Source organism: Stenotrophomonas sp. 17(2023), assembly GCF_030345315.1.
In the GTDB taxonomy this organism is placed as follows: Bacteria; Pseudomonadota; Gammaproteobacteria; order Xanthomonadales; family Xanthomonadaceae; genus Stenotrophomonas; species Stenotrophomonas acidaminiphila.
In genome coordinates this window covers 2322578-2377952 of sequence record NZ_CP128405.1, presented here as the reverse complement: position 1 = coordinate 2377952, position 55375 = coordinate 2322578, and the positions used below count along the sequence as shown (strand labels likewise).

Genomic DNA, 55375 nt, shown 5'->3' with positions numbered 1-55375 from the left:
GGTCGGTTCGCCGAAGGCGGTGTTGAGCACCACGTTGGCGGTCTTGCGGCCGACCCCGGGCAGGGCTTCCAGTGCTGCGCGGTCCGCGGGCACTTCGCCGCCGTGCTTCTCGACCAGGATCGCGCAGGCGGCGATCACGTTCCTGGCCTTGGCATTGAACAGGCCGATGGTGGAGATGTAGGGCTTCAGCCCGTCCTCGCCCAGGGCGAGGATGGCCTGCGCGTTATTGGCCACCGGGAACAACTTGCGGGTCGCCTTGTTCACGCCGACGTCGGTGGCCTGCGCCGACAGCGTCACCGCCACCAGCAGTTCGAACGGCGTGCGGTACTCCAGCTCGGTGGTCGGGTGCGGATTCAGTTCGCGCAGGCGGGTGAACATCTCGCGCACTTCCGCGCCGTTCATGCGCCTGGCGCGGGACGCGCGCGCGACCGGGCGGGATGCCGGTGCCGGGCGTGGGTGCCTGGTCTTCGCCGCGGTCTCCGCATCGGCCCGGGTCGTGGCCCCCGCCTTGGCCCGGACGCGGGGTGTCGCCGGCTTCGTCGGCTGCGTCATGGCTGCCTCGCCTTTGCCTGGGCACGGGCCAGGATGGCCGCCGCGGCCGGGGGCAGGGCGGGCTTGCGGTCCGGGGCCGGTGGCGGTGCGCGGCGTGCCTCGCGCTCGGCGGCGCGGCGTGCCAGGCGCACGGCGCGGGCGCGGTAGCGCGCGCGCGCGGCCCAGGCCGTGCGCAGGCGCTGCTGGGCCTGCGCCAGCCGTTGCGGCAGGTCCGGGTGCCGCGGGTCCAGCGCCGCGTCGCCGGGCTGTGGCGCGTAGTCCATCAGGCCTGCGTCCAGTGCGGCGTCCAGGTCGTCGTCCAGCACGTACTGCAGCAGCTGCCGGGGGGGTGCGGAGGGAGCGTGCATCACGGCGCGGGTCAGCAGTTCTGGAATTCCGGGGCGCGGCGTTCGAGGAAGGCGCGGGTGCCCTCGCGCATGTCCTGGGTGGAGAACATCAGCCCGAACTGCGCGCTTTCGTATTCCAGCCCCTCCTCGATGCCGCATTCGCCGCCGACGTTGACCGCATCGAGCATGCCGCGCAGGGCCAGCGGCGCGGCCTTGGCCAGCTGCGTGGCGATCTTCAGGGTTTCCGCTTCCAGGTCGGCCGCGGCGACCACGCGGTTGACGATGCCCAGCTGCTGGGCGCGGGTGGCGTCGATCGGCGCGCCGAGCAGGCACAGCTCCAGGGTGGCGGCGCGGCCGGCCAGGCGCAGCAGGCGCTGGGTGCCGCCGAAGCCGGGAATCAGGCCGAGGTTGATCTCCGGCTGGCCGAGCTTGGCGCTGTCGGCGGCGATGCGCAGGTGGCAGGCCATGGCCAGTTCCAGGCCGCCGCCCAGGGCAAATCCGTTCACCATCGCGATCACCGGCCTGGGCATGCGCTCGATGCGCCGCATCAGGCGCTGGCCGAGCAGGGAGAAGTCGCGCCCCTGCACCGCGCTCAGGCCGTTCATCTCGGCGATGTCGGCCCCGGCCACGAAGGCCTTGGCGCCGGCACCGGTCAGGATCACGACCCGGACGTCGCCGGCCGCGGCAGCCTCGGCGAACGCCGCATCCAGCGCTTCCAGGGTCTGGCGGTTGAGCGCATTGAGCTTTTCCGGGCGCTGCACGGTGATGGTGCGCACGCCATCGCGGGTGCTGATCGAAACCGGTGCCTCTGACATGCTGACTCCAGGAAAAAGTTAAGAAAAAGTGATTGGGGAACTCCAGCCACGACCGTTGGTCAGAAGCCCTTGTCGTCAGTGGCGGTCCGCCGTTGTGGCGGCTATCCTAACCCGTCGCCTCTAGCGGCATGGTTGCCCTGAGACATCTTTCCTGGAGAACTGTTTGATGAAGTTGCGTTCTATCGCGGTCGCCGTGGCCGCTCTGGCCCTCACCGGCACTGCAATCGCCCAGGACGTCTCGTCCGAGAAGGGCAAGCTGAGCTACTACTTCGGATACGACTACGGCAACAACCTGGCCGAGCTCACCGGCCGCGGCGAACAGCTGGACATCGCCTCGGTGGTGAAGGGCCTGCAGGACGCTTACGCGAAGAAGCAGCCGGCGATCACCAGCGACCAGCTGAAGCCGGCCGTGGAGGCGTTCCAGAAGCGCGAGCAGGGTCGTGCCCAGGCCGCCAAGGCCGAGTACGAAAAGGCCGCCGCCGAGAACAAGACCCGCAGCGACCAGTTCATGGCCGCCAACAAGGCCAAGGCCGGTGTGCAGACCCTGCCCAGCGGCGTGCAGTACCGCGTGATCGAGGCCGGTGCCGGCGCCAAGCCGACCCAGGCCAGCACCGTGGCACTGGAAGTGGCCGGTCCGTTCCCGTACGGCCAGCGTCCGCAGGAAGCCCGCCCGGCGCAGCAGATCCCGTCGATCAAGGTCAGCGAAGTGGAAATGCAGGCCATGCGCGATACCCTGCTGCAGATGCCGACCGGCGCCAAGTGGGAAGTCACCCTGCCGCCGGAAAAGGCCTACGGTGCCGATCCGCGCACCCCGTTCCCGCCGAACGTGGCCGTGCAGTTCGAGATCAAGCTGGTCAGCGTCAAGTAACCCGTAGTGATGCGACGACGCGCCGGTGGCCTCCACCGGCGCGTTTTCGTTTGTGCGGCCCGCGGTCCCCGCGGCGCAGGTCCGTCCGTGCAGCCACCGTCGCGTTGCCGGCGGTTGCAGTAGGCTTGGGAGTGTCGTGATCGATGGATGCCATGCGCCGTGCCATTTCCAGTCCCTGCATCGGAATCTGTTCGCTGGACCGGGCCGGCCGCTGTCGCGGCTGCCTGCGCACGCGCGAGGAGATCGGCGGCTGGATGGGCATGAGCGAGCACCAGCGCCGGCAGCTGATGCAGGACGTGCTGCCGGCACGCGCGCGCGACGCCGGTTCGCTGGCCGCGGCGTTGCCCGGGCACGAACGCCTGCTGCGCGCATTGAACCCGCTCGCTGCCGCACCGACCGACAAGGGCTGGAACTACGGTGAACTGGCCGACCTGCTGCCGCCGGGGCCACCGGCCGAGGCGGCGGTGCTGGCCGGGCTGGTGCCGCGGCCGCAGGGCGTGCAGGTGCTGCTGACCCGCCGTACCGAGACGCTGCGCAACCATGGCGGCCAGGTCGGCTTCCCCGGCGGGCGCATCGAACCCGGCGACCGCAACCCGGTGGCGGCGGCGCTGCGCGAGAGCGGCGAGGAGATCGCGCTGCCGTACGAGCGGGTGCAGGCGCTGGGCTACCTGGATCCGTTCGTGACCATTTCCAGCTTCCGGGTCACGCCGGTGGTGGCGGTGATCGACCCGGCGTTCGTGCCGGTACCGCAGCCGGCGGAAGTGGCCGAGGTGTTCGAGGTGCCGCTGGATTTCCTGATGGACCCGGCCAACCTGCGCCAGGTCGAGATCGACCATCGCGGGCGGGTCCGCCACGTGCTCGAGTACACCTGGCCGGGCCAGCGCATCTGGGGCGCCACCGCGGCCATCCTCTACAACCTGCGTCGCCGACTGGAGCAGACCCCATGAATGCCATCGACCCGCCGTGGACCACGCTGGTGGACGCCGCGTCGCTTGCCGCCGCCCTTGCCGCGGCAGCCCCGCGCCTGCTCGACGCGCGCGCCACGGCCAGCACCGCCCCGCGGCTGGTGGACGCGCGTTTCGCGCTGGCCGACCCGCAGTCCGGCGCCGCGCAGTACGCGGCGGGGCATCTGCCGGGTGCGGTGTACGCCGATCTCAACCGCGATCTGTCCGACCTGTCGCGGCAGGGCCATGGCCGGCATCCGCTGCCGGACAGCGATGCCTTCGCCGCCACCCTGGGGCGCTGGGGCATCGGCCCCGACACCCAGGTGGTGGTCTACGACGCCGGCGACGGCAGCATGGCCGCGGCGCGGCTGTGGTGGCTGCTGCGGCTGATCGGCCACCGCCGGGTCGCGGTGCTCGATGGCGGGCTGGCGGCCTGGCAAGCCGCCGCGCAGCCGGTGGTGGCCGATCCACCGCAGGTGCAGGCGCTGCCGCCGTATCCGGGGCGCTTCGACCTGGCCCAGGTGGCCGATGCCGATGAAATCGCCGCGCGCCTGGGGCAGGCGCCCGGCTGGCTGATCGACGCGCGCGCCGGCGAGCGTTACCGCGGCGAGGTGGAGCCGCTGGACCGCGTCGCCGGGCATGTGCCCGGTGCGTTGAACCGCCCGTTCGCGCTCAATCTGCGCGATGGCCGGTTCCGCCCGGCGGCGGAACTGCGCGCCGAACTGCAGCCGCTGCTGGGCGCGCACGCGCCGGGCGATGCGGTGGTGATGTGTGGTTCCGGGGTCACCGCCTGCCACCTGGCGCTGGCCTTTGAAGTCGCCGGCCTGGGCGGCGTGCGGGTGTTCGCCGACTCCTGGAGCGGCTGGTCGTCCGATCCGTCGCGCCCGGTCGAGCGCTCCTAGCGGTACGCGACGGCGCTGCCGCGAACGCCGGCGCGCGCCTACATGCGCTGCAGGGGTACCGCCGCCAGCACCTCGTCCCACGGGAAGCGCGGGCCGGGGTCGCGCTTGCGCGGCACCCGCAGCGACGGATCGTCGCTGGCCGCCACCTGCTCGGTGTCCAGGTCCTCGTGGCCGGCGATCCAGCGCAGTGCCGGCAGGCGCTGCGGGAGCCAGCGCAGCAGCGCCACCAGGGCGTCGACCTGCGCCTGCGGATACGGCTCGTGCATCGCCTGGTGGCGCGAATCCAGCCAATGCGGATAGCGGCCGCTGTTGACCAGTTCGATGCCGAGCGCGCGTGGATTGATGCCACGCACGTGGTGGGCGCTGCGTTCCGGCGCGATGTACTGGTGGATGCTGCCGTCGCGGTCGATGTAGTAATGGCCGCTGTTGCCGGTGCCGCTGTCGTACAGCACGCGTTCGCCGTACTGGCGCGCCATGGCCAGGTCCGGCAGCTCGGTGCAGTGGATCACCACCAGGTCGACCGCCGCTGCTTCGCGCAGCGCCAGCAGCGGTTCGTAGGGCAGGGGATCGATGTGGATCGCGGGCATGGCGTGCATCGACCGATGCTAGCATTGCCGCCCCGTTCCGCTTCGTCCTACGGTGCCCCATGAGCCGCGGCCACTGCATTCTTTCCCACGGTTTCGAGAGCGGTCCCGATGCGACCAAGGTCACCGCGCTGGCCGAGGTGGCGCAGCGCCTGGGCTGGAGCCACGAGCGCCCCGACTACACCGATCTCGATGCCCGCCGCGAGGTCAGCGAAGTGGGCGATGTGCCCGCGCGCCTGCAGCGCCTGGTCCGCCTGGCCGCCGATGCCGCCCGCCGTGGCCCGGTGGTGCTGGCCGGGTCCAGCCTTGGCGCCTACGTCTCGGCCATCGCCTCGCTGCAGGTACCGGTGCGGGGGCTGTTCCTGATGGTGCCGCCGACCCGGATGGGGCCGATGCCGGCGCTGGATGCCGCGCCGGTACCGACCAGCGTGGTGCATGCCTGGGGCGATGAACTGATCCCGCCGGCCGCGGTGATCGCCTGGGCGCAGGCCCGCGCCGCGCGGCTGCTGCTGGTCGATGACGGGCACCGCCTGGAGAACCACGTGCAGGCGGCCGCGCACGAGTTCGAGGCCCTGCTGCAGCGGGTCTAGGCAGGGCCCGGGTGCGTGGCCGGGCCGGCCCGCCGGCGGCCTGTCCGGGGCAGGCGGGCAATGCCCCGTACAATACGCGCCCCGGCGCCGCCGCCGTTCCTGTGATCGTTCCCCCGTGAAATTCTTCGTTTCCTGCGCCAAGGGCCTGGAGTACCTCCTGGCCGACGAACTGCTGGCGCTCGGTCTGCCCAGGGCCACCGCCACCATCGCCGGGGTCAATGCCGAAGGGGAACTGCGCGACGCCCAGCGCGTGGTGCTGTGGTCGCGCTTGGCCAGCCGTGTACTGTGGCCGCTGGCCGAGTTCGATTGCCCGGACGAGGCCGCGCTGTACCAGGGCGTGCTGGCGATGCCGTGGGAAGCGCATCTGGATGCCGAGCTGACCCTGGCGGTGGACGCGCATGTTTCCGGTACCGCCATCACCCACGCGCGCTTCGCCGCGCAGCGGATCAAGGACGCGGTGGTGGACCGCCTGCGCGGGGAAGGGCTGGAGCGGCCGTCGGTGAACGTCGAGCTGCCGGACGTGCGCATCAACCTGTCGCTGCGCAAGGGCCGCGCCACGATCTCCATCGACCTCGGCGGAGGTTCGCTGCACCGGCGCGGCTGGCGCCTGGCGCAGAACGACGCGCCGCTCAAGGAAAACCTCGCTGCGGCGGTGCTGCTGCGCGCCGGCTGGCCGAAGATCCATGCCGAAGGCGGCGGCCTGCTCGACCCGATGTGCGGTGGCGGCACGCTGCTGATCGAAGGTGCGCTGATGGCTGCCGACGTCGCGCCCGGGCTGCAGCGCCATGGCAGCCTGCCGCCGAGCCGCTGGCGCGGTTTCGACCAGGTGCAGTGGCGCGAACTGATGGCCGAGGCGCGCGAGCGCGAGCGCATCGGCCGCGCCGCGCTCAGGCAGGTCATCCATGGCAGCGACCTGGATCCGCAGGCGATCCGCGCGGCCAGGCAGAACGCCGAGGAAGCCGGTGTCGGCGAGGCGATCTGGTTCGGCGTGCGCGACGTGGCCGACCTGCAGGTGCCGCCGCAGGAGAACGGCTGCGTGGTCTGCAACCCGCCCTATGACGAACGCCTGGCCGCCGACGCCGCGCTGTACCGGCGCCTCGGCGATGCGCTCAAGCGCACCGTGCCGCAGTGGCGCGCCAGCCTGCTGTGCGGCAATGCCGAGCTGGCCTTCGCCACCGGCCTGCGCGCGCGCAGGACCTACCAGATGTTCAACGGTGCCATCGAGTGCACGCTGATCGTCTGCGACCCCATCGCGGTGGCCGGGCGCGCGGACGACGGCCAGCCGCGCGAGCTCAGCGAGGGCGCGCAGATGGTGGCCAACCGCCTGCGCAAGAACCTGAAGAAGTTCAAGAGCTGGCGCGCGCGCGAGAACGTGAGCTGCTTCCGTGCCTACGACGCCGACCTGCCGGAGTACGCGGCGGCGATCGACGTCTACCAGGAGGACGGCGGCAAGCGCCGCACCTTCCTGCACGTGCAGGAGTACGCGGCACCGGCGGCGATTCCGGATGCCGACGTGCGCCGCCGCCGCAACGAGCTGCTGGCCGCCGCGCGCGATGTGTTCGAGGTGCCGCCCGAGCAGGTGGCGTTGAAGTCGCGCGAGCGCGGCAAGGGCGGCAGCAAGTACGGCCGCTTCGAGCAGCGCGGCGAGTTCATCCTGGTGCGTGAGAACGACGCGCTGCTGCGGGTGAATCTGTTCGATTACCTGGATACCGGCCTGTTCCTCGACCACCGCCCGCTGCGCCGGCACATGGCCGAGCAGGCGCGCGGCAAGCGTTTCCTCAACCTGTTCTGCTACACCGGCGTGGCGAGCGTGGAAGCGGCGGTGGCCGGTGCGGCCTCGACCACCAGCGTCGACCTGTCCGGCACCTACCTGCAGTGGTGCGCCGACAACCTGGCGCTGAACGGCATGGGCGGCAGCCGCCACCAGCTGGTGCAGGCCGATGCGGTCAAGTGGCTGGAGGCCGAGCAGGGCCGCTACGACGTGATCTTCTGCGACCCGCCGACCTTCTCCAACTCCGCGCGCGCCGAGGACTTCGACGTGCAGCGCGAGCAGCTGCGCCTGCTGCGCGCGGCGGTGGCGCGGCTGGCGCCGGGCGGCGTGCTGTATTTCTCCAACAACTTCCGCCGCTTCAAGCTGGAAGAGAACGCGATCGCCGGGTTCGCGCGCTGCCGCGAGATCAGTGCCAGGACCATCGGCCCGGATTTCGAACGCAATGCGCGCATCCACCGCGCGTGGGAGCTGCAGCGGCTGGAGTGAACGCTCCGCGATGACGCGCGTGCAACGCAACCGGTGCGCGCGCCTGTCATCTACGGGAAACGCGGTGCGCCGATCATGCGCGTCCCGGGTCGGCGCCGCCGGCCCGTTTCCCGCATACCGGAGTGCCCCGTGAAGCGTTGCCTGCTGCCGATGGCCGTTGCCGCCATCCTGTTTCCCCTTGCCTGCGCCGATGCGCGCGCCGATACCGCCGACTCGGCCACTGCCGTTGCCGGCGAAGTCGCCGCGCCGACCACGCTGGACGCGATGATCGTCACCGGCACGCGCGGCTCCAACCGTACCCAGTTCGATACGCTGGCGCCGGTGGACGTGTTCTCGCGGGAGGAAATCCAGGCGATCGAATCGACCGACCTGTCCGACGTGCTGGCGCAGCTGGTGCCGTCGTTCGTGGTGCAGCGCCTGCCGATGGCAGATGGCCAGGTGTTCGTGCGTCCGGCCACCCTGCGCGGCCTGTCGCCGGACCAGACCCTGGTGCTGGTCAACGGCCGCCGCATGCATCGCTCGGCGCTGCTCGGCTCGCGCGGTGCGCAGGGGCCGGATCTTTCGCAGATCCCGACCAGCGCGATCAAACGCATCGAGGTGCTGCGCGACGGTGCTTCGGCGCAATACGGTTCCGATGCCATCGCCGGCGTCATCAACATCATCCTCGACGACAGCATCGGCAGCGAGTTCACGCTGGGCGTGTCCGAGTACGCCGAGGGCGACGGCAGCGGCCGCCGCTTCGGTGCCCGCACCGGCGTCGGCCTGGGGCAGGCCGGCGTGCTGTCGCTGTTCCTCGACTACGACAGCTCCGATGCCACCTCGCGCAGCCGCCAGCGCCCGGACGCGATCGCGTTCCAGAACGCGCATCCCGAGCTGCAGGTGCCCGATCCGGTGCAGCGCTGGGGCCAGCCCGACCTGGAGAACCGGCGGCTGGGCTTCAACCTGAAGCTGCCGTTCGGACAGACCGCCGAGGCCTATGCCCATGGCCTGTACAACAGCGGCGAGGGCGTCAGCGATTTCAACTGGCGCAATCCCGACGGCACCGCCTCGGTGTACAAGCCGACCGCGGTGTTCCCCGGCTGGGACGTGCGCAGCCTGTACCCGACCGGCTTTTCGCCCAAGTACGGCAGCGACTACGACGACCTGCAGCTGGTGGCCGGCGTGCGCGGCCAGTTCACCCCCGACCTGAGCTGGGACGTCAGCGGCGCCTATGGCCGCAACCGCATCGAGTACACCCTGGACGAGTCGATCAACGCCTCGCTGGGCCCGGCCAGCCCGACCTCGTTCTACCTGGGGCGGCTGTCGCAGGTGGAGAAGAACGTCAACGCCGATTTCGTCTACGGCCTGCCGCTGGCGGTGCTGGCGGCGCCGCTGAACATCGCCTTCGGCGCCGAGTTCCGCGAGGAAACCTACGGCGTGGATGCCGGCGATCCGGCGTCGTACGCGATCGGCCCGGGCGCGGCGGCCGGACTGGCGGGCAACTCCAACGGCGCGCCGGGCTTCGGCCCGGACAACGCCGGGCGCTGGAGTCAGCGCAGCCATGCCGCCTACGTGGACGTGGAGGCGCCGTTGAGCACGCGCTGGAACGTCGGTGCGGCCGCGCGCTACGAGCGCTTCTCCAGCTTCGGCGGCACCCTCGACGGCAAGCTCTCCACCCGTTTCGAGGTCACCCCGGCGCTGGCGCTGCGCGGCTCGGTGTCCACCGGCTTCCGCGCACCGACCCCGGGCCAGCTGTACACCACCAGCACCGTGCAGGGCCTGGACACGGTGACGCTGCAGGTGTTCACCTCCGGGCGCCTGTCGCCGAGCGATCCGCTGGCGCGGCAGCTGGGCGCCAGCGCGCTCAAGCCGGAGCAGTCGCGCACCACCTCGCTGGGCCTGGCCTGGCGCAACGATGCGGGCCTTTCCGGTTCGGTGGACCTGTACGACATCAAGGTCACCGACCGTTTCAGCCAGTCCGCCGCGTTCCAGATCCCGGCCGGCATCCCCAACCCGATGGGGTACACCTCGGTCAGCTACTTCACCAACGATTTCGACACCACCACGCGCGGCGTGGACCTGGTCGGCAGCTGGGTGGGCGACGCCGGCCCGGGCCGGCTCAACCTGACCCTGGGCTGGAACTACAACCGCACGCAGGTGGACAAGGGCGCGACCAGCGTCGCCACCAGCCAGACCCAGCGGGTGATCTTCGAGGAACGCCTGCCGCGGCAGAAGGGCACGTTCAGCGCCGACTACGCCATCGGCAACTGGAGCGTGCTGGCCAAGCTGCGCCACTACGGCGCCTGGACCGACTCCACCGGCAACGCCACCGGCGACATCTTCCAGCGCTTCGGCGACATGCAGTTCTTCGACCTGGCGCTGGCCTACCGCTTCAACGCCGGCAACAGCCTGCGCATCGGTGCCGACAACCTGTTCGACCGCTATCCGGACGAGGCGGTGTTCCAGGCCAGCCGCGGCCTGGTGTATTCGCGCAACGCGCCGTACGACACCGACGGGCGCAACGTCTATGCCGAATACCGGGTGAAGTTCTGAGCATGGACGGCGGGCGACGACGCTTGCTGCGCGGTGCCGCGCTGATGCCACTGGCTGTCGGCGCGGTGACGGCGGCCACCGCGGCCACCGCGGACGTGCCGGACCTGCCGGAGGCGCCGGCCGGCAGGTCGCCGGCGCAACTGGCCGGCGACGAGGCCTATTGGGCGGCGGTGGCCGCCCAGTACGACCTCGGCGACGAGGTGGTCATGCTCGACAACGGCTACTGGGGCGCGATGGCGCGGCCGGTGCTGCAGGCGTACACGCAGGCCACCGCCGAAGTGAACCGGGGCAACGCCTGGTTCGGGCGGGTGGTGTTCCCGCAACGCATGCGCGAGGTGCAGCGCCAGCTGGCCGGCTTTCTCGGCGTGGGCGAGGACGAGGTGGTGCTTACCCGTGGCGCGACCGAAGCGCTGCAGGCGCTGATCGGCGGCTACAACCGGCTGCGGCCGGGCGACCAGGTGCTGTATGCGGACATCGACTACGACAGCACCATCACCGCGATGCGCTGGCTGCGCGCGCGGCGCGGGGTCGAGCCGGTGGCGATCGCCCTGCCCGAGCCCTGCGGCCATGCGCAGGTGCTGGAAACCTACGCGCAGGCGCTGCAGCGCAACCCGCGCCTGAAACTGATGCTGCTGACCCAGGTGAACCACCGCAACGGCATGCTGCTGCCGGTGGCGGAGATAGCGGCCATGGCCCGCGCCCGCGGCGTGGACGTGATCGTCGATGCCGCCCACGCCATCGGCCAGGTCGAGACCCGCATCGATGCGCTGGGCGCGGATTTCGCCGGCATCAACCTGCACAAGTGGATCGGCGCACCGGTAGGCGTGGGGGCGATGTACGTGCGTCGCGGGCGGGTAGCCGACATCGACCCCTACATGGGCGATCCGGATCGTGGCATCGCCAGCCGCGTGCACACCGGCACCGCCAACTTCGCCGCGTTCCTGGCGCTGCCGGCGGCGCTGGCGTTCCACCAGCGCATCGGGACCGCGGCCAAGCGGGCGCGCCTGCTGCGCCTGCGCGACCACTGGCGCGACGCGGTGCGCGCGCTGCCGGGGCTGCAGCTGCTGGGCCCGGACGAGCCGCGGCTGAGCAGCGCGATCGCGTCGTTCCGGCTGTCGGGACAGGTCACGCTGGAGCAGAACATCGGCGTGGCCAGGCGCCTGCTCGAGGAGCACGGGGTGTTCACCGTGCACCGCGACGGACTGGCGCATGGCGCCTGCGTGCGGGTCACGCCGGGCATCTTCACCGCGCCGGCGCAGATGGACCGGCTGGTGGCGGGCCTGCGCAGGCTTGCCGGTGCCGCCTGAAGGAATGCATGGGGATGCGGGACGGCCGTGGGGCGGGGATACAGCCCCACGGCCGCGGGGCGGTCACGCCGGCTGCAGCACGATGCAATCCACCGGGCAGGGCGGGATGCACAGTTCGCAGCCGGTGCACAGCCCGGCCAGCACCGTGTGCATGAACCTGGCGCCGCCGACGATGGCGTCTACCGGGCAGGCCTGGATGCATTTGGTGCAGCCGATGCAGTCGGCTTCGACGATCACCGCGACCTGCGCCGGGATGTGCGCACCGCGGCCGCGGTCGTAGGGCCGCGCCGGCACGCCGAGGATGTGCGCCAGCGTGCGTGCGCCGGCGTCGCCGCCGGGCGGGCAGTGGTCGATGCCGGCTTCGCCGCGCGCCATCGCCTCGGCATACGGGCGGCAGCCGTCGTAGCCGCACTGCCCGCACTGGGTCTGCGGCAGCACCCGGTCCAGGCGTTCGATCAGGTTGTCCTGCGTATCGTGCATGCGTGTGGTCAGGAAGCGGGTCTGCCGCGGTACCAGCGTTCGTGCGCCAGTGCCAGCATCGGCCTGTCCTCGCCGCTGTCGCCATAGGCGTGGATGCGCCGGAATGCGCCCAGGTCGAAACGCTGCCGGATATGCGCGACCTTGCACGGCCCGCAATCGCCTTCGGCGTAGCGCCCGGTCAGGCGGTTGTCCTGCACCTCCAGCCGGTTGCAGATCAGCTGCAGGCCCAGTTGCCGGCACCACGACTGCAGGTACAGGTCGATGGAGGCCGAGACTACGGCCACCGTGTGGCCCTGCGCCTTGTGCCACTGGATCTGCTCCAGCATCTCCGGGCGCACCATGCCGGGCAGGTGGTCGCGCGCATAGTCGGCGGCCATCTGCGCGATCTCGCCGGCATGGCGGCCGCTGAACACCTGCGCGGTGACGCGGCGGCGGATGCGGGTGGCGGAGACCAGCTTCAGCCGGTAGCCCAGCAGCCACGGGCCGATGCGCCACCATGCCTGCGCGCGCTGCTCGGGCGTGGCCACGCGGCGCAGGAACCGGCTGTAGGTATCGCAGACGGTGATGGTGTGGTCGAAATCGAACAGGGCCAGTTCCATGGTTCCAGTGCCGATGCGGGGCCTTCTCTGGCAAAGGGGACGCGAAGCAGCCGGGGAAATGACAGGCGCGGAGCGCGGCCCCGGGCCGGCACGCGCAGGCCCGGGGCCCCCGGCCGTACCGCGGCCGGCGTCAGCGTACCGGCATGCCCGGCTGCGCGCCGGCATCGGCGTCGAGCAGCGCCAGTGCGCCGCCATCGAAGCCGGCCGACAGGATCATGCCCTCGCTCAGGCCGAAACGCATCTTGCGCGGCGCCAGGTTGGCGATGAACACCACGTTGCGGCCGACCAGCTTCTCCGGCTCGCCGTAGCTGCCGCGGATGCCCGAGAAGATCTGCCGCTGGCCGAGGTCGCCGGCATCGAGCAGGAAGCGCAGCAGCTTGTCCGAACCTTCGACGAAACCGCATTCGAGCACCTTGCCGATGCGCAGGTCGAGCTTGGCGAAGTCATCGATGCCGATGTACGCGGGGGCTTCACCTTCGGCCTTGGCCTCACCCCTTGCTTCGACCTTCGCAGGCTTTTCGGCCTTGGCCGGCTTGGCGTCGGCGGCGGGTGCGGCGGCGAGGGTGTCCTTGGAGGCGTCGGTCATGGCGTCGATCATCTTGGGGTCGATACGGGTGAACAGCGCCACGTAGGTGGCGATGGTGTGGGCGGTGAGCGGGGCGTCGATGTCGGCCCAACCGTGCATCGGCGCATTGAGGAAGGCCTCGGCCTGCAGCGCGGTGGCCGGCAGCACCGGCTTGAGTGCGGCCACCAGCACGCGGAACAGGTTCAGGCCCTGGGTGCAGACCGCCTGCAGTTCGGCGTCGGCGCCATCCTGCTTGGCGATCACCCACGGCTTGGTGTCGTCGATGTACTTGTTCGCCTCGTCGGCCAGCGCCATGGTCAGGCGGATCGCGGCGGCCGGATCGTTGCGCTCGTATGCCTCGCGCACCGGCGCCAGCGCGGCGACGAAGCGGTCGTACTGGGCCGGATCCGGCAGCGCGTCGGCCAGGCGGCCGTCGAAGCGCTTGCTGATGAACCCGGCGCAGCGGCTGGCGAGGTTGACGAACTTGCCGACCAGGTCGGCGTTCACCCGCGCGGTGAAGTCGGCCAGGTTCAGGTCCAGGTCGTCGACGCCGCCGGAGGACTTGGCCGCGAAGTAGTAGCGCAGCGCTTCCGGTGCCAGGCCCACGTCCAGGTAGGTGCGGGCCATGACGAAGGTGCCGCGCGACTTGCTCATCTTGGCGCCGTCCACGGTCAGGTAGCCGTTGACGTGCAGCTTCGTCGGCGCGCGCAGGCCGGCGCCGTGCAGTACCGACGGCCAGAACAGGCCGTGGAAATTGACGATGTCCTTGCCGATGAAGTGGTGCAGTTCGGTGTCGCTGCCGGCGGCCAGCACCGCGTCGAAATCGTCGCCGGTCTTCGCGCACAGGTTGCGGAAGCTGGACAGGTAGCCGATCGGCGCGTCCAGCCACACGTAGAAGTACTTGCCCGGCGCGCCGGGGATCTCGAAGCCGAAATAGGGCGCGTCGCGGGAGATGTCCCAGGCGCGCAGGCCGCCTTCGGCGTCCAGCCATTCGGCCAGCTTGGCCTTCACCCCGGGCAGGGCGACGTCGCCGGCCAGCCAGTCGCGCAGGAAGTCCTGGAAGCGGCCGACCTCGAAGAAGTAATGCTCCGAATCGCGGATCTCGGGCGTCGCGCCGGACACCACCGACTTCGGGTCGATCAGGTCGGTCGGGCCATAGGTGGCACCGCAGACCTCGCAGTTGTCGCCGTACTGGTCCGGCGACTTGCACTTCGGGCAGGTGCCCTTGATGTAGCGGTCGGGCAGGAACATGCCCTTGGCCGGGTCGTAGAACTGCGCCACCGAGCGGCGGCTGATATGGCCGGCGGCGTCGAGCCGCTTGTAAAGCGCCTCGGTCAGCTCGCGGTTGGCGGCCGAATTGGTCGAGTCGTAGTGGTCGAAATCCACGCCGAAGGCAGCGAAATCACGCTCGTGGCCGGCCTGGATGTTGGCGATGAAGGTCTCCGGGCTGACCCCGGCCTTTTCCGCGGCCAGCATGATCGGCGTGCCGTGGGTGTCGTCGGCGCAGACGTACCAGACCTTGCCGCCCATCAGCCGGCGCGCGCGTACCCAGATGTCGGCCTGGATGTAGCCGACCAGGTGGCCCAGGTGCAGCGGGCCGTTGGCATAGGGCAGGGCGTTGGTGACGAGCGCGGTACGGGTCATGGCCGTTGGGGAGAACAGGGGGACCGCCGATTATCGCATGCCGCGCCGTGGCGACCGGTAAACCCGCCCCGCAAGCGCGAAACCCGGCCTGGGCCGGGTTTCGCGGGAGGCGCCGAGGGGGTGGGTTACATCCGTTCCCACACCTGCGACTTGCAGATGAAGGCAATGCAGCCGGAGACCTGCAGCTTGCGGCCGCCTTCGATCAGCTCCATCTTGGATTTGTAGACCTTGCCCTCGTCGGGCTTGAGGATGCTGCCGCCGCTCCACTTGTTGGCGCCGTCGGCGCGCATGCCGCGGATGATCTCCATGCCGGTGATCGGCTTGCCCTTGCGGTCGTCGCTGCACTTGTCGCAGGTCGGGTTGGGGCGGCTGGGGTTGAGCAGCTCGATGATCCGGCCGTGCAGCGCGCCGTTGCTGGTGCGGCTGATCTCGACGATCGACTTGGCACGGTGGGTATCCGGGTCGATCTGCCGCCAGCGGCCTTCGGCACTGGCGTTGTCGGCCTGCGCGGCGGTGATGCCGGCCATGGCCAGTGGCAGGGCCAGCAACAGGGTCTTGAAGGTCTTGCGCATGTGTCCCCTCCCAGGGCGGATGGCGTGGTCCGGTGCAACCGGATGCTGGCGAATGTATACCCATTCGCTGCGGTACGGAATCCGCACCGCAGCACGCCCGGTCAGGATCGGATCAGCACCGTCAGCGGTAGCCGACCCGCTTGCGGTTGTCGGCCGACACGCGGTCGATCAGCTTGTTGTAGGGGTCGAAGCCCACCTCGTCCGGGCGCCCGTCGACGGTCACGGTGAACTCCGGCGCGGCCGTGGTGACGTGGTGGCGCTGCAGGTACAGCACCTTCTCGTCGCGTTCCTTGCCCGAGGTGCCCTTCGCGAACACGCGCCGGAAGTCATTGGGAGCAATGACGTGCCGGGGGCGGCGATGTGACCGCACGCGGCTCAGCCGCTTTCGTACAGTTCCAGCGGCAGGTCGTCGGGGTCGGCGAAGAAGGTGAAGCGGCGGCCGGTGTACTCGTCCACGCGCACCGGTTCGCAGGCCACGCCCTGGGCCTGCAGGTGGGCGATGGCCGGGTCCAGCGCGGCGACCCGGAACGCGAGGTGGCGCAGGCCCCGCGCTTCCGGGCGGCTGGGGCGCGCGGGGGGCGCGGGGAAGGAGAACAGTTCCAGCCCGGTGCCGTCGGGCAGGCGCAGGTCCAGCTTCCACGACTGCCGCTCGGCGCGGAAGTGCTCGGCGACCACCTCCAGCCCGAGGATGCGGGTGTAGAAGTCGCGCGAGCGCGGGTAGTCCGACGCGATCAGCGCGACATGGTGGATCCCCGCCAGCTTCACTGCCCGGGTTCCTGCCAGCGCCGGGCGATCTGCAGCGCCAGCGCATAGGGTTCCGGGTCGTTGCGGTTGCTCAGCACGACCACCGTCAGCTTCTGCTTCGGGTAGCGCACGATCACGTTGCGGAAGCCGATGCTCTCGCCGCTGTGCCACAGGGCGTCGCCGTTGATGCGCCAGCCGAAGCCGTAGTGCGGCACGTCGGGTTCCGGCGTCGCCGTGGCCGCGCTGAAGGCCTGCTGCAGCGAGGCGCGGCGCAGCAGGCGCTCGTCGTAGAGCGCGGCGTCCCACCTGGCCAGGTCGTCGATGGAGGAATAGATGCCGCCGTCGCCGAGCACCGCGCTGGTGGTGCTCTGGTCGGTGCGCTGCCAGTGGCCGTCGATCTGGCTGTAGCCGTAGGCGCGGTCGGGCACCTCGTCCACGCCGTCCTGGTGGGCGAAGGTGGCGGTCATGCCCAGCGGCAGGAAGATGCGCTGGCGCAGGAAGCTGGCGAAGTCGCTGCCGGAGGCCTTGCCGACCACCAGCGCGAGCAGCGCATAGCCGCTGTTGCTGTAGCGGTAGCTGCTGCCCGGCGCGAAATAGGTGCGGTTCTCCTTCTGCAGAAGATGCAGTACGTCGATGTCGTGTACCTGGCGCGTGTCGGCCGGGTCCATCAGGTCTTCGTAGTCGAGCAGGCCGCTGGTGTGGCTGAGCAGCTGGCGCAGGGTCATCGCGTCGGCCACCGCCGGCAGGCCGGGCAGCCATTTCTTCAGCGGGTCGTCGATGGACAGCCGGCCGTCCTCGGCCAGCAGCAGGATGGCGGCGGCGGTGAACTGCTTGCTCACCGACGCCAGCCGGAAGTTGGTGGCCGGCGACACCGGCGTGCCGTCCTCCACCACCGCCAGCCCGTAGCCGCGGCGGAACACCGGCTGCCCGTCCTTGAGCACCAGTACCGCGGCACCGGGCACGCGGCCGTCGTAGCGCTGCATCAGGCCGTCGATGCCGGCATCGAGTGGCGCCAGCGGCGCGGCGCCGGCGACCGTGGACAACGCGAACAGGCACAGCGGGGCGAGTCGGGACATCCACGGCAGCATGGCGGCTCCTTGCAGGGTCAGTTCTGTTTGCTGGCGATCCAGCGGTCGATCTTCGCTTCCAGAATATCCAGCGGCATCGAGCCGTCCTTCAGTACTTCGTCGTGGAACTCGCGCGGATCGAAGCGCTCGCCCAGCGCCGCCTGCGCTTTCTCGCGCAGACGGCGGATCTTGATCTCGCCCACCCGGTAGGCCAGCGTCTGCCCGGGCAGCGCCATGAAGCGCTCGACCTCCGCGGCGGCGTCGGCGGCGCTGATGTCGGCGTTCCTCACCATGTAGTCGATCGCCTGCTGGCGGCTCCAGCCGGCCGCGTGCAGGCCGGTGTCGGCGACCAGCCGCACGGTGCGCAGCAGGGTGGTCTGCAGGTAGCCGAGGCGGTCGTAGGGGTCGCGGTACAGGCCCATTTCATCGCCCAGCGATTCGGCGTACAGGCCCCAGCCCTCGATGAAGGCGACGTCGCCGCCGAGCCGGCGGAAGCGCGGCAGTGTGGACAGTTCCTGCTGCAGGCCCAGTTGCAGGTGGTGGCCGGGGATGGCTTCGTGTAGGTACTGCATCGGCACCGCCCAGCGCTTGCGCGACGGCAGGTCGCGGGTGTTGACCTGCAGTACCCCGGGCTGGCTGCCGTCGGCCGGCGACGGCGGCTGGTAGCTGGCGGCGCTGGCGGTCAGCGCGTGCTCGGCCGCCACCGGCTGGACCTGCAGCGGCGCCCTGGGACGGGTGGCGAACAATACCGGGAGCGCCGCATCGACCTGCTGGCCGACCTCGCGGTAGCGCGCCAGCAGCGCGGCCTCGTCGCGGAAGGTGAACTGGCGGTCGTTGCGCATGGCGTTGAACGCCTTCTGCATCGAGCCGCGGATCTTCGCTTCCTTCATCACCCGGGCGATGCGCTCCTGCAGGTCCTTGACCTCCTGCTCGCCGAGCGCGTGGATCTCGGCCGGCGTGCGCGAGGCGCTGGTCAACCCGGCGATGGTGTGCGCGTACCAGGCCTGGCCACCGGGCAGGGCGCCGAGGCCGTCGCTGGCGCGGGTGGCGGGCAGGTACTGGGTGGCGATGAAGCCGCGCAGGGCGCGGTAGGCCGGCAACAGCCGGTACTCGATCATGCGCTTGTACTCGGCGCTCAATCGTTCCCGGTCCGCGGCCGGGAAATCCTCCGGCATGTTGCGGATCGGCGCCCAGAAGATGCTCTCCTCGGCGGTCGGGGTGATCACCGCGTCCAGCTGCGGAAGCACCTTTTCCATCAGCGCGCGCGGCTGCACCACGCCGGCGGCCATGCCTTCGCGCATGTTGGCGATGGCCTGGTCGAACAATGCCGGTACCCCGAGCGAGCGCCGCGACCAGTTCTCGTAGTCCTTCACCGTGCGGAACGGCTGCGCGCCGGCCCCCGAGCCGAGCACCGCGATGATGCTGGCGAGGTTGTTGTAGGGGTTGATCGGCAGCATCCACGACGGGTACTGCTCGGCGGCCAGCGAGATGTGCGCGTCGCGCACGAAGATCTCGTAGCTGAGCAGGTCCTGGCCCTGCAGGCCTTCCTTGCCCAGCGCCTCGGCCTTGCCCTGCCATTCGACCATGAATTCATGCGCCTGCCGGCGTGAGGCCGGCGACAGGAAGTTGGGCAGCTGGTCGTTGAAGCGTGGGTCGCCCTGGAACGTGGCCTGCAGCGGGTTCAGCCGCATCGACGCATCCCAGTACTCATCGTAGAGCCGGTTCAGGCGGGTGGCCTTGTCCTGGGTGACCGGCAGCGGCGCGCGCGCCGGACGGGGCGCCGGACGCGCCGGGGGCCTGCTGCCGCGTGCCTTGGGCTTGGCGGTGCGCGATTGCGTCGCGGTCGGGCGCTGGCTCTTCTTCTTCGCCGCCTCGGCGGGCGCGGCGGCGGAGAACATCAGGACGGAGGCCATGGCAAGCGCCAGAAAGCGAAGCGGGCTGGAGGTCATCGGTGGTTCCGGAAACGCACAGGCCCGGGAGCTTGCCTCAGCGGCAGGAACTAGTGAAGAGGAACCGGCAACGGATAAAGGCGGCAGTCACCCCCATTGCCTGCCTGGCGCCCCATGTTCCTGCCCTGGCGGGCGGCGTTTCAGCGCTCGCCGGCGCGGGTGAACGGCACGCTGTCCGGGGCCACCGCGCCGCCGGAGATGATGAAACTCATGGCCTGGTCCACGGTCCAGTCGGTCGGGGTCAGCAGCTCCACCGGCACGATTTCCAGGTAGCCGGAGGTCGGGTTCGGCGTGGTCGGCACGTACACCGCAGCCAGTTCGCGGCCGGTACCGTGTTCGCGGATGACGCGGGTCACCAGGCCCACCGATTTCATTTCGCGGTGCGGGAAGTCGATCAGCACCACGCGCTGGGTGCTGCCCGGCTGGGTCTGCAGGATGTCCAGCAGCTTCTTGGCGCTGTCGTAGATGATGCTGGCCAGCGGGATGCGGCGGATCACCGCGCCGAACCAGCGCAGCAGGCGCTGGCCGATGACGCGGCGGCTGAGCACGCCCACCAGCAGGATCACCAGCAGCGTGGCGAGCAGGGCGAACACATCCTGCATCCATTCCACCCGTACCCAGCCCAGGTAATGCGGGAAGGAGGCGGCGATGCGTTCGGACAGCGGCACCACCAGCGGACTGCTGATGCCGGACAGCAGCACGAACACGAACTTGATCACCACCCAGGTCAGCCAGATCGGCAGCAGGGTCAGCAATCCGGTCAGGAACAGGCGCTGCAGGGAGGGGCGGTGGGGGACGGCGGAAGCTTCGGGCGACATCCGCCGATTGTAGCGGTGCGGCGATGCAGCCGGGCATGACGATTGCGCGCCGCTGCGTTGCCGTATATGTAACAGTGCTTGCGCCGCGTTCGCCCACGGAAGGCGGCATGACACCAGGGAGAAATGCAATGGGCAGGACGCTGGGACGCGTGGTGGCGGGTGTGGTCGGACTGGTGCTGCTGGTGCTGGTGGCGCTGCTGGTCTCCTGGGTATGGCCGCCATCCGCGGCGCAGCAGCGCGCGCTGGCCGCGTTGGAGGCACCGCACGACCTGCCCGGCAGCAACGCCTACGTCACCCTGGCGACGCTGGAGATGCAAGCCCCGCTGGTGCACAGGCAGGCGCAGGTGGATGAACACACCCGCCGGTTCCAGGCGTGGTACGACGCCAGCTACGCGCCCGGTTTCATCCGCGGCGACGCCGAAAGCGAAGCGGGCGTGCCGCCGCCCCTGCCGGTGGACGGGGCGGCGCAGACGCCCACTGCCGACCCGGCGCTGTGCGGTTTCCGCGATGCCGCCACCTGCCTGGAGCGGGTGCGCCGCGCGCCCGAGGCCGTGGCCGCCGCATTGGCGACGCGGGCCACGCTGCTGTCGCGCATGGACGAACTGGCGGCGCATGGGCATTACCGCTCGCCGCTGGTACAGGCGACGCCCGGTCCCTGGCCGGTGCTGGGTCCGCTGGCGGTTCCCCTGGGCGCGCATGCACTGGCCCACGTGCAGGGCGACAGTGCGCGTGCCCTGGCCGGGCTGTGCCGTGATGCCGGGAGCGGACGCATGCTGATGGCGCACGGCGACAACCTGCTGGCCACGATGATGGGCATCGCCATGCTGCGGGCCAATGCGGAGCTGTTCGCTGCGGTGCTGGCCGAGCTCCCGGCGGACGCGCCGTTGCCATCGGGGTGCGCCACGGCGTTCGCGCCGCTGTCGGCGGACGAGGCCGCCGTCTGCAACGGCATGCGCGGGGAATTCGCCATGCAGCAACGCTTCGCGCTGTTGATGGACCGCAAGATCGAGGCTGGCCCGCGCTCGGGCAGGCTGTTATACAACGGTCGCAAAACCCTTGCGAGGCAGGCCGAGGCGCTTGCCTGGCCCTGCCTCCCGGCTGCACGCCAGGCCGTGGCCGAGGATCGCAGGGTGCCGCTGCCGTCCCTGCCGGCCGCGGCGTGGTGGCAGCCGCAGTGCCTGACCAACGCCATCGGCTGCATCCTCAGCGAAATCGCCGGCCCCGCCTACACGGGATACCTGTACCGGGAACAGGATGCCGCCGCGCAGCTGCGGCTGCTGCAGGCGGTACTGTGGATGCGCGGACAGGCATTGCAGGACGCCGAAGCGGTGAGCGCGCGCCTGCGCGAGCTGCCTGCCGGGCTGCGCAGCGCACACCGACCCATCACCCTGTCCGCCGACGGCACCGCGCTGGAAACGCCGGCCTATGCCAGGCAGGGGCAGGTGCTGCGGATGCCGTTGCCGCTGGCCGCATCCAGCCCCTGAAACGCGGCCGGGTGGCCTGCGCCGCGACCGCGCAGCGCCTGCCGCGCGTCTCCGCGGTCACTGCCGTGGCTACCCGCGCGCTTGGCGCGCTTCAGGCTTGGGCCGCACATAGACCTGCTTGCGGACGCGTGCGACCACCTCGCCCTGCGCATCGAGCACGTCATTGCTGAACCAGCGCAGGTGCTTGGCGCCCTCGGCGGTGGCCGCGCGCACCTCCTCGAGCGTGGCCGCGTCGAGCCGGAACTCGGTGGTGACGGTGCCCTTGCCGGGCTTGATGAACTCGATCTCCCCGGCCTTGTCCCACACGTAGTAGTCGCGCCCCAGGTTGTGCAGCAGGCACAGCATCCAGAACGGGTCGGTCATGGCGAACAGGCTGCCGCCGAAATGGGTGCGTACGTAATTGACGTTCCACGGGCGCTCGCGCAGTTCCACGCGCACATAGCGGTAGTCGGCATGGATCTCGGCGACATGGATGCCTGTGAACAGGAACGGCGGCCACAGGTTGATGCCGAGGCGGAACGTGCTGGCTTTCATGGCGGAGTGGGGCGTACAGGGGGACGGGGAGTCTAGCATTCGCACCCGTATGGTGAGGTGGCTGGCGCCTCAGTCGGCCACCCGGTACCCGTCCCTGCCGGCGGCCTTGGCCTGGTACAGCGAGGCGTCGGCATCGCGGAACAGCTGTGCCGGCAGGCCATCGACGTCGGGGACGATGGTCGCCAGGCCGACCGTGACGCTGATCCTGGCCTGGCGCCCCTTGCCGACCGCGACACCGGCCTGGCGGACCCGGGCGACGAGCGCCTCGACCAGCTGGACCGCGCCCTCGCTGCCGGTGTCCGGCAGGATCAGCGCGAACTCGTCGCCGCCGAAGCGCGCGGCAAGGTCACGCGGCCGCCGCGCCAGTTCGCCGATCATCCTGGCGGTCTGCTGCAGCACCAGGTCGCCGACGTGGTGGCCGAAGGTGTCGTTGTAATGCTTGAAGTTGTCCAGGTCGATCAGGGCCAGGCTCAGCGGCCGGCCACCGCGCCGGGCCGCCTCGTACTCCAGCTGCAGCGCTTCTTCGAAGCGCATGCGGTTGGCCAGGCCGGTAAGCGGGTCGCGGTTGGCCTGGCGGCGCCAGTAGCGCAGCTGCCACAGGCCCCAGCCCAGCAGCATCAGCAGCGCGCCGCCGATGGCCGCGGCCGGCGCGAACCACAGGTTGAAACCGCGCAGCAGCACCGCGCTGAGCAGCAGCGGAAGGACCAGCGACAGTACCGCGACCAGCCACGGCGACAGCCGCCGCTGGGTCATGCCCAGCGCGCACAGCGCCACCAGCACGAACACCGCGGCCAACTGCACGGGCGGGCGCAGCGGCAGGATCACGTGCCCGCCGAGCAGCATCGAGGCGACGTTGGCCTGGTATTCGGTACCGCTCATCCAGTATTCGCGCGAAGTGGGCGTGAGCATGCGCGGGGCGATGCCGCTGGCGGTCATGCCGACGATCACCAGCCGGTCGCGCAGCAGCCCGGGCGGCAGGCGGCCTTCGAGCACGTCGATGTAGGACACCTGCGGGAAGGTCCCCGGCGGCCCGGCGTAACGCAGCCGCACGTAGTTGTCGCGTCGCCATTGATAGGGCGAGACCGTCTCCGCGGCCGGATCGACCAGCCCCGGTATCGGGCCGCTGACACCGCTCAGCGCCAGCCCCAGCGCCGGCCAGTAGGCCGAGCCCACGCCGGCCTTCAGGTACAGGCCGCGGGCCACGCCGTCGCCATCGACCTCGATGTCGGTGTGTGCCAGGCCATCGGCCACCGCGGCCAGCACCGGCACCGGCAGCAGTTCCTCGGGCACGGCTTCGTCGCTGGCCGCGGCCGCCAGTACCGGCAGCACGACGTTGCCGCTGCGCTTGATCGCCGCGGCCAGCTGCGCGTCCTGGCTGCCATCCTTGCGGTCGGGCTCGGGGAACATCAGGTCCAGCGCGACCCGGCGCACGCCGGCTTCGCGCAGGCGGTCGAGCAGCCGCGCATGGATGCCGCGCGGCCACGGCCACTGCCCCAGCTGCTGCAGGCTGCGCTCGTCGATGGCGACCAGCGCCAGGCGGTCGTCGGGCGGGTAATCCCAGCCGCCCACCAGCCGGTCATAGACGTGCTCGTCCTGCTGCCAGAACAGGTGTGCCTGGCTGGCCCAACCGGCCAGCGCGCCCAGGGCGACGGCCAGCAGCAGCCGCCACGGCCAGGGCATCAGGAACAGCTTCACAGGGCCAACAGCAGCAGCGCGCCGGCGCCGGCGCCATAGCAGAGCTTGCAGGGCAGCCGGATCTGCTGGGCGGTCGAGAACGGGGCTGCGTAGCCGTCGTCGTCGATGTACTGGACGCGCACATGCAGGGTGCCGCCGCGCCACGGCTGTTTCATCACCACCTCGGGCGCGCTGGTTTCGCGGTCGAGCAGGGGGGCGCTGAAATCGCCGCGGCGGTCCACCTGCACGCGATAGCGCTGGCCTTCGGCGCCTGCCTGCCAGCGCAGGGTCAGCTGGCCCTTGCCGGCCTGCGCCGGCTGCAGGCCGGACTCCGGCGGGGCATCGCTGATGCGCAGCGGCAGGGCCTGCCCGAAGCGGCCGTTGCGGCCCTGCGCGTCCACCGACGCGACCCGCCAGTAGTAGTCGCCGGGGGCGAGCGCGACCGGCGAGCGCAGGCGGGTGGCATCGGTGCGACGCTCGACCAGCGGCTGGCGGAAATCCGTGTCCTGCGCGATCTGCAGCACGCTGCCGCTGGCGCCAGGCACCTGCGCCCAGGCAAAACGCGGCTGCGCCTGGGCCAGGGTCTGGCCATGCACCGGGGCGGTGGTCAGCGGCGGCGGCAGGCCGTCGGGCACCTGGAAGTCGTGGGCGCTGTCATGGCCCTCGACACCCTCGGCGGTGACCGCGCGCACCAGCAGCCGCAGCTGGCCGGGAGGCAGGTCGTCGATACGGATGCTGGAATCGGGGGTGTCGCGCGCGAACAGCAGGATTTCCGGCGCATCGGCACGCACCACCTCCACGCGGTAGCCGCGCGCCTGCGGCACCGGCTGCCAGGCCGCCAGCAGCGGCAGCGGTTCGAGCCGCAGCCGCGCCGCATCGATCACCGGTGCGGCCGGCAGCGGCTGGGCCGGTGCCGGTGCCCGCGTGGCCGACGCGCTGAGGCTGGCCTGGCCGGGATCGACCATCCGCTGGCCGTGGCGGTTGCCGACCTGCACCCGGCCTTCGACCACTTCGGTGACGGCCGGGTCGCCGTCCTGCCCGGCGCTGACCCGGAACACGGTGCCGCGCACGCTGCTGGTGGCGGTGGGGGCGGTGATCATGTAGCGCGACGCCGGCCCCTGTGCCGGGGTCACCCGGCTGCCGCTGCGGCCGCGCTGCAGGCGCAGCCGGGTATCCACCATGCCGGTGGCGCCATAGCTGCTGAGCTGGTCCAGGCGCAGTTCCGAGTTTTCGCGCAGCAACAGGCGCGAGTCGTCGGCGAAGGCCAGGGTGATGCTGGCGTCGGCACCGGTGCGGATGTGGCTGCCGATCGGCAGGCGCATGCCTTCGCGGACCGCGGCGGCCGGCTCGCCGCCGGCACTGACGTCGACCTGGCCGCGCACGGCCACCACGCGTGCCGGCGCTGGCTCGACCCGCAGCCAGGCGATGGGAAAGCGCAGCACCTGGCCCGGCGGCAGCCGGTAGGGGTTGGCGACCGCGTTGTGGTTCTGCAGCTCTTCCCAGGACACGGTGGGCTTGAGATAGCGCGTGCCCAGGTCCCACAGGGTGTCGCCGGGGCGTACGCGGTAGCTCCAGTCCTGGGCGCTGGCCGCGGCCGAGCACGACAGCGGCAGCGTCGCCAGCGCGATCTGCAGCAGAACGGTCAGGCGCAGCGCCCCCCGGTTGAACAACATCATCGGCAATCGGTCCTTCCGTCGCGGGAACCGGCGCCCTGCATCGTGCGCCCCCACTCCCCATGTGGCACGGCAGGGACTGCCGCGCGTCATCACCACAATGAACGGCGCATTATCCGGCAGGGCTTACTTCACCTGCATGAACGAGTAGTGACGGGTCAGAACAGGAGCGACGACATCCGCCGGCGGTAGCGGCCGACGAGGTCGTCGTCCTCGACCACCCGGAATGCGTCGATCAGCGCCTTGCGTGGCGTGCCCTCGGCGTAGTTGCGGTCGATCCGCAGCATTTCCAGGAACTGCTCCAGCGCCGCCTCGTCGTTGCCGCCCAGCAGCTGGCGGATGCCCAGCAGGTGGCGGGCTTCCAGGTCGTTGCCATCGGCCTGGACACGGGCGGCCAGGGCGTCGGCCGGCGGCGCGTCGGCTACCGCGGCATGGAAATCCAGGCGTGCGCGTGCGCGGATGGCGCGGTCATCAGTGGCCAGGTTGGCGGGCAGGGCGTCGAGCAGCTGCCCGGCCTCGGCGACGTCGCCGGTGCGGATCAGCGCCAGCGCCAGGTCCAGCTTGAGCTCGGCCTTGTCCGGCTCGGCGGCGATGGCTTCGCGCAGCGCGGCAACCTGCGACAGCGGGTCCAGCGGGGCGGGTTCGTCCTCGATGGCGGCCGGTTCTTCGGCCGGGGCGATGCCGTGCTGGGCCAGGAACTCGCGCAGCTGGCCTTCCGGCAGCGCGCCGGGGAAGCCGTCCACGATCTGCCCGTCCTTGACCAGGAACACGGTCGGCACCGAGCGGATCTGGAACGCGGCGGCGATCTGCTGCTCCTTGTCCACGTCCACCTTGGCCAGCTCGAACGCGCCGTGGTACTCGCCGGCCAGCTTCTCCAGGATCGGCCCGAGCGTCTTGCACGGGCCGCACCAGGTCGCCCAGAAATCCACCAGCACCGGGGTCTGCAGCGACTTCTGCAGGACGTCGGTTTCGAAGGTCTCGGTGGTGGCGTCGAAAACGTGGGGCAGGTCGGACATCGCGGCGCTCGTAGTGGAAAGGTCTCGCCGAAGATGGTGGCAGAGCCCGCGGATGCAAGTCGATGTAAAAAATACTGGACATCACTCCGGGCGGATGTAACGTTTGCATTACATCCGGGGCGTCATCGGCGTTGCCGGCACGGGCGGCCACGCGGGGCGATCCCGGGGGCGATCGGACAAGGAGGACGCGCATGCGCACACGGGACGTGTTTTCGGCGATGAACCGGCAGCAGACGCTGGCCTGGCTGCTGCTGGCCAGTGCCGGCCTGGCGTCGGTCCTGCTGGGGCGCTGGCTGCTCGCCGGCGGCGGCGGGCAGGCGGATGTCCTGGCTCCCGCGTGGTGGCTGTTGCTGGTCGGCGCGTTCCTGTTCCTGCGCCGCGACGAGAAGGTCGTGGCCGACGAACGCGACCGGGCGATCCAGGCGCATGGTGCGCGGGCCGGCTATGCCGCGCTGGCGCTGATGCTGGTCGTGGTTTCGGTACTGGCCGAGGACCAGGCGGATTTCGTCGCGGCACGCGGCGGTGCCTGGATGGGGAGTTTCCTCGTCTGGCTGGTCTGCCTCTCGCTCAGCGTGCACGCCGCGGTCATGCTCTGGCGTTACCGGCACGACCGCCGGTGAGCGGCACGCCCGTCGGCAACGACATCCGCCGGCTGCGCCTGGAACACGGCGCAATGACCCAGCAGGCACTGGCGGACGCCTGCGGCGTGACCCGGCAGACCATCATCGCGCTGGAGGCGGGGCGCTATGCGCCGTCGCTGGAACTGGCGTTCCGCATCGCCCGCGCATTCGGCGTCGGCGTGGAGGATGTGTTCCGCTGGCAGGGCTGAGCCGGCCGCTCCGGCGTGCGTACCGCCGCGGCAACCTTCACAATCGCCGCCATCGGCTGGCGCCGCCCGCGCCGGCGTGCAAGGGATCGGATGTCGATGGTGTGGAAACAGATGGCGCGCTGGGCCGGACCGGCGTCGGTGGCGATATGGCTGGTGGCGCTGGCGGTGTTCGGCGCGCGGCTGCCGTTCTATGACCAGATGCGCCATCCGGTTTCGCTGCTGGGGGCCACCGGGGTTCCCGGTGCCGGCTCCTTCAATGCGCTGGGCTTCGTGCTGCCCGGGCTGCTGGCGGCGCTGGCCGCGCTCGGGCTGGTGCTGCGCATGCCGGCCACGGCCTCGCGGCCGCTGCGGGTGGCCGGGCAGATGCTGCTGCTGGCCGGGCTGGCGTTCGCCGCCATGGGCGTGTTCCCGCTGGACGCGCAGGACATCGAGAACCGCGCCAGCCAGGCCCACGCCAGCGTCTGGCTGCTGTGGCTGGTGGCGTTCTGTGGCGGCGCGGCGATGCTGCGCGTGGGCGCCGCGCGCGATGCGGCGTGGCGGCCGGTCGCCACCCTGGCGGTGGCCTGCGCGGTGTGGATGCTGTGCAGCGCGTTCGTGTTCGGCAGCGTGATGCCGGTGGCGATGGCGCAGCGGCTGGCGTTCCTGGGCTGGGCGCTGTGGCTGGCGCTGCTGGCACGGCTGGCGCCGCGCTGAGGACGCGCGGCGCTTCCCTGCGGCCGGGCGCCGTCGTCACTGCTTGTAGATCACCCCGTCCTTCATCACGAAGCGCACGTCCAGCACCGCGTTGATGTCCTCCAGCGGGTTGCCGGCCAGGGCGATCACGTCGGCGCGCTTGCCGGGCTCCAGCACGCCCTGGTCGTCCACGCCCAGTACCTGCGCGGCATGCACGGTGGCGGCCTGCAACGCGTACGCGGCGGGGATGCCGGCTTCGACCATGTAGACGAATTCGCGCGCGTTGTCGCCGTGCGGGCCCACGCCCTGGTCGGTGCCGAACGCGATCCTGACGCCGTTGCGGTAGGCCTTGGCCGCGGTCTGGCTGATCAGCGCGCCGATGCGCGCGGCCTTGGGCCGGACGACTTCGGGGAAGTAACCGTCGATGGCCGCCTTCTCGGTGACGAAGCGCCCGGCGTAGAAGGTCGGCACGTACCAGGTGCCGTGCTGCTTCATCAGCCGCATGACCTCGTCGTCCATGTAGGTGCCGTGCTCGATGCTGGTGACCCCGGCCTGCACCGCGCGCTTCATGCCCTCGGTGCCGTGGGCATGCGCGGCCACGCGGAAGCCATAGTCGCGCGCGGTATCGACCACGGCCTTGATCTCGTCCACGGTGAACTGCGGTGCGTCGCCGGAGCGCGCGTAGCTGAGCACGCCGCCGGTGGCGGTGATCTTGATCAGGTCGCTGCCTTCCTTGTAGCGCTGCCGCACCGCCTGCCGCGCCTCGTCCACAGAATTGACCACGCCTTCGGTGGGGCCGGGCGCGCCGACCAGGTGCGCGAGCCGCTCGTTCCAGCCGTTGGTCGGATCGGCGTGGCCGCCGGTGGTGGCGATGGACTTGCCCGCGGCGAAGATCCGCGGGCCCCTCACCAGCCCCTGGTTGATCGCATCGCGCAGGTGCGGGCTGACCTCGCCGCCGAGGTCGCGCACGCTGGTGAAGCCGGCCATCAGGGTTTTCTCGGCATAGCCGACCGCGCGGAAGGCATGGTCCACCGGGTCCAGGCGGAAGTCCTCGGAATAGCTCTGCGGACTGGACTGGCTGCCCAGGTGCACGTGCAGGTCGGTCCAGCCCGGCAGGCAGACCTTGTCGCCCAGGTCGACCACCCGCGCACCCGCGGCATCGGCACCGGTGCCGGGCAGCACCTGGCGGATGCGGCCATCGGCCACGAGCAGCGTGTGCGGTCCCTTGAGCTGGCCGCTGCGTGCGTCGAACAGGCGCCCGCACTGCACGGCGACGGGTTCGGCCCAGGCCGGTGCGCAGGCCAGCAGCAGGAGGGAGGCGAAGCGGCGGCGGATCGGCATCGGTGTCTTTCCCCTGGGGTGGAGGCGGCAGCATAGCGGGCCGGCGCGGGAAACCGGTGTGGCGCCCGGGGCTGCCGTGGGCGGTGCCCGGCGGCAACGTGCAAGCGATTGATATTGCAGGGAACGGGTTTTTCCCGGGGGAGGCGGGGTGTGCCGGATTGGAGCACTCTGGTGCACTGCGGTACGCTGTCCCGCTTTGCCGCAGCCCCAACGCTTTCATGTCCAGCGTCGAAACCAACATCTACGATCCCCAGCAGGTCGAAACCGCTGCCCAGAAGTACTGGGAAACCACCCGCGCGTTCGAGGTCGACGAAACCTCGGACAAGCCCAAGTACTACTGCCTGTCGATGCTGCCGTATCCGTCCGGCGCGCTGCACATGGGCCACGTGCGCAACTACACCATCGGCGACGTCATCAGCCGCTACAAGCGCATGACCGGGCACAACGTGCTGCAGCCGATGGGCTGGGACGCCTTCGGCCTGCCGGCCGAGAACGCGGCGATCAAGAACAACACCGCGCCGGCCAAGTGGACCTACGCCAACATCGACCACATGCGCGGCCAGCTCAAGTCGCTGGGCTACGCCATCGACTGGTCGCGCGAGTTCGCCACCTGCACGCCGGATTACTACGTGCACGAGCAGCGCATGTTCACCCGGCTGATGCGCAAGGGCCTGGCCTATCGCCGCAACGCGGTGGTGAACTGGGACCCGGTGGACCAGACCGTGCTGGCCAACGAGCAGGTCATTGACGGCCGCGGCTGGCGCTCGGGCGCGCTGGTGGAAAAGCGCGAGATCCCGCAGTGGTTCCTGCGCATCACCGACTACGCCCAGGAGCTGCTGGACGGCCTGGACGAGCTGGACGGCTGGCCGGAATCGGTCAAGACCATGCAGCGCAACTGGATCGGCCGTTCCGAAGGCCTGGAGATCCAGTTCGACGTGCGCGACGTGGACGGCAGCGTGCTGGATCCGCTGCGCGTGTTCACCACCCGCCCGGACACGGTGATGGGCGTGAGCTTCGTCTCTATCGCCGGCGAACACCCGCTGGCGGTGCACGCGGCCAGGAACAACCCGGCGCTGGCGGCGATGCTGGCCGAGCTGAAGCAGGGCGGCGTCTCCGAGGCCGAGCTGGAAACCCAGGAAAAGCGTGGCATGGACACCGGCCTGAAGGCGGTGCACCCGGTCAGCGGCGAGCAGGTGCCGATCTGGGTCGCCAACTTCGTGCTGATGGGCTACGGCACCGGCGCGGTGATGGCCGTGCCCGGCCATGACCAGCGCGATTTCGAGTTCGCCGGCAAGTACGGCCTGCCGAAGAAGCAGGTCATCGCGCTCAAGCACCCGAAGAACGACGACGAGCGCAGCTACGACCCGGACCGCTGGCAGGACTGGTACGGCGACAAGACCCGCGAGACCGAACTGGTCAATTCGGCCGAGTTCGACGGGCTGGATTTCCAGGGTGCCTTCGAGGCGCTGGCCGAGCGCTTCGAACGCAAGGCCCAGGGCCAGCGCCGCGTGAACTACCGCCTGCGCGACTGGGGCGTGAGCCGCCAGCGCTACTGGGGCTGCCCGATCCCGGTGATCTACTGCGACACGTGCGGCGCGGTGCCGGTGCCGGAAGACCAGTTGCCGGTGGTGCTGCCGGAGAACGTGCAGTTCACCGGTACCGGTTCGCCGATCAAGGCCGACCCGGAATGGCGCAAGTGCACCTGCCCGGAATGCGGCGCCGCCGCCGAGCGCGAGACCGACACCTTCGACACCTTCATGGAGTCGAGCTGGTACTACGCCCGCTACACCTCGCCGGGTGCGCGCGAGGCGGTGGACAAGCGCGGCAATTACTGGCTGCCGGTCGACCAGTACATCGGCGGCATCGAGCACGCGATCCTGCACCTGATGTACTTCCGCTTCTTCCACAAGCTGCTGCGCGACGCGCGCATGGTCGACAGCAACGAGCCGGCACGCAACCTGCTGTGCCAGGGCATGGTGATCGCCGATACCTTCTACCGGCTCAACGCCGATGGCTCCAGGGACTGGTTCAACCCGGCCGACGTGGACGTGGTGCGCGACGAGCGCGGCCGCATCACCGGCGCCACCCTGCGCAGCGACGGCCAGCCGGTGGTGATCGGCGGCACCGAGAAGATGTCCAAGTCCAAGAACAACGGCGTCGATCCGCAGGCGATGGTGGCCAAGTACGGCGCCGACACCGTGCGCCTGTTCTCGATGTTCGCCGCGCCGCCCGAGCAGTCGCTGGAGTGGAACGAGGCCGGCGTTGACGGCATGGCGCGCTTCCTGCGCCGGCTGTGGACCATGGTGCACCGGCATGCCGCCGACGGCAGCGCGCCGGCGCTGGACGTCGCCGCGCTGGACGCCGGGCAGAAGGCGATCCGCCGCAAGACCCACGAGACCATCGGCAAGGTCGGCGACGACTATGGCCGCCGCCACGCCTTCAACACCGCCATCGCCGCGGTGATGGAGCTGCTGAACGTGCTGGCCAAGTTCGACGATGCCAGCGCCCAGGGCCGTGCGGTGCGCCAGGAAGCCCTGCAGGCGGCGGTGCTGCTGCTCAACCCGATCACCCCGCACGCCTGCCATGCCATGTGGCAGGCGCTGGGCCACGGCGAGACCCTGCTGGAAGACCAGCCGTTCCCGCAGGTCGATGCCGGCGCGCTGGTCAAGGATGCGCTGACCCTGGCGGTGCAGGTCAACGGCAAGCTGCGCGGCACGATCGACGTTGCCGCCGACGCCAGCCGCGAGCTGATCGAGGCCGCGGCGAAGGACGAGCCCAACGCGGCCAAGTTCCTGGAAGGCCTGACCGTGCGCAAGGTCATCATCGTGCCGGGCAAGATCGTCAACATCGTGGCGGGGTGATCCGCCTGCGGCGCGTCCTGATGGTTCGCCATCCGGGCGCGCGGCTGCGCCTTCGTCATCCGGTGCGGCCTGCGCTCCATTGCGGCGACCCCCATCCGCGCCGCGCGGATAGCCCCCCGACCGGGGGGCATGGAAGTGGAGAGCAGCTTTTCCGCAAGTGCTTTCCCGGCAGCACGTGCGCATGCTCCGGTTCTGTCCTGTCTTCGCACGCAACGGCGTCCGCTCCGGGACAGCTTGACCTGCGATCCCCGGTTTCATCCCCGCTCACGCCCGATGGGCGATGATGCGGCGGTTTTCTGTTGCCGCCCCCGGCCGGCTCCGCCAGACTGTGCCCATGACCCGATACCTGACCGCCCTCGTCCTTGCCGTGAGCCTGACCGGTTGCGGCTTCCACCTGCGCAACAAGCTCACCCTGCCGGACGACACCCCGGCGGTGAAGGTCGAGTCCACGGTGCGCTACAGCGAATTGGTCAAGCTGCTTGGGCGCGGGCTGCATGCGTCCGGCGCGATCGTCGTCGGCGAGGACGAGCCTGGCAAGGGCGCGGCCCGGCTGCAGATCCGCTCCGAGCGCTGGGGCGACCTGCCGATCGCCATCGATGCGCAGGGCCGCACGCAGGAATACAGCATGCGCTACGCGGTGGTGTTCGTATTCCGGCATCCCGACGGCAGCGTGCTGGTGCCCGAGCAGGTGATCGAACTGTCGCGCGACTACGTGTCCGAGCCGACCGACGCCACCGGCACCACCACCGAACGCGAGATCCTTGCCGACGAACTGCGCCGGGAGATGTCCGCCTCGATCCTGCGCCGGATCGACAGTGTGACGCGTGCGCAGATGGAGAAGGAACGCAACGCCGCTCCCTCCGCCCCCGGCAAGGACGGCTGAGCGATGCCGATTCTGGCGGCGCCGGCGCGCGGGCGCTGAGCGATGGAACTGCGTCCCGAGCAGCTTGCCAGCCAGGCCGGTGCCCAGCCGCTGGCGCCGGTCTACCTGATCGCCGGGCCGGAACTGCTGCGTGTGCTGGAAGCGGCCGATGCGGTGCGCGCGAAGGCGCGTGCCGAGGGCATCGGCGAGCGTGAGGTATTCGATGCCGACGGGCGCGATTTCGACTGGGGGCAACTGGCGTCCAGTTTCAACGCGCCCAGCCTGTTCAGTGCGCGGCGGCTGGTGGAGCTGCGGCTGCCCGGCGGCAAGCCGGGCAAGGAGGGCGCGGAGGTGATCAGCGCGTTCTGCGCGCAGCCGCCGGCCGACGTGGTGCTGCTGATCACCGCCGGCGAGTGGAGCAAGTCGCACCATGGCAAATGGGCCGATGCGGTGGCGCGCGCCGGCGTGCTGTCGGTGGCTTGGGCGATCAAGCCGCACGAACTGGGCGACTGGATCGAGCGTCGCCTGCGCTCCAGGGGGCTGCGAGCCGAACCGGCCGCGGTACAACGCCTGAGCGAGCGCGTGGAGGGCAACCTGCTGGCCGCCGCGCAGGAAATCGACAAGCTGGCGCTGCTGGCCGAGGGGCAGACGCTGGACGTGGCGAAGATGGAGGCGCTGGTCGCCGATGCCGCGCGCTACGACGTGTTCCGGCTGGTCGAGGCCGCGTTCTCCGGGCAGCCGCAGGCGGTGGTGCGGATGCTCGCCGGGCTGCGCGCCGAGGGCGAGGCGGTGGCCGCGCTGACCCCGATCCTGATCCGCGAGCTGCTGCTCACCGCCGGACTGGCGCGGGTGCAGGCCGGTGGCGGCAATCTCGCCGGTGAAATGAAGGCGCGCGGCATCTGGGAGTCGCGGCAGGCGCCGTTCAAGCGCGCGCTGCAGCGACATCCGGCGGCACAGCGCTGGGAACGTTTCGTGGCCGAGGCCGGCCAGGTCGACCGCATGGCCAAGGGCCGTGCCGATGGCGATCCGTGGCTGGCGCTGGAGCGCCTGCTGCTGGCGGTGGCCGAGGCGCAGGCGGTGCGCCTGCTGGCGCGCGGGACGCGCTGAGCGTGGCGCCCATGCCGGGGCCGCGCCCGGATCGGCCCGGTGGCGACCTGGTGCTGGTCTACGGCGGCACCTTCGACCCGGTCCACAACGGCCACCTGGCCATTGCCCGCTGCGCCCGTGACGAGCTGCATGCCCCGGTGCGGCTGATGCCGGCCGCCGATCCGCCGCACCGGCCGCCGCCGGGCGCCGATGCCGCCCAGCGCACGCGCATGCTGGAACTGGCGGTCGCCGGCGAGGACGGCCTGTGGGTCGACACCCGCGAACTGCGTCGCGCCGCCCGCCAGCCCGGGGTACCGTCGTGGACCGTGGACACCCTGCGGGAACTGCGCGCCGAAACCGGCGCCACGGCTCCGGTGGCGCTGCTGATGGGTGCGGACAGCCTGCTGGGCCTGCCGACCTGGCATGAATGGGAGCACCTGCTGGACCTGGCGCATATCGTCGTCGCCGAACGCCCCGGCAATGCGCTGGACGGGCAGTTGCCCGCCGCGCTGGCCGCACGGCTGCGCGATGCCTGGGCGGACGATGCCGCGCGCCTGCGCGAGCGCCCGGGCGGCCGGGTCTGGCGCCTGCGCCAGCCGTTGCAGGCCGAATCCGCGACCGCCGTGCGCCGGCTGATCGCCAGCGGCGGCCACTGGCGCGGGCTGGTGCCCGATGCCGTTGCCGGCTACATCGGCGCCCATGGCCTGTATGGCTGCGCCACGGCGTGAATGCCGGGCGCGGCCGGGTTCTCTATAATCGTCGCTTCATTCATCGAGTTCTGCCGCTTTGACCACCGAAGCCCAAGTCATCAAGACCCAGTTGCCCAATCCGCCGCCGTCCGTTCCCGCCCTGCTGGCATCCGTGCATGCGGCACTGGAAGAACTCAAGGCCAAGGACACCGTGGAGATCGACGTCCGTGGCAAGTCCAGCGTGGCGGATTACCTGGTCATCGCTTCGGGCACCTCGACGCGCCACGTCAAGTCGATCGGCGACGAAGTGGTGCGGTTCGCCAAGGACCTGGGGGTGATGCCGCTGGGCGTGGAAGGCGAGCGCGAGGCCGAATGGGTGCTGGTGGACCTGGGCGACGTGATCGTGCACGTGATGCTGCCGCGCGTGCGCGAGTTCTACGCGCTCGAGCGCCTGTGGACGGTGGGCGACCAGCCGCCGTCGTCCGCCGACGGGGAGCAGCAGGAAGCCGGCTGATCTGCCCGGCGACATGCCACGCGACGGCGCCGCAGGGCGCCGTCTTCGTTTCGACGCCGTGCCGGGAGCCGCGCCATGAAAGCCAGACTGATCGCCACCGGCGAACGCGCACCGTCATGGGTGGCGCAGGGATTCGCCGAATACCAGAAGCGCCTGTCGCACTGGTTGCCGCTGGAGCTGGTGGAGATCGAGCCGGGCCTGCGTGGCAAGGGGCGCGACCCGAAGCGCGCCATCGACGACGAGGGCAGGCGCGTGCTGGCGGCGCTGCCGAAGAATCCATACGTGGTGGCGCTGGACGTACCCGGGCGCCAGCTCAGTTCCGAACAGCTCGCGCAGCGGCTCGAGCACTGGCGCGCGCAGGGGCGCGACCTGGCGTTCCTGATCGGTGGCCCGGAAGGGCATTCGCCGGAGGTGTCGGCGATCGCCGACGAGAAATGGTCGATCGGCCCGCTGACCCTGCCGCACATGTTGGTGCGGCTGGTCGTGGCCGAGCAGCTGTACCGTGCCGCGGCGATGCTGGCCAATCACCCCTACCATCGCGCCTGACATGCGTATAGAATGCGCGTCCCCGCCCGAATAGCTCAGCCGGTTAGAGCACTTGACTGTTAATCAGGGGGTCGTTGGTTCGAGTCCAACTTCGGGCGCCAGATTCGAAGGCCTGCATCGCGCGATGCAGGCCTTTTTCGTTGTGGGCCCGGCGCCGGCCGGCAATGCGCAGGCCCGGGGAGCCCGGGCCTGCGCGGTCGGCGATCCGTGGCCGATCAGTTGAACGTGTACTTCGCGCCCAGCGTGTAGTAACGGCCGATGGCGCCGCTGTAGTGCAGCGGGTTGTAGTTCACCGCGCCATAGGTCAGCGGGTCGAGCGGGGCGATGCGGTCGGTCAGGTTCTGCACCGAGCCGAACACCTCGAAGGCATCGGTGACGCGCCAGCGCCCGGACAGGTCGATGCTGTAGAACGAGGGCAGCTTGCAGCCGTCCGGGGCATCGCTGCCATCGGTGAAGTGGTTGGCGCAGCTGTCGCCCTTGAACGCGACGTTGTCGATGCTGCCGATGTAGTTGGCGATGGCGCTGACGCTGAAACGGTCCATGTCCCAGGTCAGGCCGAGGTTGACGCGGTCCTTGGGCGTGCCGATGCAGTTGGTGACGTCGCAGTTGCCGTGGGTGCCGGCGTATTCGTACACGGCGCCGGCGCCATCATCGCGCTTGAACGAGTTGATGCGGGTCCACTGCAGGTCCGCCACCAGCCTGCCGTAGTTGCCCAGCGGCACGCGCTGGCGGATGTCGAAGTCGAAGCCGCGTACCGTGGTCTGCGCCGAGTTGATGTAGTCCACGCTCACGGCCAGCAGGCTGCCGCTGTTGGGAATGCCGGGCAGGTCGTTGTCCGAGCGCACGCCACGGCCTGCGGCCAGCGCCTGGTCGGTGTCGCCCTGGTTGATCTCGTTGGTGCGCTTGATCTGCCAGGCATCGAAGGTCAGCGTGGTGGTCGAGGTCGGGTCCAGCACCAGGCCGGCGGTGTAGCTCTTGGATTTCTCCGGCTTCAGGTTGGGATTGGCCGAGGTGATGATGGCCAGGTTGACCGCGCAGTCGGCCGCGGTCGCGCCCGGCGCCGGGGTGCCGCCGGGGCAGCGGACCGGGTCGCGGGCGGTGCTGAACGCCGCCAGCCCGCCATCGCCGGCTTCGGCCGCGCCCGGGGCACGGAAGCCCTCGGCATAGGTAGCGCGCAGCGCGATCCACTCGGCGGGCGTCCACTTCACGCCGAGCTTGGGCGTGGTGGCGGTATCGCCGCCTTCGTACTTGTCCACGCGGAAGGCGCCGGACAGCTCCAGCGACGGCAGTACCGGTGCGACCATTTCCACGTAGGCGTCGGTCACCTTCTGGGTGCCCCTGTAGGCCGAATAGCCCAGGCCGATGATGTCGCCGATATCGGTATAGGTCTGCGGATCGAGCTGCGCCTTCTGCCGCCGGTACTCGGCGCCGAAGGCCAGCCCCAGCGGGCCGCCGCGCAGGTCGGTGAGGGTGCGCGAGGCCTTGAAGTCGATCATGTCCAGGCTGGTGGTGGCGTTGGCGCGGATCGTGGGCGAAATGTAGTCGTACAGGGCCTGCGAGTTGAGCCCGGCATTGGCCCCCAGGCGCCACCAGCCGACCGGGCTGTTGGGGTCGGACAGCGCGGTGCGAACGTGGCTGTAGCGCAGGAAACCGGTGCGCTCGTTGACCAGTTGCGTGGCCGAGTGCAGGTAGGCGGTGTCGATGTCCCACGCACCGAGGGTGCCCTTCATGCCGACCAGGAAACGGGTGAACTCGTTGGTGTTGCGGGTGATGCGCGGGCCCACGTCGAAGGCGGCGTAGCGCAGGCGCGCGTTGGCGCCCAGCGGATTGTCCGGGTGGCCGGCGCCGAGAACGGTGGCGCCACTGCCGCTGCTGGCGTTGACCGGCCCGCCGGGATAGCCCCAGGAGCCGGACACGCCGCTGGGGGTGTTGTAGAACTCGGTCTTCTTCTTCGAGTAGCCGAACTCGCCGTACAGCTCGAAGCTGTCGGACAGCGCGAAGGTGCCGCGCGCGAACAGATTGCCGAACTCCTCGCTCGGGCTCAGGCTGCGGAAGTCCTGGGTCTCCCACAGGCAGCCGCCACCGGGGTCGGCCGGGGTGATGCGGGAAAACTGCGCGCATCCCGGCAGCGACTGGTAGAGCCCGGTCAACGGATCGCGGATGCTGCCCACCGGCGAATTGCCGGCCACCGTGCCGCCGGCGGTGATGGCGCCGTTGAGCGGGAAGTTCTGGCCACCGGCGACGCGGTCGTAGCCATAGGGGCTGAGGTCGCCGTTGCCGATCCACTTGCGGTTGCGCCGGTCGGAAATGCGGATGCCGTCGGTCTTGCTGACGTCCAGGCTGATGAAGGCATTGAAGCCATCCTCGGCGAGGCTGCCGATGCCCGCGGTCAACGAGCCGCGGCGCGCGTTGCCGTCGCTGTCGCCGGACATGCCATAGGACGCCTTGGCGATGGCGCCGGTGAAGTCCGAGCGCAGGATGATGTTGACCACGCCGGCGATGGCGTCCGAGCCGTAGATGGCCGAGGCGCCATCCTTCAGCACCTCCACCCGCTCGACCGCGTCCATCGGGATCACGCTGAGGTCGGTGAACACCTTCTGGCCGTCGTCGGCCAGGCCGTAGGGCGCCATGCGGCGGCCATTGAGCAGGACCAGGGTCGAGGCCGCACCGAGGCCGCGCAGCGAGATGCCCGAGCCGCCGCCGGCGAAGCCGGTGCCGAAACTCTTGGGGATGGAACCGGCGCCATCGCTGGTCAGGGTCTGCAGGTACTCGGCGATGGTGGCCTTGCCGGTGCGGTCGATTTCCTGGCGGGTGATCACCTGCACCGGCGAAGCGGTTTCGGTGGTGACCCGCGGAATGTTGGAGCCGGTGACGGTGATGCGGTCCAGGTTGGTGGGCTTCTCGTCCGGGGCGCTCTGCGCGAGCGCGGCCGGGGCGGCGATGGCCAGCGTGGCCGGTACCAGCAACAGGCGCGCGAGGCTGGTGGCAATGCCGGCGCAGAGGCGGTTCGGGCGGCAGGCAGGCTGCCGATGGGTCGGATGTTTCACAGTCTTCTCTCCAAGGGGAACTGCGGCAGGAGACCGCCAGAAGACTGGCGGCCGGGGACATCGACGGCCGCGAATCTATGTTTTCCCCAGGTGAGACGAAGGTGAAAAATGGATTAATGCGCAGGCTTTCACGCAGGACCCGCCGGGAAGCGTTCAGCTGCGCTTCCCGGCGGGCCTGGCCGGCCTCAATTCAGCTTGAAATCGATCGGCACCAGGCCATAGGCCTGCACCGCGCGGCCGTTGTCGGTGGCCGGCTGGAACTTCCACTGGCGCAGGACCTGGGCGCGTGCGGCGTTGTCGAGGCTGCGGTTGCCGCTGCTGCGCTCCACCCGCACTTCCAGCGGCGAGCCGTCGACGTCGACCAGCACCCGCAGGGTCACCGTTCCCTGCGCGCCCACGCGCAGCGCGTCACGTGGGTATGCCGGTGCCGGCGCATGCAGGTAGCGCAGCTGTACGCCTGCCAGTGGCATGGGCGGCGCCACGGAATCGACCGCCGGACCGGTATCGGTGGGCGTGGCGGCCGCGGCCGGTGGCGCGATGACCGCCTCGGTGGCGAAGACCGGCATTGGCGCGTTCTCCACCGGTGCCGGCAGGGCGTGGTGCGTCGGCGGCGGGGTGTGGCTGACCACCGGCACCTCCGCCGGTGGCGGCACCGGCGCCACGGGGACGATTTCCGGCAGCTGCCAGCGCGGCTCCTGGCGGACGGCGTCGCTGCGGATGGGGGCCTGCGACAGCGGGATCAGCAGCAGTCCTGCCGCCAGCGCATGCAGGGCGATGGCCGTGCTGTAGGCGAGGATGCGGGAGGTGTCGAAACGGATCGGGGAACTGCCGGAATGCGTGCGGACCATGTACCACCTCCATGCAAGGGGCGTGTGCCGGATACAACGCTCGGTGACGCGGGGCGGGGTTGCAGGGGGTGCACCGGTCCGGCCCGCGTGGACCCAGTGCGCCCGCAAATCCACGATCCGGCAAGCGGGGGCGCAGTTCCCGGTCAGCCGCCAGACAGGAAAACGGCGCCCGCAGGCGCCGTTTCCGCCACAGCAGGTGCCGGGGATCAGCGGCCCAGTTCGAACACCACGTCCAGGCTGACCGACAGCGTGGTCTCGCCCGGCGCCACCGCCGTGTCCATTTCGGCCTTGCCCGCACGCGCCATCGCCATCATCGGCATCGGCGGGCGGAAGCCGCCACTGCTGCCTTCGGAGATGCTGACGATGCGGCGCACGCGCAGGCCCAGCGACTTGGCATAGGTCTCGGCGCGGGCCTGGGCCTTCTTCAGTGCGGCCAGGCGGGCTTCGTCGTAGACCGGCTCGGGCTGGTCGATCTCGAAGCTCGGGCCGTTGATCTGGTTGGCGCCCTGCGCGGCCAGGCTGTCGAGCACCTTGCCGAGCCTGGTGATGTCGCGCACCTTCAGGCTGACGGTATTGCTGGCCTGGTAGCCGGTGATCTTCGGCGCTTCGTTGTCGGCGTAGCGGTACTGCGGGCTCAGGTTGATGCCGCTGGTCTGGATGTCGCGTTCGGCGATGCCGGCGGCCTTGATCGCGGCCATCACCTTGTCCATCTGCACCGCGTTCTCGCGCATGGCGGTATTGCCGTCGGCGGCCTGGGTGACCACGCCGGCCGACAGCGTGGCCACGTCGGGGACGCGCCGCGCTTCGGCCTGGGCGGAAATGTTCAGCAGGGTGGCGTCGCTGGCCACGACGGCCGGGGCGTTCTGGGCGTGGGCGGTCATCGGGGCTCCCGAGGCGAAGGACAGGGCGAGCAGCAGCGGGGCGAGGGTGGAATGGCGCATGTGGATCCTCCTTGGATGGATGCGAGGGTGGTGTGGTGGCGATGAACGGGTAGTGAGGCCGCGCGGGGTCGCGACCGTAGCGGGGGCTTTGCCGATCGTTCAGCATGCGACCGCCCAAGCGTAGGCGGGAAGGGGCCGGTATGGCGAGCACGGGCATGCGCCGCCGATGGCAGGCGCGGCCGCAACGGGCGCAGGTTATGCTTCGCCGATGCTCTATCTCGCTTCCCGCTCTCCCCGTCGCAACGAACTGCTCGCGCGGCTGGACATCCCGTTCCGCGCGCTCGACCTGGACGTCCCGGAAATCCGCGGCGCCGACGAATCGCCGCTGGCCTATGTGCGCCGTGTCGCCCTGGACAAGGCGCGCGCCGGGCTGGCGCGGGTCGCCGCCGAACCCGATCCGCTGGTGCTCGGCTCGGACACCGAGGTGGTGCTCGGCGACCGCGTCTACGGCAAGCCCGCCGATGCCGCCGACGCCGCGGCGATGCTGCGCTCGCTGGCCGGGCGCACCCACCTGGTCATCACCGCGGTGGCCCTGGCGGCGCCCGCCCGCGAGGAACAGGTGGTGGTCGAATCGGAGGTGACGTTCGCGGCGATGGGCGAGGATGAGATCGCCGCCTACGTTGCCAGCGGCGAGCCGATGGGCAAGGCCGGGGGCTATGCCATACAGGGAGGCGCCGAGCGCTGGATCAGCCGGCTCTCGGGCAGCTATTCGGGCGTGATGGGATTGCCGTTGCAGCAGACCGCCGCGCTGCTGCGTGGGTTCGGCGTGACCGGAAAGGATTGAACCGATGTCCGAAGAAATACTGGTGAACGTCACCCCGCGCGAAACCCGGGTGGCGGTGATCGAGAACGGCATGCTGCAGGAGCTGCACATCGAGCGCGGCTGGCGCCGCGGCGTGGTCGGCAACATCTACAAGGGCCGGGTGCAGCGGGTGATGCCGGGCATGCAGGCCGCCTTCGTCGAGGTCGGGCTGGAGCGCGCCGCGTTCCTGCACGCCAACGACGTGGTGCGGCCGGCGCCGGTGGCTGCCGACACCGAGGAGACCGCGCCGAGCCTGCCGCTGCCGTCGTCGGTGCCGATCGTCGAGTTGCTGCGCGACGGCCAGGACGTGGTGGTGCAGGTGGTCAAGGACCCGATCGGCAGCAAGGGCGCGCGGCTGACCACCCAGGTCAGCATCCCGTCGCGCTACCTGGTGCTGCTGCCGCAGTCGAAGATGGTCGGGGTGTCGGCGCGGATCGAGGACGAGGCCGAGCGCGCCCGGCTCAAGACGCTGGTCACCGAGATATCCGCCCAGCATGGCGGCTACGGCTACATCGTGCGCACCAACGCCGAAGGCCAGCCGGCCGAGGCGCTGGCCGAGGACATCTCCTACCTGTCGCGGGTATGGAACGTGGTCGAGCGGCGTGGCCGCGAGGCGCCGCCGCGCAGCATCATCTACGAGGACCTGAGCCTGCCGCTGCGTTCGGTACGCGACCTGATCCGCAAGGACGTGGAAAAGGTGAAGGTGGACTCGAAGGAGACCTTCGGCCAGTTGCAGGCCTTCGTCGCCAAGTACATGCCGGTGCTGGCCGAAAAGCTGGAGCTGTACACCGGCGACCGCCCGATCTTCGACCTGTACGGCGTGGAGGACGAGATCGGCCGCGCGCTGGACAAGCAGGTGCCGCTCAAGTCGGGCGGCTACCTGGTCATCGACCAGACCGAGGCGATGACCACCATCGACGTCAACACCGGTTCCTTCCTCGGCCAGCGCAACCTGGAAGAAACGGTGTTCCGCACCAACCTGGAGGCGGCGCAGGCGGTGGCGCGGCAGCTGCGGCTGCGCAACCTTGGCGGCATCATCATCATCGACTTCATCGACATGGTCGATCCCGAGCACCGCCGCCAGGTGCTGCGCACGCTGGAGAAATCGCTGGCGCGCGACCATGCCAAGACCACGGTCTACGATTTTTCGCCGCTGGGCCTGGTGGAGATGACCCGCAAGCGTACGGTCGAGAGCCTGGAGCGGCAGTTGTCAGAGCCCTGCCCGGAGTGCGGCGGGCGCGGCAGCATCAAGACCACCGAGACCGTCACCTACGAGATCTTCCGCGAGATCACCCGTGCCGTGCGCCAGTTCGATGCCGCGCGGCTGCTGGTGATCGCCTCGACCAAGGTAGTGGCGCGCATCACCGACGAGGAGTCGGCGGCGGTGGCCGAGCTGGAGGAGTTCCTCGGCAAGAGCATCCGCTTCCAGGCCGACGACCAGTACCTGCAGGAGCAGTTCGACGTGGTCCTGCTGTGAGCCGGGGCGCCGGCGGACCCGGGGGCGCCGGCCCGCGGCGGCGAGGGCCGCGTTCATTGCCGGTGTGGCAATGTTGCGTGCTGCCTGCCGCCGTGGCCGCCCCGGCCGCGTAGCCGGCTGCCTGCCCCTGATCCCCAGCCCCTGCGAACCCGATGTCCGTGCTGTCGCGCTACCGCCTCCGCCATCTGCGCCGCCATGCGATCTATGCGCTGGCCGTGGTGCTGGTGGTCGTGGCCGTGCTGGTGGGCAGCCTCAACCAGCTGTTGCCACTGGTCGAGCGGCACCCGGACAAGGTGGCGGCCTGGCTGAGCGAGCGTGCCGGCCAGCCGGTGGCGTTCGACCACCTGGATACCGCCTGGACCCGGCGCGGCCCGCTGCTGCGGCTCGATGGCCTGCGCGTCGGCCAGGGCGAGGGCGTGCGCATCGGCCAGGCCGAGGTGCTGGTGTCGCTGTATTCGGGCCTGCTGCCGGGCGCGCCGTTGACCGAACTGCGCCTGCGCGGGCTGGTGCTGACCCTGCAGCGGGCCGACGACGGCCGCTGGTCGGTGCGTGGCCTGCCCACCGCCGCTGATGCCGGCGATCCGATGGAGACCGTGCGCCGGCTGGGCGAGCTGCAGGTGATCGGTGGCCGCCTGCGGCTGGATGCGCCGTCGCTCGGGTTGGACACCGAATTGCCGCGCATCGACCTGCGCCTGCGCGTGGACGGCGAGCGGGTGCGTGCCGGCGCCCGCGCCTGGATCGCCCACGATGCCGCGCCGGTGACCGCGGTGCTCGATTTCCAGCGCCAGCGCGGCGACGGCACCGCCTGGATCGCGGCCGCTCCGGCCGACCTGTCGGCGTGGCGCGCGCTGCTGCACTTCGGTGGGATCAACGTGCGCCAGGGCACCGGTACGCTCCGCACCTGGGTGGCGTTTAACGACCACCGCGTGGCGTCGGTCGTCGCCGATGCCACGCTGGAAAAGCTGGAACTGGCGGGCGCCCCCTTCGCCACCGGCGGCAAGCCGCCGAGCACGGTCTTCGACAGCCTGCGGCTGCGCGCGCGCTGGCGCCAGGACGGCGACCGCTGGCGGGTGGATGCGCCGCAGTTGCGGGTCGCCACCGGGAAGGCCGGCACGCAGGTGCTCGACGGCCTGCACCTGGGCGGCGGGCGCGATTTCGCGCTACGCGGGCGGCGCATCGATGCGACCCCGCTGCTGCGGGTGGCCGCGCTCAGCGATGCGGTGGAACCGGGGCTGCGCCATTGGCTGTACCGCGCCGCGCCGGTCCTGCGCTTCGCCGACGTGGATATCGGCGGGCGGACGGGCGGGGCCATGCACGGCGCCGGGGAGCTGGAAGAAGCCGCGTTCTCCGCGGTCGATGGCAGCCCGGGGCTGAGCGGCCTGCGCGGGCGCTTCGAGGGCGATGGCCAGGCGGTGGCACTGCGGTTGCAGCCGGCCCATGCCATGCGCTTCGACTGGCCGACCGGATTCGGCGTTGCCCACACCCTGAAGCTGGATGGCCAGGCGGTGGCCTGGCGTGAGGGCGATGGCTGGCACGTGGCCACGCCGGCCATGCGCGTGCAGGGCAACGACTACGCGGCCAACGTGCGCGGTGGCCTGTGGTTCCAGGGCGACGGCACGCGGCCGTGGATCAGCCTGGCCGCGCAACTGGACGATGTGCCGATCACCGCGGCCAAGGGGTTCTGGGTGCGCTCGCACATGAGCCAGGCCTCGGTGGACTGGCTGGATGGCGCGCTGGTCGACGGGCAGCTGCGTGGCGGCGTCGGCCTGGCCGTGGGCGATCTCGACGACTGGCCGTTCGACGGCAACGACGGCCGCTTCGAGGCGGGCGGGCGCATCGACAACGGCACCCTGCGCTTCTCGCACGGCTGGCCGGCCATGAGCGGCGTGGATGCCGATATCACCTTCATCGCCAACGGCTTCGCGCTGCAGGGCAAGGGCAACCTCGCCGGGGTCAAGGTCGATGCCTTCCGCGCCGGCATCGCCGATTTCCACACATCGCTGCTGAAGGTGGACGCGCGCACGCTCGACGACAGCAGGCACCTGCTGGCGTTGCTGCGGCAGAGCCCGTTGCATGGCACATACGGCGAAACGCTCGACGCGCTCAGTGCCAGCGGCCCGGCCGCGGTCAATTTCGGCCTGTCGTTGCCGCTGCGCGAGGGCGAGGGCCAGGTCAGCGGCGACGTGGAGCTGCGCGGCGCGACCCTGGCCGACAGCCGCTGGGACCTGCGCTTCGACAATGTGCGTGGCAAGGCCGAGTATGGCAGTGGCGGCTTCCATGCGGCGGCACTGCAGGTCAGGCACCGCGAGCACGACGGCGTGCTGTCGCTCAGCGCGGGCACGCCGGTGAACGATCCGGGCAATGCGTTCGAGGCGGAGCTGACGTCTTCGCTGGCCGCCAGCGATCTGCTGGAGCGTGCGCCCGAACTGAAATGGCTGCAGCCCTATGTGCACGGCACCTCGCGCTGGACCATCGGCGTGGCCCTGCCGAAGGCGCCCGACGGCAGCCGCAGCGCGCCGCCGACCACGCTCCGCCTGCGCTCGGACCTGCAGGGCACGCGGCTGCAGTTGCCGGCGCCGCTGGACAAGCCGGCCGCCGACACCCTGCCGACCCGGGTAACGGCCAGCCTGCCGCTGGGCAGCGGGACCACCGAAGTCGCCTTCGGCCGGCGCCTGGCGCTGGCCGCGCGTACCCACAACGGCCGCACCGGCGTGCAGGTGACCCTGGGCAGCGACCGGGTCAGTCGCGAGCCTCCGGGTGACGGGCTGGTGGTGGACGGGCGCACGCCATTGCTGGACGCGCTGGAATGGATCGGCCTGGCGCGCGGGGGCGGTGACGGCGGCGATGCCGATGGCGTGGCGTTGAAGCAGGTGGACGTGCTGGCCGACCAGTTGCTGCTGGTCGGCGGCCGCTTCGAACAGACCCGGCTGCGCCTGCGCCCGGGCAAGGACGCGGTGGCGGCGCAGCTGGAAGGGCCTGCGCTGGCCGGCGACCTGCTGTTTCCCGCCGCAGATGGCGGCACCGTCAGCGGGACCCTGGCGCGGGTGCACTGGCAGGCGGCCACGGCCGCGGCCGGCGAGGCGGGCGACCGCCCCGCGGACCCGGTGGACCCGGCGAAGGTGCCGCCGCTGGCGCTGGACATCGGCGACCTGTCCTTCGGCAAGGCCGGACTGGGACAGACCACGCTGCGCACCCGGCCGCTGGCCGACGGCCTGCAGGTGTCGCAGCTGCAGTTCCGCTCGCCCAAACAGTCCATCGACGTGACCGGGCAATGGCGTGGCACCGGCGCCCAGGCCCGGACCCGGTTCGAGGCGGCCGTGCGCAGCGAGAACCTGGGCGGATTGCTGGACAACCTGGGCTATGGCGGGCAGTTGCGTGGCGGCCAGGGGCAGCTTCAGTTCAACGCCGGCTGGAATGGTGCGCCGGCGGCGTTCAATCTGGCCGCGCTGGAAGGCACGCTGGACATCGATATCCGCAACGGCCAGATCCTGGAGGTCGAGCCGGGGGCGGGACGGGTGCTGGGCCTGCTCAGCGTCGCCCAGTTGCCGCGCCGGCTGATGCTGGATTTCCGCGACTTCTTCTCCAAGGGGCTGGCGTTCAACCATGTCGAGGGCCGGGTCGCCTTCGGCGACGGCCTGGCCCGTACCGACCGCATCGGCATGCAGGGACCGGCGGCGGACATCACCATCCGCGGCCAGGCCGACCTGCGCGCGCAGCAGTTCGACCAGACCGTCGAGGTCAACCCGCGCTCGGGCAACCTGCTCGCCGTGGTCGGTGCCGTCGCCGGCGGCCCGGTGGGCGCGGCGGTGGGCGCGGCCGCCAATGCGGTGCTGGGCAAGCCACTGGGCGAGATCGGCGCCAAGACCTATCGTGTCACCGGCCCGTGGTCCGACCCGAAGGTGGAAGTGGTCGACCGCGATGCCCCGCGCCCGCCGCCGCCGGCGCTGGGCCCGGCCGGCGCCGGCCCCCCCTGACCGCTGCTGCCGCAGGCTTGCGAACCCAGCGCCTGCCCCCATCTGGAAAACCATGACCGACAACGCCCTGATGCTCGCCGAATCCCGCCTGCTGCTGCCGGCCGGGCTGGACGCCAACCGCCTCGAACGCACCTTCGGCACGCTGCTGGGCCCGGGCGTGGATTTCGGCGACCTGTACTTCCAGCATTCGCGGCGCGAGAGCTGGAGCGTGGAGGACGGCATCGTCAAGGACGGCGCCCATTCCATCGAGCAGGGCGTGGGCGTGCGCGCCATCGCCGGCGAGAAGACCGGTTTCGCCTATTCCGACGACATCCAGCCGGCGGCGCTGCTGGCGGCCGCACAGTCGGCACGGGCGATTTCGCGTGACGGCGGCACCTGCGACGCGCGCGCGCTGGCACACGACCAGGCCCGCACGCCGGCCACCCGGCAGCTGTATCCGGCACTGGATCCGGTGGACAGCCTCGGCAACGAGGCCAAGGTGGAGGTGCTCAAGCGCCTGGACCGTTACCTGCGCGCGGCCGACCCGCGCGTGCAGCAGGTGATGGTGAGCCTGTCCGGCGGCGTCGACACGGTGCTGATCGCGCGCAGCGACGGCGTGCTTGGCGCCGACGTGCGCCCGCTGGTGCGCCTGAACGTGCAGGTGATCGTCGAGCAGGACGGCCGTCGCGAGTCCGGCTACGCCGGTGGTGGCGGGCGCTACGGTTACCAGGAACTGTTCGCCGATGGCCGCCCCGAGGCCTTCGCCCGCGAAGCGCTGCGGCAGGCGCTGGTGAACCTGGAGGCGATCCCGGCGCCGGCCGGGATGATGCCGGTGGTGCTGGGGCCGGGCTGGCCCGGCGTGCTGCTGCACGAGGCGGTGGGCCATGGCCTGGAAGGCGACTTCAACCGCAAGGGCACCAGCGTCTACGCCGGCCGCATCGGCGAGCGCGTCGCCGCCCGTGGCGTGACCATCGTCGACGACGGCACCCTGGATGGCCGCCGCGGCTCGCTCACCATCGACGACGAAGGCACCCCGACCCAGTGCACGCCGCTGATCGAGGACGGCATCCTGGTCGGCTACATGCAGGACACGCTCAATGCGCGGCTGATGGGCGTGGCGCCGACCGGCAACGGCCGCCGCGAATCGTTCGCGCACCTGACCATGCCGCGCATGACCAACACCTACATGCGCGCCGGCAGCCACGACCCGCAGGAAATGATCCGCTCGGTGAAGAAGGGCCTGTATGCGGTCAACTTCGGTGGCGGCCAGGTCGACATCACCAGCGGCAAGTACGTGTTCTCCGCGACCGAGGCCTACCTGATCGAGGACGGCCGGATCACCGCCCCGGTCAAGGGCGCGACGTTGATCGGCAACGGCCCGGAAACCATGCAGAAGGTGCGCATGGTCGGCAACGATCTGGCGCTGGACGAAGGCGTGGGCATCTGCGGCAAGGACGGCCAGAGCGTGCCGGTCGGCGTCGGCCAGCCGTCGCTGCTGATCGACGGGCTTACCGTGGGCGGCACCCAGGCCTGAGCCGTGGCGCGCTGGCCACGACCACGCCCTAGCCGTTGTACATGTAGATCACGCGTTGCCGCGCCGGGTCGATGACGATCACCCCGCTGCGGCCGATGGCGTAGTAGCTGCCGGGCGTGGAAATGGCGTGCTGCACCGCGTCCCAGACCCGGGCGTCGACCGCGATGCAGAACCCACCGTCGCCATCCTCGCAATGATGGGTGACATGGCGGCGCGCGTTTTCGTCGAGCGGCGTCTCATGCCAGTGTTCATAGCGGCCGCGGGTACGCGGGTCGTCCAGGTGCAGCGGCATGTCCGGCAGCCCGCGAAGGTAGGCGATGCCGTGCTGCCGCAGCGCCTGCGCCGCACGCGGCGGCAGGTGGAAGACGCGGATGCCGGTCTCGTTGTCACCCGGCAACGCGAGCAGCGGCAGTCCCCAGCGGCGTTCCTTGCGGTACGCGATGTCATGCACGTCCAGTTGCCAGTGCACTACGGCCAGATAGGCGCTGCGCAGCTTGAGATGGACGCCCGCGGCCAGCGCCAGCGGTGGCAGCAGCAGCGCGCAGGCCAGCGCCAGCGCGAAGGTGCGTCGCGAACAGCGGCGATGGATGGCCGACAGACCGGCGATGGCGACCCAGGTGATGGCCAGCAGCGCGGCGGCCCCCATGCACAGCCAGCCGAGCACGCTGCCGAAGAACCCTGCCAGGGCCAAACGCAGCGCCAGGCCGAGGCCGGCCAGCAGCATCGCGGCCAGCAGCAGGGGCAGGGCCCATGCGCGGCGCATGTCAGGCGGCCGGTTCGTCCGTATCGTCGGCCGCGTCCCCGGCCATGTCGGCATCGGCAGCGGCGGACTGCGCCGGCAGCATCAGGTCGCGCAGTGCCTGGTAGATCTCGCGGAAGGCACGCGGCGGCTTGTTCCTGGCCTTTTCCGCCAGCGCATTGCGGACCAGGGTGCGCAGCGCCTGGCGGTCGGCGTCCGGATACTCGTCCAGCAGCTCGGCCAGGGCGGCGTCGCCTTCGGCCAGCAGGCGCTCGCGCCAGCGCTCGATGCGGTGCATCAGCGCCACAGCGCGCTTGGAGGTCTCGCTGTTGGCTTCCATCGCGTCGCGGATGGCGTCCAGGGTGGCGTCGTCCTCGCGGCGCATCTGCTTGGCCAGGAACGCCAGCTGGCGCTTGCGCGCACCGTGCGAGGTGATGCGCTTGCTGTACTCGATGTGCTCGAGCAGCTCCGCCGGGATCGGCAGGCGCGCCAGCTGCGCGGCCGTCAGTTCCACCAGCTTCTCGCCCAGCGCCAGTACTTCCAGCGCCTCGCGCCGGTTCTGGCTGCGGCTCTCGCTGAAAAATTCGCCGGTATCTTCGTCGCGTCCGCGCATTGCCTTGTTACTCGATTAAAGTTGATCCGTTGTACCCCTCTGCCACCGGGGAGAGGGGGGGATGGGCGAAGTCCCGCGATGCCGGGTGGCATGGCCCGTACCCGCATCCGGCGCTTCACGCCAGCCTCCCCCGCCGGGGGAGGAAACGGCCGGCTCCGGCCTGATTCGTTGAAAGGATAAAGCATTGAACACCATCACCACCGGAACCTTCGCCGCCGACGACAGCCTGCAACGGCTGGAGCACCTGGCCGGCATCTCGCAGCGGCTGCTGGAAAAGGCCCGCGCGCTGGGTGCCAGCCAGGCCGAAGTCAGCTGCAGCGAGGACCGCGGCCTGGACGTGAACGTACGCCTGGGCGAAGTGGAAACGGTCGAATCCACCCACGACCGCGGCATCGCCGTGACCGTGTATTTCGGCCAGCGCAAGGGCAGCGCCAGCACCGCCGACCTGCAGGAGGGCAGCCTGGAGGCGACCGTGGCCCAGGCGTGCGCCATCGCCCGCCACACCGAGGACGATGCGGCCGCGGGCCTGGCCGACGCAGCGCTGATGGCGCGCGACTTCCCCGACCTGGATACCTGGCACCCGTGGTCGCTGGACGCGCATGACGCGGTGGAACTGGCCCTGGCCTGCGAAGCGGCCGGGCGTGGTGCCGATCCGCGCATCGCCAATTCCGACGGTGCCTCGGTGGCCACCGCGCAGAGCCTGTCGGTCTACGCCAATTCGCATGGCTTCATCGGCCGCGAACGCAGCAGCCACCACTCCATCGGCTGCGCGCTGATCGCCGGGCAGGGCGACGGCATGCAGCGCGACGGCTGGTACAGCAGCGCGATCGCGCGTGCCGACCTGCAGGACCCGCAGGCCATCGGCCGCCGCGCGGCCGAGCGCACGCTGGCGCGCCTGCAGCCGCGCTCGCTGGCGACCGGGCAGGTGCCGGTGTTGTTTGCCGCGGAAGTGGCGCGCTCGCTGGTCGGGCACCTGCTGTCGGCCGTTTCCGGCGGCGCGCTGTACCGGCGCGCCAGCTTCCTGCTCGACAGTGCCGGGACGCAGTTGTTCCCGGAGTGGTTCGGCATCGACGAGCGGCCGCTGCTGCGCCGTGGCCTGCGCTCGAGCGCGTTCGATGGCGAGGGCGTGGCCACGCGCGATTCGGCGCTGGTGAGTGGCGGCGTGCTGCAGCGTTACATCCTGGGCAGCTACTCCGCGCGCCGGCTGGGCCTGCAGACCACCGCCAATGCCGGTGGCGTGCACAACCTGGCGGTTGCGGCCAATGCCGGCGACCTGCGCTCCATGCTCTCGGGTATGGGCAGTGGCCTGCTGGTGACCGAGCTGATGGGCCAGGGGGTCAACGGCGTGACCGGCGACTACTCGCGCGGCGCCAGCGGTTTCTGGGTGGAGAACGGGCAGATCGCCTGGCCGGTGGATGGCATCACCATCGCAGGCAATCTGAAACAGATGTTTGCCAGCATCGAGGCGGTAGGCAGTGACGTCGACCCGCGTTCACATATCTCGACAGGATCGATCCTTGTCGGGAGAATGACGGTCGCGGGCGACGAGTGACCTGATTGTTCGGTTGCCGCCGTTGCGGGGCGATCCGGGGGACCGCGGATGACAGCACCCCATACATTCCATAGACCAAAGGTAAAGGGAAACACCATGAGCGATTACGAGAACACCGCGGCCAACGGCGTGAATGCCGAAGAAAAGCAATGGGGCATGTTTGCGCACCTGGCCTCACTGGCCGGGATCATCATCCCCCTGGGCAATCTGCTGGGGCCGCTGATCGTGTGGCTGGTCAAGAAGGACACGATGCCGTTCGTGGCCGACCAGGGCAAGGAAGCACTGAATTTCAACATCACCGTGTTCATCGCAGCGTTCATCTCGGGCATCCTGACGCTGGTGCTGATCGGCTTCCTGCTGCTGATCGTCGTGGGTATCGCGTGGCTGGTGCTGACCGTCCTCGCAGCGCTCGCCGCGAACAAGGGCGAAGCCTACCGCTATCCGTTCACCCTGCGCCTGATCAAGTAATCCGGCGGCAGCATGCAGCAGCGAAAAGGCCCGGGATTCCCGGGCCTTTTCGTTTTTGCTCGCGTCGCGTGGTGTGTGGCGGCCGTGCGCGATGCGAGCCCGGCGGGGCATCAATGCGAGCGCCGGATCGCCAGTTCGGCCAGTGCCGACAGCGCGTCGGCGCGCGCGCCGAACGGTGCCAGCGCGTCGCGCATGTCGGCCGCCAGTGCTTCCAGCCGTGCCTTGGCGCCGTCCATGCCCAGCAGTGCCGGGAAGGTGGACTTGTCCTGCGCCGCGTCCTTGCCGGCGGTCTTGCCCAGCTGTTCGGAGCTGGCTTCGACGTCGAGGATGTCGTCGCGCACCTGGAAGGCCACGCCGAGCGCGTCGGCGAAGCCATCCAGCCGCGCCAGCTCGGCATCGCCGGCGCCGCCGCACAGCGCGCCCATGCGCACCGCGGCGCGGATCAGTGCGCCGGTCTTGAGCGCGTGCATGCGCTCCAGCCCGGACAATGGCTGCCGGCGGCCGGTAGCGTCGATGTCCAGCGCCTGCCCACCGCACATGCCGGCCGCGCCGGATGCGGTGGCCAGGGTGCGCAGACAGGCCACCGCCAGCGCCGGTGGCAGCGGGGCGTCGGCAAGCAGCTCGAAGGCGCGGGTCTGCAGCGCATCGCCGGCCAGGATCGCGGTGGCCTCGTCGAACGCGATGTGGGTGGTGGGGCGGCCGCGGCGCAGGGCGTCGTCGTCCATCGCTGGCAGGTCGTCATGCACCAGCGAATAGGCGTGGACCAGTTCGACCGCGCTGGCCGGTGCGTCGAGCAGCGCCGGGTCGGCGGCGAACAGGTGGCCGGCGGCACGCACCAGCAGCGGCCGCATGCGCTTGCCGCCGCCCAGCGCGGCGTAGCGCATGGCCTGGTGCAGGCGCTGCGGCGCGGCGTCGGGGTCGGGCAGTGCAGCGTGCAGGTGCTGTTCGGTGCGTGCGATCCAGCCGGCGAACAGGGCCTCAGTCGACATCGCCGGCCTGTTCGAACGGTTCGGATCTGTCCGGCTGTGCCGGATCGGTGAGCAGGCGCACGCGCAGTTCGGCCTGCTCCAGCGCCTGCTGGCACTGGCGGTACAGGCCGACACCGCGTTCGTAGGCGGCCAGCGACTGCTCCAGGCTCAGTTCGCCGGTTTCCATCTTCTGCACCAGCTGCTCCAGTTCTTCCAGCGACTGCTCGAAGTGGGCGACCGGCGAGGTCTCGTTGGGGGACTTCTTGGGCATGGGGGAAGTGTGAGCGGCAGGCGCTGACCGGTCAATTCGCATTGCCCGGGGGCTGCCAGTGCAACTGCGCGCCGCGGGCCTGCAGCCAGTCCCGCAGGGGGGCGGCGACGATGCCGTCGCCGGCAGCGAGCACCTGCGCGCCGTCGCACAGCAGTGGCAGGTGCGGGCGCAGCCACGGTGGGATGTCCGACGCCTGCAGGCGGTGCTTGAGCAGGTGTGAGTGAGCGCGGCCGGGCAGCCGGATGCGCTCGCCGCCCCGGCGCTGGTGGACCTGCAGCGGCGCGTCGAAGCCGGGTGTGCCGCGCAGCGCCAGCACGCCGCCGTCGGGCAGTGCCAGCGGCGCGCGGCCGTCCCAGTCCGCCTGCCAGCCAGGCGGCCACGGCGGGGTGTCGGCGACCGCATGCAGGCGGTCGCGCCAGCGCACGATGCGGGCCTGTTGCCAACGGAACTCGGCCTGCCGGTCATGGCCGGCGACGAGCAGGTCGTGGCGGATGCGGTCCACGCCATGCCCCGGCAGCGGCGGCAGCCCGCGCTGCCGCGCCCACAGGCGCAGCACGCGCGCGCATGCCGGCGCCGGCAACGCCGCCAGCGCGGCGACCGACAACGCGCCGGCAGCGTCGCTGCAGCCGGGCAGCCACTGCGCGTCCTGGGCCTGCAGCAGCGTTGCGGCTTCGCCGACCAGTGCGGCGCTGCGCGCGAACTGCGCCGCGGCGTCGGGCCAGCGCGTGGCCAGCAACGGCATCAGCGTGTTGCGCAGGAAGTTGCGGTCGAACGCGTCCTGCTCGTTGCTCGGGTCCTCGATCCAGTGCAGGTGGTGCCGGCGGGCATGGGCTTCGAGCGCCGCGCGCGGGATGTGCAGCAGCGGCCGCCACAGCTGGCCGGCGCCGAAATCGCGCAGTTCGCGCATCGCCGCCAGGCCCTCCACGCCGGAGCCGCGCAGGGCGCGCAGCAGGAAGGTCTCGGCCTGGTCGTCGCGATGATGCGCCAGCGCCAGGCGCTCGCCGGGCTGCAGGACAGCGGCGAACGCCGCATGGCGGGCGCGGCGCGCGGCCGCCTCGAGGCCGTCGCCGGCGGTCGTGTCCACCTGCACGCGCACCACCTGCAGCGGCACCTGCCATTGCCCGCAGACATGCTCGCAGTGCGCGGCCCAGGCGTCGGCGGCGGGCTGCAGCCCGTGGTGCACGTGCACCGCGCTCAGGCCGCGTGCACGCGCCGCCGGGGCATGCGCGAGAAGGTGCAGCAGCACGGTCGAATCCAGGCCGCCGCTGAAACCGACCAGCACCGGCGTGGTGGCGTCCGGCAGCGGTGGCAGGCGCGATTCCATCGACGCCATTGTAGGCGGGGCGTCAGCCGCGCAGGGACCGGCGGGCGCGGTGCGTCATCGCCGGCGGGCGCATGGGGCAGGTAGTGGCGATGACGCGCGGGTGGCGTCGCCATGGGCACCGGTGCAGGCTGCCCGGGGACCTGCCCGCCGTGCCAGCGCGGCCCGGGCAGACGCCATCCATCGCGCTGACCGACAGGTCAGCCCAGGGGGAGCGGGGAAGGCGGCAGCGGCGGCCGTGGTGGCGGCCGCCGCCGCGCCGGGTCACGGTGCCTTGCGTTCGAACTTCGCCGGCTGCGGCAGCTCCACCGGCACGCCCTGCGCGTCGCAGGTGCCCTGCGCGCACAGGCGCTCGCGCAGGCGCGGGGTGGCCTGCACGATCAGGTGGTAGATGGTGTTCTGCTCCAGCGTGCCGCGTACCGCGGTGCTGCCCGGGCCGCGTGCCCAGATGCCGACGTCCTCGCCACCGTGCGATTCGGCCTTGGCCGGGACCAGCGCTTCCTGCATGTAGTCCGGGTGCTCGGTGTCGACATGGGTCAGGTCGGGACGGCCGCGGGCCGGCTCGTAGCTGCTGGGGACGTGCGGGAAGGTCTTTGGACCGGCCGGCTGGCGGTTGCTGGCGCCGGTGTAGCCCGGGCCGTTGGCGTAGCTGAGCGTGGTGTAGGGCAGGCCGGTGGCGTCGCGTGCCAGTTCCAGCCCGCCGGCGCCGTCTTCGCCGCCCTTGTCCTTGACCTTGCCCAGGATCGGGTTGCCGCGCGCCGGGTAGCCGACGAAGTTGAGCGTGTGTGAGTGGTCGGCGGTGACGATGATCAGGGTGTCCTCGGCCGAGGTCGCCTCGACCGCCGCACGCACCGCATCGGACAGGGCGATGGTGTCGCCCAGTGCGCGCGCGGCGTTGCCGCTGTGGTTGGCGTGGTCGATGCGCGCGCCTTCCACCATCAGCAC

General features: G+C 70.8%; 49 protein-coding genes, 1 tRNA gene and 1 pseudogene (2 of these 51 cut by a window edge). 24 read left to right on the top strand and 27 right to left on the bottom strand.

Annotated elements, in window-relative coordinates:
• The 3 genes from nth to QQA12_RS10700 all read right to left on the bottom strand — a co-directional run.
• Nucleotides 1–402, bottom strand: the 5' portion of a protein-coding gene (gene nth / locus QQA12_RS10710; RefSeq protein WP_226049281.1) for an endonuclease III. Its footprint begins 234 nt before the window's first position; only the first 402 of its 636 coding nucleotides appear in the window; the start codon lies at nt 400–402; its stop codon lies off the left edge, out of view.
• 146 nt (nt 403–548) lie between these two features.
• Nucleotides 549–899, bottom strand: a complete 351-nt coding sequence (locus QQA12_RS10705; RefSeq protein ID WP_226049280.1) for a hypothetical protein — start codon at nt 897–899, stop codon at nt 549–551.
• An 11-nt stretch (nt 900–910) separates the two neighbouring features.
• Nucleotides 911–1693 (bottom strand): enoyl-CoA hydratase-related protein, encoded by a 783-nt coding sequence (locus QQA12_RS10700; protein ID WP_054666759.1) that lies wholly within the window; start codon nt 1691–1693, stop codon nt 911–913.
• A 166-nt stretch (nt 1694–1859) separates the two neighbouring features.
• On the opposite strand from QQA12_RS10700, the gene QQA12_RS10695 reads away from it, so the two are divergent.
• The 3 genes from QQA12_RS10695 (at nt 1860) to QQA12_RS10685 (ending at nt 4407) form a co-directional block, all read left to right on the top strand.
• The gene (locus QQA12_RS10695; RefSeq protein WP_054666758.1) at nt 1860–2561 is read left to right on the top strand and encodes an FKBP-type peptidyl-prolyl cis-trans isomerase N-terminal domain-containing protein; all 702 of its coding nucleotides are present in this window, start codon (nt 1860–1862) and stop codon (nt 2559–2561) included.
• A 143-nt stretch (nt 2562–2704) separates the two neighbouring features.
• Nucleotides 2705–3508 (top strand): CoA pyrophosphatase, encoded by an 804-nt coding sequence (locus QQA12_RS10690; protein ID WP_054666757.1) that lies wholly within the window; start codon nt 2705–2707, stop codon nt 3506–3508.
• Nucleotides 3505–4407, top strand: coding sequence for a sulfurtransferase (locus QQA12_RS10685; RefSeq protein ID WP_056931485.1), 903 nt, complete (start codon nt 3505–3507; stop codon nt 4405–4407). Before QQA12_RS10690 ends, QQA12_RS10685 begins: the two co-directional genes overlap by 4 nt.
• A 38-nt stretch (nt 4408–4445) precedes the next feature.
• Here the strand turns inward: QQA12_RS10685 and QQA12_RS10680 are convergent, their stop codons facing one another.
• Nucleotides 4446–5003 carry an N-acetylmuramoyl-L-alanine amidase gene (locus QQA12_RS10680; protein ID WP_226049279.1) on the bottom strand — a complete coding sequence of 186 codons (558 nt, stop codon included), beginning with the start codon at nt 5001–5003 and terminating at the stop codon, nt 4446–4448.
• Between the two features lie 50 nt (nt 5004–5053).
• Between QQA12_RS10680 and QQA12_RS10675 the strand changes: the two genes are divergently transcribed.
• From QQA12_RS10675 to QQA12_RS10660, 4 genes are all read left to right on the top strand, one after another.
• Nucleotides 5054–5581, top strand: coding sequence for a hypothetical protein (locus QQA12_RS10675; RefSeq protein ID WP_226049278.1), 528 nt, complete (start codon nt 5054–5056; stop codon nt 5579–5581).
• A 115-nt stretch (nt 5582–5696) separates the two neighbouring features.
• The gene (gene rlmKL, locus QQA12_RS10670) at nt 5697–7838 is read left to right on the top strand and encodes a bifunctional 23S rRNA (guanine(2069)-N(7))-methyltransferase RlmK/23S rRNA (guanine(2445)-N(2))-methyltransferase RlmL (RefSeq protein WP_226049277.1); all 2142 of its coding nucleotides are present in this window, start codon (nt 5697–5699) and stop codon (nt 7836–7838) included.
• Nucleotides 7839–7988: 150 nt separating this feature from the next.
• The gene (locus QQA12_RS10665; RefSeq protein WP_226049933.1) at nt 7989–10370 is read left to right on the top strand and encodes a TonB-dependent receptor; all 2382 of its coding nucleotides are present in this window, start codon (nt 7989–7991) and stop codon (nt 10368–10370) included.
• 2 nt (nt 10371–10372) lie between these two features.
• Nucleotides 10373–11677: an aminotransferase class V-fold PLP-dependent enzyme gene (locus QQA12_RS10660; RefSeq protein ID WP_226049276.1), complete on the top strand. Its 1305-nt coding sequence runs from the start codon at nt 10373–10375 to the stop codon at nt 11675–11677.
• Between the two features lie 63 nt (nt 11678–11740).
• Here QQA12_RS10660 and rnfB read toward each other — a convergent pair whose 3' ends face one another.
• From rnfB to QQA12_RS10615, 9 genes and pseudogenes are all read right to left on the bottom strand, one after another.
• On the bottom strand, nt 11741–12157 hold the full coding sequence (gene rnfB, locus QQA12_RS10655) for an Rnf electron transport complex subunit RnfB (RefSeq protein ID WP_082394069.1): 417 nt from the start codon (nt 12155–12157) through the stop codon (nt 11741–11743).
• Nucleotides 12158–12165: 8 nt separating this feature from the next.
• On the bottom strand, nt 12166–12756 hold the full coding sequence (locus QQA12_RS10650; protein WP_054666745.1) for an HAD family hydrolase: 591 nt from the start codon (nt 12754–12756) through the stop codon (nt 12166–12168).
• Nucleotides 12757–12886: 130 nt separating this feature from the next.
• Nucleotides 12887–14965 (bottom strand): methionine--tRNA ligase, encoded by a 2079-nt coding sequence (gene metG, locus QQA12_RS10645; protein ID WP_226049275.1) that lies wholly within the window; start codon nt 14963–14965, stop codon nt 12887–12889.
• A 125-nt stretch (nt 14966–15090) separates the two neighbouring features.
• Entirely contained in the window at nt 15091–15537 is a 447-nt protein-coding gene (locus tag QQA12_RS10640) for a DUF2147 domain-containing protein (protein ID WP_056931491.1), read from the bottom strand.
• A gap of 121 nt (nt 15538–15658) precedes the next feature.
• Nucleotides 15659–15853: pseudogene (locus tag QQA12_RS10635) on the bottom strand (hypothetical protein); the annotation flags it as partial.
• A gap of 59 nt (nt 15854–15912) precedes the next feature.
• On the bottom strand, nt 15913–16302 hold the full coding sequence (locus QQA12_RS10630; protein ID WP_225546633.1) for a VOC family protein: 390 nt from the start codon (nt 16300–16302) through the stop codon (nt 15913–15915).
• Nucleotides 16299–17357 carry a serine hydrolase domain-containing protein gene (locus QQA12_RS10625; RefSeq protein ID WP_226049273.1) on the bottom strand — a complete coding sequence of 353 codons (1059 nt, stop codon included), beginning with the start codon at nt 17355–17357 and terminating at the stop codon, nt 16299–16301. Before QQA12_RS10625 ends, QQA12_RS10630 begins: the two co-directional genes overlap by 4 nt.
• A 29-nt stretch (nt 17358–17386) precedes the next feature.
• Nucleotides 17387–19297 (bottom strand): DUF885 family protein, encoded by a 1911-nt coding sequence (locus QQA12_RS10620; protein WP_226049272.1) that lies wholly within the window; start codon nt 19295–19297, stop codon nt 17387–17389.
• A 140-nt stretch (nt 19298–19437) separates the two neighbouring features.
• On the bottom strand, nt 19438–20115 hold the full coding sequence (locus tag QQA12_RS10615; RefSeq protein ID WP_054666732.1) for a DUF502 domain-containing protein: 678 nt from the start codon (nt 20113–20115) through the stop codon (nt 19438–19440).
• A gap of 128 nt (nt 20116–20243) precedes the next feature.
• On the opposite strand from QQA12_RS10615, the gene QQA12_RS10610 reads away from it, so the two are divergent.
• Complete coding sequence (locus QQA12_RS10610) at nt 20244–21599, top strand: hypothetical protein (protein ID WP_226049271.1); 1356 nt, start codon at nt 20244–20246, stop codon at nt 21597–21599.
• 69 nt (nt 21600–21668) lie between these two features.
• On the opposite strand, the gene QQA12_RS10605 is transcribed toward QQA12_RS10610, so the two are convergent.
• The 4 genes from QQA12_RS10605 to trxA form a co-directional block, all read right to left on the bottom strand.
• Nucleotides 21669–22133 (bottom strand): DUF4442 domain-containing protein, encoded by a 465-nt coding sequence (locus tag QQA12_RS10605; protein WP_054666728.1) that lies wholly within the window; start codon nt 22131–22133, stop codon nt 21669–21671.
• 69 nt (nt 22134–22202) lie between these two features.
• Nucleotides 22203–23828 (bottom strand): CHASE2 domain-containing protein, encoded by a 1626-nt coding sequence (locus QQA12_RS10600; protein ID WP_226049270.1) that lies wholly within the window; start codon nt 23826–23828, stop codon nt 22203–22205.
• Nucleotides 23825–25483, bottom strand: coding sequence for a FecR domain-containing protein (locus QQA12_RS10595; RefSeq protein ID WP_226049269.1), 1659 nt, complete (start codon nt 25481–25483; stop codon nt 23825–23827). Before QQA12_RS10595 ends, QQA12_RS10600 begins: the two co-directional genes overlap by 4 nt.
• A gap of 155 nt (nt 25484–25638) precedes the next feature.
• On the bottom strand, nt 25639–26496 hold the full coding sequence (gene trxA, locus QQA12_RS10590) for a thioredoxin (protein WP_226049268.1): 858 nt from the start codon (nt 26494–26496) through the stop codon (nt 25639–25641).
• Nucleotides 26497–26687: 191 nt separating this feature from the next.
• On the opposite strand from trxA, the gene QQA12_RS10585 reads away from it, so the two are divergent.
• From QQA12_RS10585 to QQA12_RS10575, 3 genes are all read left to right on the top strand, one after another.
• Nucleotides 26688–27116 carry a hypothetical protein gene (locus tag QQA12_RS10585; protein ID WP_226049267.1) on the top strand — a complete coding sequence of 143 codons (429 nt, stop codon included), beginning with the start codon at nt 26688–26690 and terminating at the stop codon, nt 27114–27116.
• 53 nt (nt 27117–27169) lie between these two features.
• Nucleotides 27170–27325, top strand: coding sequence for a helix-turn-helix transcriptional regulator (locus QQA12_RS10580; RefSeq protein ID WP_232522675.1), 156 nt, complete (start codon nt 27170–27172; stop codon nt 27323–27325).
• Nucleotides 27326–27421: 96 nt separating this feature from the next.
• Nucleotides 27422–28018 (top strand): DUF998 domain-containing protein, encoded by a 597-nt coding sequence (locus QQA12_RS10575; RefSeq protein WP_226049266.1) that lies wholly within the window; start codon nt 27422–27424, stop codon nt 28016–28018.
• Between the two features lie 36 nt (nt 28019–28054).
• Here the strand turns inward: QQA12_RS10575 and QQA12_RS10570 are convergent, their stop codons facing one another.
• A complete protein-coding gene (locus QQA12_RS10570) occupies nt 28055–29338 on the bottom strand; it encodes an amidohydrolase family protein (protein ID WP_226049265.1) in 1284 nt (427 codons plus the stop codon).
• A 218-nt stretch (nt 29339–29556) separates the two neighbouring features.
• Here QQA12_RS10570 and leuS point away from each other — a divergent pair, with 218 nt between their 5' ends.
• The 7 genes from leuS (at nt 29557) to QQA12_RS10535 (ending at nt 35997) form a co-directional block, all read left to right on the top strand.
• Nucleotides 29557–32199 carry a leucine--tRNA ligase gene (gene leuS, locus QQA12_RS10565; RefSeq protein WP_226049264.1) on the top strand — a complete coding sequence of 881 codons (2643 nt, stop codon included), beginning with the start codon at nt 29557–29559 and terminating at the stop codon, nt 32197–32199.
• Between the two features lie 334 nt (nt 32200–32533).
• Complete coding sequence (gene lptE, locus QQA12_RS10560; protein ID WP_226049263.1) at nt 32534–33082, top strand: LPS assembly lipoprotein LptE; 549 nt, start codon at nt 32534–32536, stop codon at nt 33080–33082.
• A 42-nt stretch (nt 33083–33124) separates the two neighbouring features.
• Nucleotides 33125–34168, top strand: a complete 1044-nt coding sequence (gene holA / locus QQA12_RS10555) for a DNA polymerase III subunit delta (RefSeq protein WP_054666715.1) — start codon at nt 33125–33127, stop codon at nt 34166–34168.
• 11 nt (nt 34169–34179) lie between these two features.
• On the top strand, nt 34180–34875 hold the full coding sequence (gene nadD / locus QQA12_RS10550; protein ID WP_226049932.1) for a nicotinate-nucleotide adenylyltransferase: 696 nt from the start codon (nt 34180–34182) through the stop codon (nt 34873–34875).
• 58 nt (nt 34876–34933) lie between these two features.
• Nucleotides 34934–35350 carry a ribosome silencing factor gene (gene rsfS / locus QQA12_RS10545; protein ID WP_226049262.1) on the top strand — a complete coding sequence of 139 codons (417 nt, stop codon included), beginning with the start codon at nt 34934–34936 and terminating at the stop codon, nt 35348–35350.
• Between the two features lie 75 nt (nt 35351–35425).
• Nucleotides 35426–35896 carry a 23S rRNA (pseudouridine(1915)-N(3))-methyltransferase RlmH gene (gene rlmH, locus QQA12_RS10540; RefSeq protein ID WP_182334779.1) on the top strand — a complete coding sequence of 157 codons (471 nt, stop codon included), beginning with the start codon at nt 35426–35428 and terminating at the stop codon, nt 35894–35896.
• A 24-nt stretch (nt 35897–35920) separates the two neighbouring features.
• Nucleotides 35921–35997 (top strand) — tRNA-Asn (locus QQA12_RS10535).
• Between the two features lie 114 nt (nt 35998–36111).
• Here QQA12_RS10535 and QQA12_RS10530 read toward each other — a convergent pair.
• The 3 genes from QQA12_RS10530 to QQA12_RS10520 form a co-directional block, all read right to left on the bottom strand.
• A complete protein-coding gene (locus tag QQA12_RS10530) occupies nt 36112–38886 on the bottom strand; it encodes a TonB-dependent receptor (RefSeq protein ID WP_225546752.1) in 2775 nt (924 codons plus the stop codon).
• 242 nt (nt 38887–39128) lie between these two features.
• Nucleotides 39129–39791 (bottom strand): energy transducer TonB, encoded by a 663-nt coding sequence (locus QQA12_RS10525; RefSeq protein ID WP_226049261.1) that lies wholly within the window; start codon nt 39789–39791, stop codon nt 39129–39131.
• A gap of 206 nt (nt 39792–39997) precedes the next feature.
• The gene (locus QQA12_RS10520; RefSeq protein ID WP_054666704.1) at nt 39998–40732 is read right to left on the bottom strand and encodes an SIMPL domain-containing protein; all 735 of its coding nucleotides are present in this window, start codon (nt 40730–40732) and stop codon (nt 39998–40000) included.
• Nucleotides 40733–40940: 208 nt separating this feature from the next.
• Here QQA12_RS10520 and QQA12_RS10515 point away from each other — a divergent pair, with 208 nt between their 5' ends.
• From QQA12_RS10515 to tldD, 4 genes are all read left to right on the top strand, one after another.
• Nucleotides 40941–41516: a Maf family nucleotide pyrophosphatase gene (locus QQA12_RS10515; RefSeq protein ID WP_054666703.1), complete on the top strand. Its 576-nt coding sequence runs from the start codon at nt 40941–40943 to the stop codon at nt 41514–41516.
• A 4-nt stretch (nt 41517–41520) separates the two neighbouring features.
• Complete coding sequence (gene rng / locus QQA12_RS10510) at nt 41521–43011, top strand: ribonuclease G (RefSeq protein ID WP_054666701.1); 1491 nt, start codon at nt 41521–41523, stop codon at nt 43009–43011.
• A gap of 152 nt (nt 43012–43163) precedes the next feature.
• Nucleotides 43164–46985: a YhdP family protein gene (locus tag QQA12_RS10505; protein ID WP_226049260.1), complete on the top strand. Its 3822-nt coding sequence runs from the start codon at nt 43164–43166 to the stop codon at nt 46983–46985.
• A 52-nt stretch (nt 46986–47037) separates the two neighbouring features.
• Nucleotides 47038–48498 carry a metalloprotease TldD gene (tldD, locus tag QQA12_RS10500; RefSeq protein WP_226049259.1) on the top strand — a complete coding sequence of 487 codons (1461 nt, stop codon included), beginning with the start codon at nt 47038–47040 and terminating at the stop codon, nt 48496–48498.
• Between the two features lie 28 nt (nt 48499–48526).
• On the opposite strand, the gene QQA12_RS10495 is transcribed toward tldD, so the two are convergent.
• Nucleotides 48527–49261, bottom strand: a complete 735-nt coding sequence (locus tag QQA12_RS10495) for a hypothetical protein (protein ID WP_226049258.1) — start codon at nt 49259–49261, stop codon at nt 48527–48529.
• 1 nt (nt 49262) lies between these two features.
• Nucleotides 49263–49850 (bottom strand): ribosome biogenesis factor YjgA, encoded by a 588-nt coding sequence (yjgA, locus tag QQA12_RS10490; protein WP_226049257.1) that lies wholly within the window; start codon nt 49848–49850, stop codon nt 49263–49265.
• A 184-nt stretch (nt 49851–50034) separates the two neighbouring features.
• Here yjgA and pmbA point away from each other — a divergent pair, with 184 nt between their 5' ends.
• Both pmbA and QQA12_RS10480 read left to right on the top strand, forming a co-directional pair.
• Nucleotides 50035–51402, top strand: coding sequence for a metalloprotease PmbA (pmbA, locus tag QQA12_RS10485; RefSeq protein ID WP_226049256.1), 1368 nt, complete (start codon nt 50035–50037; stop codon nt 51400–51402).
• Between the two features lie 156 nt (nt 51403–51558).
• The gene (locus QQA12_RS10480; RefSeq protein ID WP_152985165.1) at nt 51559–51870 is read left to right on the top strand and encodes a DUF4870 domain-containing protein; all 312 of its coding nucleotides are present in this window, start codon (nt 51559–51561) and stop codon (nt 51868–51870) included.
• 110 nt (nt 51871–51980) lie between these two features.
• Here the strand turns inward: QQA12_RS10480 and QQA12_RS10475 are convergent, their stop codons facing one another.
• The 4 genes from QQA12_RS10475 to QQA12_RS10460 all read right to left on the bottom strand — a co-directional run.
• Nucleotides 51981–52859 (bottom strand): farnesyl diphosphate synthase, encoded by an 879-nt coding sequence (locus tag QQA12_RS10475; RefSeq protein WP_054666690.1) that lies wholly within the window; start codon nt 52857–52859, stop codon nt 51981–51983.
• Nucleotides 52849–53109 (bottom strand): exodeoxyribonuclease VII small subunit, encoded by a 261-nt coding sequence (locus tag QQA12_RS10470; protein ID WP_054666688.1) that lies wholly within the window; start codon nt 53107–53109, stop codon nt 52849–52851. Before QQA12_RS10470 ends, QQA12_RS10475 begins: the two co-directional genes overlap by 11 nt.
• A gap of 31 nt (nt 53110–53140) precedes the next feature.
• Nucleotides 53141–54433: a tRNA lysidine(34) synthetase TilS gene (gene tilS / locus QQA12_RS10465; protein ID WP_226049255.1), complete on the bottom strand. Its 1293-nt coding sequence runs from the start codon at nt 54431–54433 to the stop codon at nt 53141–53143.
• A 261-nt stretch (nt 54434–54694) separates the two neighbouring features.
• Nucleotides 54695–55375, bottom strand: the 3' portion of a protein-coding gene (locus tag QQA12_RS10460) for an alkaline phosphatase (RefSeq protein ID WP_226049931.1). 1017 nt of this gene lie beyond the right edge of the window; 681 of the gene's 1698 nt are visible here — the last part of the coding sequence; the start codon falls outside the window, past its right edge — the gene reads right to left on this strand; the stop codon is at nt 54695–54697.

Excerpts from the sequence above, each read along its gene's own strand:
- QQA12_RS10705 (WP_226049280.1), bottom strand. The coding sequence starts at position 899 with ATGCACGCTCCCTCCGCACCCCCCCGGCAGCTGCTGCAGTACGTGCTG.
- QQA12_RS10700 (WP_054666759.1), bottom strand. The coding sequence starts at position 1,693 with ATGTCAGAGGCACCGGTTTCGATCAGCACCCGCGATGGCGTGCGCACC.
- QQA12_RS10695 (WP_054666758.1), top strand. The coding sequence starts at position 1,860 with ATGAAGTTGCGTTCTATCGCGGTCGCCGTGGCCGCTCTGGCCCTCACC.
- QQA12_RS10690 (WP_054666757.1), top strand. The coding sequence starts at position 2,705 with ATGGATGCCATGCGCCGTGCCATTTCCAGTCCCTGCATCGGAATCTGT.
- QQA12_RS10685 (WP_056931485.1), top strand. The coding sequence starts at position 3,505 with ATGAATGCCATCGACCCGCCGTGGACCACGCTGGTGGACGCCGCGTCG.
- QQA12_RS10680 (WP_226049279.1), bottom strand. The coding sequence starts at position 5,003 with ATGCACGCCATGCCCGCGATCCACATCGATCCCCTGCCCTACGAACCG.
- QQA12_RS10675 (WP_226049278.1), top strand. The coding sequence starts at position 5,054 with ATGAGCCGCGGCCACTGCATTCTTTCCCACGGTTTCGAGAGCGGTCCC.
- QQA12_RS10665 (WP_226049933.1), top strand. The coding sequence starts at position 7,989 with ATGGCCGTTGCCGCCATCCTGTTTCCCCTTGCCTGCGCCGATGCGCGC.
- QQA12_RS10660 (WP_226049276.1), top strand. The coding sequence starts at position 10,373 with ATGGACGGCGGGCGACGACGCTTGCTGCGCGGTGCCGCGCTGATGCCA.
- rnfB (WP_082394069.1), bottom strand. The coding sequence starts at position 12,157 with ATGCACGATACGCAGGACAACCTGATCGAACGCCTGGACCGGGTGCTG.
- QQA12_RS10650 (WP_054666745.1), bottom strand. The coding sequence starts at position 12,756 with ATGGAACTGGCCCTGTTCGATTTCGACCACACCATCACCGTCTGCGAT.
- metG (WP_226049275.1), bottom strand. The coding sequence starts at position 14,965 with ATGACCCGTACCGCGCTCGTCACCAACGCCCTGCCCTATGCCAACGGC.
- QQA12_RS10640 (WP_056931491.1), bottom strand. The coding sequence starts at position 15,537 with ATGCGCAAGACCTTCAAGACCCTGTTGCTGGCCCTGCCACTGGCCATG.
- QQA12_RS10625 (WP_226049273.1), bottom strand. The coding sequence starts at position 17,357 with ATGTCCCGACTCGCCCCGCTGTGCCTGTTCGCGTTGTCCACGGTCGCC.
- QQA12_RS10620 (WP_226049272.1), bottom strand. The coding sequence starts at position 19,297 with ATGACCTCCAGCCCGCTTCGCTTTCTGGCGCTTGCCATGGCCTCCGTC.
- QQA12_RS10615 (WP_054666732.1), bottom strand. The coding sequence starts at position 20,115 with ATGTCGCCCGAAGCTTCCGCCGTCCCCCACCGCCCCTCCCTGCAGCGC.
- QQA12_RS10610 (WP_226049271.1), top strand. The coding sequence starts at position 20,244 with ATGGGCAGGACGCTGGGACGCGTGGTGGCGGGTGTGGTCGGACTGGTG.
- QQA12_RS10605 (WP_054666728.1), bottom strand. The coding sequence starts at position 22,133 with ATGAAAGCCAGCACGTTCCGCCTCGGCATCAACCTGTGGCCGCCGTTC.
- QQA12_RS10595 (WP_226049269.1), bottom strand. The coding sequence starts at position 25,483 with ATGATGTTGTTCAACCGGGGGGCGCTGCGCCTGACCGTTCTGCTGCAG.
- trxA (WP_226049268.1), bottom strand. The coding sequence starts at position 26,496 with ATGTCCGACCTGCCCCACGTTTTCGACGCCACCACCGAGACCTTCGAA.
- QQA12_RS10585 (WP_226049267.1), top strand. The coding sequence starts at position 26,688 with ATGCGCACACGGGACGTGTTTTCGGCGATGAACCGGCAGCAGACGCTG.
- QQA12_RS10580 (WP_232522675.1), top strand. The coding sequence starts at position 27,170 with ATGACCCAGCAGGCACTGGCGGACGCCTGCGGCGTGACCCGGCAGACC.
- QQA12_RS10575 (WP_226049266.1), top strand. The coding sequence starts at position 27,422 with ATGGTGTGGAAACAGATGGCGCGCTGGGCCGGACCGGCGTCGGTGGCG.
- QQA12_RS10570 (WP_226049265.1), bottom strand. The coding sequence starts at position 29,338 with ATGCCGATCCGCCGCCGCTTCGCCTCCCTCCTGCTGCTGGCCTGCGCA.
- leuS (WP_226049264.1), top strand. The coding sequence starts at position 29,557 with ATGTCCAGCGTCGAAACCAACATCTACGATCCCCAGCAGGTCGAAACC.
- lptE (WP_226049263.1), top strand. The coding sequence starts at position 32,534 with ATGACCCGATACCTGACCGCCCTCGTCCTTGCCGTGAGCCTGACCGGT.
- holA (WP_054666715.1), top strand. The coding sequence starts at position 33,125 with ATGGAACTGCGTCCCGAGCAGCTTGCCAGCCAGGCCGGTGCCCAGCCG.
- nadD (WP_226049932.1), top strand. The coding sequence starts at position 34,180 with ATGCCGGGGCCGCGCCCGGATCGGCCCGGTGGCGACCTGGTGCTGGTC.
- rlmH (WP_182334779.1), top strand. The coding sequence starts at position 35,426 with ATGAAAGCCAGACTGATCGCCACCGGCGAACGCGCACCGTCATGGGTG.
- QQA12_RS10525 (WP_226049261.1), bottom strand. The coding sequence starts at position 39,791 with ATGGTCCGCACGCATTCCGGCAGTTCCCCGATCCGTTTCGACACCTCC.
- QQA12_RS10520 (WP_054666704.1), bottom strand. The coding sequence starts at position 40,732 with ATGCGCCATTCCACCCTCGCCCCGCTGCTGCTCGCCCTGTCCTTCGCC.
- QQA12_RS10515 (WP_054666703.1), top strand. The coding sequence starts at position 40,941 with ATGCTCTATCTCGCTTCCCGCTCTCCCCGTCGCAACGAACTGCTCGCG.
- rng (WP_054666701.1), top strand. The coding sequence starts at position 41,521 with ATGTCCGAAGAAATACTGGTGAACGTCACCCCGCGCGAAACCCGGGTG.
- QQA12_RS10505 (WP_226049260.1), top strand. The coding sequence starts at position 43,164 with ATGTCCGTGCTGTCGCGCTACCGCCTCCGCCATCTGCGCCGCCATGCG.
- tldD (WP_226049259.1), top strand. The coding sequence starts at position 47,038 with ATGACCGACAACGCCCTGATGCTCGCCGAATCCCGCCTGCTGCTGCCG.
- QQA12_RS10495 (WP_226049258.1), bottom strand. The coding sequence starts at position 49,261 with ATGCGCCGCGCATGGGCCCTGCCCCTGCTGCTGGCCGCGATGCTGCTG.
- yjgA (WP_226049257.1), bottom strand. The coding sequence starts at position 49,850 with ATGCGCGGACGCGACGAAGATACCGGCGAATTTTTCAGCGAGAGCCGC.
- QQA12_RS10480 (WP_152985165.1), top strand. The coding sequence starts at position 51,559 with ATGTTTGCGCACCTGGCCTCACTGGCCGGGATCATCATCCCCCTGGGC.
- QQA12_RS10475 (WP_054666690.1), bottom strand. The coding sequence starts at position 52,859 with ATGTCGACTGAGGCCCTGTTCGCCGGCTGGATCGCACGCACCGAACAG.
- QQA12_RS10470 (WP_054666688.1), bottom strand. The coding sequence starts at position 53,109 with ATGCCCAAGAAGTCCCCCAACGAGACCTCGCCGGTCGCCCACTTCGAG.
- tilS (WP_226049255.1), bottom strand. The coding sequence starts at position 54,433 with ATGGAATCGCGCCTGCCACCGCTGCCGGACGCCACCACGCCGGTGCTG.